Source organism: Mycobacterium paraense (genome assembly GCF_002101815.1).
Taxonomy (GTDB): Bacteria; Actinomycetota; Actinomycetes; order Mycobacteriales; family Mycobacteriaceae; genus Mycobacterium; species Mycobacterium paraense.
In genome coordinates this window covers 57,672-115,342 of sequence record NZ_LQPM01000049.1, presented here as the reverse complement: position 1 = coordinate 115,342, position 57,671 = coordinate 57,672, and the positions used below count along the sequence as shown (strand labels likewise).

At 68.4% G+C, this 57,671-nt stretch carries 41 protein-coding genes (2 of these 41 cut by a window edge); 23 read left to right on the top strand and 18 right to left on the bottom strand.

Annotated elements, in window-relative coordinates:
- Positions 1 to 778, top strand: partial view of a zinc-dependent alcohol dehydrogenase gene (locus AWB89_RS25825; RefSeq protein WP_085177539.1) — the 3' portion only. It extends 242 nt beyond the left edge of the window; the window shows 778 of its 1,020 coding nt (coding positions 243-1,020); its start codon lies beyond the left edge, outside the window; it ends in the stop codon at positions 776 to 778.
- Here the strand turns inward: AWB89_RS25825 and AWB89_RS25820 are convergent.
- A complete protein-coding gene (locus AWB89_RS25820) occupies positions 775 to 1,719 on the bottom strand; it encodes an MBL fold metallo-hydrolase (RefSeq protein WP_085177537.1) in 945 nt (314 codons plus the stop codon). The two genes, AWB89_RS25825 and AWB89_RS25820, sit on opposite strands and share 4 nt — an antisense overlap.
- Positions 1,716 to 2,162: a PPOX class F420-dependent oxidoreductase gene (locus AWB89_RS25815; RefSeq protein ID WP_142280151.1), complete on the bottom strand. Its 447-nt coding sequence runs from the start codon at positions 2,160 to 2,162 to the stop codon at positions 1,716 to 1,718. The genes AWB89_RS25820 and AWB89_RS25815 overlap by 4 nt, the downstream gene beginning before the upstream one ends.
- A gap of 60 nt (positions 2,163 to 2,222) precedes the next feature.
- Here AWB89_RS25815 and AWB89_RS25810 point away from each other — a divergent pair, with 60 nt between their 5' ends.
- The 7 genes from AWB89_RS25810 to AWB89_RS25780 all read left to right on the top strand — a co-directional run bounded on the left by AWB89_RS25810 (position 2,223) and on the right by AWB89_RS25780 (position 9,631).
- Positions 2,223 to 2,612 carry a MerR family transcriptional regulator gene (locus AWB89_RS25810; protein WP_066910885.1) on the top strand — a complete coding sequence of 130 codons (390 nt, stop codon included), beginning with the start codon at positions 2,223 to 2,225 and terminating at the stop codon, positions 2,610 to 2,612.
- A 14-nt stretch (positions 2,613 to 2,626) separates the two neighbouring features.
- Positions 2,627 to 3,103: a VOC family protein gene (locus tag AWB89_RS25805; protein ID WP_085177533.1), complete on the top strand. Its 477-nt coding sequence runs from the start codon at positions 2,627 to 2,629 to the stop codon at positions 3,101 to 3,103.
- An 85-nt stretch (positions 3,104 to 3,188) separates the two neighbouring features.
- Positions 3,189 to 5,015, top strand: coding sequence for a fatty acid--CoA ligase FadD11 (fadD11, locus tag AWB89_RS25800; protein ID WP_085177531.1), 1,827 nt, complete (start codon positions 3,189 to 3,191; stop codon positions 5,013 to 5,015).
- Complete coding sequence (locus AWB89_RS25795) at positions 5,012 to 6,958, top strand: lysophospholipid acyltransferase (RefSeq protein ID WP_085177529.1); 1,947 nt, start codon at positions 5,012 to 5,014, stop codon at positions 6,956 to 6,958. Before fadD11 ends, AWB89_RS25795 begins: the two co-directional genes overlap by 4 nt.
- A gap of 10 nt (positions 6,959 to 6,968) precedes the next feature.
- Positions 6,969 to 7,406 carry a nitroreductase family deazaflavin-dependent oxidoreductase gene (locus AWB89_RS25790; protein WP_085096593.1) on the top strand — a complete coding sequence of 146 codons (438 nt, stop codon included), beginning with the start codon at positions 6,969 to 6,971 and terminating at the stop codon, positions 7,404 to 7,406.
- Positions 7,407 to 7,453: 47 nt separating this feature from the next.
- Entirely contained in the window at positions 7,454 to 8,734 is a 1,281-nt protein-coding gene (ilvA, locus tag AWB89_RS25785; RefSeq protein ID WP_085177527.1) for a threonine ammonia-lyase, read from the top strand.
- 9 nt (positions 8,735 to 8,743) lie between these two features.
- Complete coding sequence (locus AWB89_RS25780; protein ID WP_174627872.1) at positions 8,744 to 9,631, top strand: phosphatase PAP2 family protein; 888 nt, start codon at positions 8,744 to 8,746, stop codon at positions 9,629 to 9,631.
- Here the strand turns inward: AWB89_RS25780 and AWB89_RS25775 are convergent.
- A complete protein-coding gene (locus tag AWB89_RS25775; protein ID WP_085177525.1) occupies positions 9,619 to 10,272 on the bottom strand; it encodes a pyridoxamine 5'-phosphate oxidase family protein in 654 nt (217 codons plus the stop codon). The genes AWB89_RS25780 and AWB89_RS25775 overlap by 13 nt on opposite strands.
- 40 nt (positions 10,273 to 10,312) lie before the next feature.
- On the opposite strand from AWB89_RS25775, the gene AWB89_RS25770 reads away from it, so the two are divergent.
- Positions 10,313 to 11,620 (top strand): aminotransferase class I/II-fold pyridoxal phosphate-dependent enzyme, encoded by a 1,308-nt coding sequence (locus AWB89_RS25770; RefSeq protein WP_085177523.1) that lies wholly within the window; start codon positions 10,313 to 10,315, stop codon positions 11,618 to 11,620.
- On the opposite strand, the gene AWB89_RS25765 is transcribed toward AWB89_RS25770, so the two are convergent.
- Together AWB89_RS25765 and AWB89_RS27620 are read right to left on the bottom strand one after the other, a co-directional pair.
- The gene (locus tag AWB89_RS25765) at positions 11,598 to 12,203 is read right to left on the bottom strand and encodes a mismatch-specific DNA-glycosylase (protein WP_085177521.1); all 606 of its coding nucleotides are present in this window, start codon (positions 12,201 to 12,203) and stop codon (positions 11,598 to 11,600) included. The two genes, AWB89_RS25770 and AWB89_RS25765, sit on opposite strands and share 23 nt — an antisense overlap.
- An 83-nt stretch (positions 12,204 to 12,286) precedes the next feature.
- Positions 12,287 to 12,442, bottom strand: coding sequence for a DUF6131 family protein (locus AWB89_RS27620; RefSeq protein WP_169716619.1), 156 nt, complete (start codon positions 12,440 to 12,442; stop codon positions 12,287 to 12,289).
- Positions 12,443 to 12,535: 93 nt separating this feature from the next.
- On the opposite strand from AWB89_RS27620, the gene AWB89_RS25760 reads away from it, so the two are divergent.
- Complete coding sequence (locus tag AWB89_RS25760; protein WP_085096773.1) at positions 12,536 to 13,207, top strand: LuxR C-terminal-related transcriptional regulator; 672 nt, start codon at positions 12,536 to 12,538, stop codon at positions 13,205 to 13,207.
- Here AWB89_RS25760 and AWB89_RS25755 read toward each other — a convergent pair.
- Positions 13,204 to 14,112: a class I SAM-dependent methyltransferase gene (locus AWB89_RS25755; RefSeq protein WP_085177519.1), complete on the bottom strand. Its 909-nt coding sequence runs from the start codon at positions 14,110 to 14,112 to the stop codon at positions 13,204 to 13,206. The genes AWB89_RS25760 and AWB89_RS25755 overlap by 4 nt on opposite strands.
- Positions 14,113 to 14,275: 163 nt before the next feature.
- Between AWB89_RS25755 and AWB89_RS25750 the strand changes: the two genes are divergently transcribed.
- Positions 14,276 to 15,514, top strand: coding sequence for a GNAT family N-acetyltransferase (locus AWB89_RS25750; RefSeq protein WP_085177517.1), 1,239 nt, complete (start codon positions 14,276 to 14,278; stop codon positions 15,512 to 15,514).
- Between the two features lie 20 nt (positions 15,515 to 15,534).
- Here AWB89_RS25750 and treZ read toward each other — a convergent pair whose 3' ends face one another.
- The 6 genes from treZ to AWB89_RS25720 all read right to left on the bottom strand — a co-directional run bounded on the left by treZ (position 15,535) and on the right by AWB89_RS25720 (position 25,538).
- Positions 15,535 to 17,268, bottom strand: a complete 1,734-nt coding sequence (gene treZ, locus AWB89_RS25745; RefSeq protein ID WP_085177515.1) for a malto-oligosyltrehalose trehalohydrolase — start codon at positions 17,266 to 17,268, stop codon at positions 15,535 to 15,537.
- The gene (treY, locus tag AWB89_RS25740) at positions 17,261 to 19,561 is read right to left on the bottom strand and encodes a malto-oligosyltrehalose synthase (protein ID WP_085177513.1); all 2,301 of its coding nucleotides are present in this window, start codon (positions 19,559 to 19,561) and stop codon (positions 17,261 to 17,263) included. The genes treZ and treY overlap by 8 nt, the downstream gene beginning before the upstream one ends.
- Before the next feature lie 3 nt (positions 19,562 to 19,564).
- On the bottom strand, positions 19,565 to 21,769 hold the full coding sequence (gene glgX, locus AWB89_RS25735) for a glycogen debranching protein GlgX (protein ID WP_085096567.1): 2,205 nt from the start codon (positions 21,767 to 21,769) through the stop codon (positions 19,565 to 19,567).
- Positions 21,770 to 21,806: 37 nt separating this feature from the next.
- Complete coding sequence (locus AWB89_RS25730) at positions 21,807 to 23,963, bottom strand: acyltransferase family protein (RefSeq protein ID WP_085096564.1); 2,157 nt, start codon at positions 23,961 to 23,963, stop codon at positions 21,807 to 21,809.
- A gap of 92 nt (positions 23,964 to 24,055) precedes the next feature.
- Positions 24,056 to 24,817 (bottom strand): NlpC/P60 family peptidoglycan-binding protein RipD, encoded by a 762-nt coding sequence (gene ripD / locus AWB89_RS25725; RefSeq protein ID WP_085177511.1) that lies wholly within the window; start codon positions 24,815 to 24,817, stop codon positions 24,056 to 24,058.
- A 298-nt stretch (positions 24,818 to 25,115) separates the two neighbouring features.
- A complete protein-coding gene (locus tag AWB89_RS25720; protein WP_085096558.1) occupies positions 25,116 to 25,538 on the bottom strand; it encodes a hypothetical protein in 423 nt (140 codons plus the stop codon).
- Positions 25,539 to 25,600: 62 nt separating this feature from the next.
- On the opposite strand from AWB89_RS25720, the gene AWB89_RS25715 reads away from it, so the two are divergent.
- The 3 genes from AWB89_RS25715 to AWB89_RS25705 all read left to right on the top strand — a co-directional run bounded on the left by AWB89_RS25715 (position 25,601) and on the right by AWB89_RS25705 (position 28,393).
- Positions 25,601 to 26,905: an adenosylmethionine--8-amino-7-oxononanoate transaminase gene (locus tag AWB89_RS25715; RefSeq protein WP_085177509.1), complete on the top strand. Its 1,305-nt coding sequence runs from the start codon at positions 25,601 to 25,603 to the stop codon at positions 26,903 to 26,905.
- A gap of 115 nt (positions 26,906 to 27,020) precedes the next feature.
- Positions 27,021 to 27,488, top strand: a complete 468-nt coding sequence (locus AWB89_RS25710; protein WP_241520610.1) for a hypothetical protein — start codon at positions 27,021 to 27,023, stop codon at positions 27,486 to 27,488.
- Positions 27,489 to 27,856: 368 nt separating this feature from the next.
- Positions 27,857 to 28,393 carry a PE family protein gene (locus tag AWB89_RS25705; protein ID WP_085177507.1) on the top strand — a complete coding sequence of 179 codons (537 nt, stop codon included), beginning with the start codon at positions 27,857 to 27,859 and terminating at the stop codon, positions 28,391 to 28,393.
- A 17-nt stretch (positions 28,394 to 28,410) separates the two neighbouring features.
- Here the strand turns inward: AWB89_RS25705 and AWB89_RS25700 are convergent, their stop codons facing one another.
- The 4 genes from AWB89_RS25700 to AWB89_RS25685 form a co-directional block, all read right to left on the bottom strand.
- Positions 28,411 to 31,326 (bottom strand): MMPL/RND family transporter, encoded by a 2,916-nt coding sequence (locus tag AWB89_RS25700; RefSeq protein WP_085096548.1) that lies wholly within the window; start codon positions 31,324 to 31,326, stop codon positions 28,411 to 28,413.
- A 143-nt stretch (positions 31,327 to 31,469) separates the two neighbouring features.
- Positions 31,470 to 34,340 carry an MMPL/RND family transporter gene (locus AWB89_RS25695; protein ID WP_085177505.1) on the bottom strand — a complete coding sequence of 957 codons (2,871 nt, stop codon included), beginning with the start codon at positions 34,338 to 34,340 and terminating at the stop codon, positions 31,470 to 31,472.
- Entirely contained in the window at positions 34,337 to 34,753 is a 417-nt protein-coding gene (locus tag AWB89_RS25690) for an MmpS family transport accessory protein (RefSeq protein ID WP_085096766.1), read from the bottom strand. The genes AWB89_RS25695 and AWB89_RS25690 overlap by 4 nt, the downstream gene beginning before the upstream one ends.
- A gap of 363 nt (positions 34,754 to 35,116) precedes the next feature.
- Positions 35,117 to 36,529 (bottom strand): hypothetical protein, encoded by a 1,413-nt coding sequence (locus tag AWB89_RS25685; protein ID WP_085177503.1) that lies wholly within the window; start codon positions 36,527 to 36,529, stop codon positions 35,117 to 35,119.
- Positions 36,530 to 36,876: 347 nt separating this feature from the next.
- On the opposite strand from AWB89_RS25685, the gene AWB89_RS25680 reads away from it, so the two are divergent.
- Positions 36,877 to 38,145, top strand: a complete 1,269-nt coding sequence (locus AWB89_RS25680; RefSeq protein WP_085177501.1) for a glycosyltransferase — start codon at positions 36,877 to 36,879, stop codon at positions 38,143 to 38,145.
- 50 nt (positions 38,146 to 38,195) lie between these two features.
- On the opposite strand, the gene AWB89_RS25675 is transcribed toward AWB89_RS25680, so the two are convergent.
- Entirely contained in the window at positions 38,196 to 39,845 is a 1,650-nt protein-coding gene (locus tag AWB89_RS25675; protein WP_241520609.1) for a GMC oxidoreductase, read from the bottom strand.
- Positions 39,846 to 39,955: 110 nt separating this feature from the next.
- On the bottom strand, positions 39,956 to 41,080 hold the full coding sequence (locus AWB89_RS25670; RefSeq protein WP_158089851.1) for a glycosyltransferase family 4 protein: 1,125 nt from the start codon (positions 41,078 to 41,080) through the stop codon (positions 39,956 to 39,958).
- Positions 41,081 to 41,211: 131 nt separating this feature from the next.
- Between AWB89_RS25670 and AWB89_RS25665 the strand changes: the two genes are divergently transcribed.
- The 8 genes from AWB89_RS25665 to AWB89_RS25630 all read left to right on the top strand — a co-directional run.
- Positions 41,212 to 42,213, top strand: a complete 1,002-nt coding sequence (locus AWB89_RS25665; RefSeq protein WP_174627871.1) for a Gfo/Idh/MocA family protein — start codon at positions 41,212 to 41,214, stop codon at positions 42,211 to 42,213.
- Between the two features lie 246 nt (positions 42,214 to 42,459).
- Positions 42,460 to 45,942 carry a PE family protein gene (locus tag AWB89_RS28375; protein WP_193791376.1) on the top strand — a complete coding sequence of 1,161 codons (3,483 nt, stop codon included), beginning with the start codon at positions 42,460 to 42,462 and terminating at the stop codon, positions 45,940 to 45,942.
- A gap of 145 nt (positions 45,943 to 46,087) precedes the next feature.
- On the top strand, positions 46,088 to 47,017 hold the full coding sequence (locus tag AWB89_RS25650) for an ATP-binding cassette domain-containing protein (RefSeq protein WP_085177499.1): 930 nt from the start codon (positions 46,088 to 46,090) through the stop codon (positions 47,015 to 47,017).
- Positions 47,014 to 47,775: an ABC-2 transporter permease gene (locus tag AWB89_RS28175; RefSeq protein WP_241520608.1), complete on the top strand. Its 762-nt coding sequence runs from the start codon at positions 47,014 to 47,016 to the stop codon at positions 47,773 to 47,775. The genes AWB89_RS25650 and AWB89_RS28175 overlap by 4 nt, the downstream gene beginning before the upstream one ends.
- A complete protein-coding gene (locus AWB89_RS28170; protein ID WP_241519322.1) occupies positions 47,772 to 48,563 on the top strand; it encodes an ABC transporter permease in 792 nt (263 codons plus the stop codon). The genes AWB89_RS28175 and AWB89_RS28170 overlap by 4 nt, the downstream gene beginning before the upstream one ends.
- A 25-nt stretch (positions 48,564 to 48,588) precedes the next feature.
- The gene (locus tag AWB89_RS25640; RefSeq protein ID WP_085096527.1) at positions 48,589 to 49,863 is read left to right on the top strand and encodes a glycosyltransferase; all 1,275 of its coding nucleotides are present in this window, start codon (positions 48,589 to 48,591) and stop codon (positions 49,861 to 49,863) included.
- A 109-nt stretch (positions 49,864 to 49,972) separates the two neighbouring features.
- Positions 49,973 to 56,527: a type I polyketide synthase gene (locus AWB89_RS25635; RefSeq protein WP_085177497.1), complete on the top strand. Its 6,555-nt coding sequence runs from the start codon at positions 49,973 to 49,975 to the stop codon at positions 56,525 to 56,527.
- A 105-nt stretch (positions 56,528 to 56,632) separates the two neighbouring features.
- Positions 56,633 to 57,671, top strand: the 5' portion of a protein-coding gene (locus AWB89_RS25630) for an acyltransferase family protein (RefSeq protein WP_372515208.1). It continues 1,145 nt past the right edge of the window; only the first 1,039 of its 2,184 coding nucleotides appear in the window; its start codon is at positions 56,633 to 56,635; its stop codon lies beyond the right edge, outside the window.

The window sequence follows — 57,671 nt, the reverse complement described above, 5'->3', positions numbered from 1 at the left end:
CGTCGTCGGCGTGGCCTGGCACATCGCCTGCGGCACCTGCGCGCAATGCCGGCTCGGGCACCCCGCCCGGTGCCTGCAACACGGCGACGCCCAATACGGCCTTCCCGTGAACGGGGCCTGGGGCGGAACGTTTTCCGAACTCATCCGCGTGCCCTACGCCGACTACAACCTCGCCCCGCTGCCCGCCGGGATCGATCCGGTCCACCTGGCCTCGATCGGTGACAACCTCGCGTTGGGCTGGGAGACGGTCATGCCGACCGTCGGCGGGATTACCGACCCCCAGGTCGCCGTCTTCGGCGGAACGGGGTCGATCGGCCTCTACTGCGTCGACGTCGCCGTCCACTGCGCACACGCGCGCACCGTCTATTACGACGACGACCCGAGCCGCATGACGGTCGCCGAGAGACTCGGAGCCGAGGTGCGTGACGTGAACGGCAAGCACGAGAAGGACTTTCACCTCGCCGTCGACGCCAGCGCCGACCCCGAGCGCCTCCGCAAGGCCCTGGTCTCCGTCGTCCCCGAGGGCCACGTCAACAGCGTGGGCATCTACTTCCAAGACGTGGCGCTACCGATGCTGCAGCTCTACATACGCGGCGTCCACTTCCACAACGGCAAGGGCCAGGCCCGGCCGAGCATGACCCCGACGCTGGACGCCGTCGCCGCCGGGACGCTGCACCCCGAACTGGTCACCAGCGGCATCTACGGCTGGGACGAGATCCCCTCGGTGTTGACCTCGGACGCCCCCGGCCACAAGCCCATTTTCGTCCTGGACGGCTAGCCGGATAACTGCAGCGCCGCCTGGTGGTCGTGGGTCGGGATGATCCGCACCGCGTGCCGCGCGGCGTGCAGGCGGTGCAGCGTCCGGAAGGTTTCGTCGCGATCCACGTCCACCAAAGCGCCGGGGTAGCTTGCCTTTTGCCGCACCTTCTCGATCTGCAGCCCGTGCCAGGCGGCGTCGCCGGCGATCAGGATCCAGCCTCGCGAGGTGTGCAGCAGCACCCCGACGCTCCCCGGCGTGTGCCCGGCCAGGTCGACCAGGACGACGGAGCCGTCGCCGAAAAGGTCGTGGCTGCTGGTGAACGTCAGCACCGGCGGTCCGTCCAGGTCGTATTCGACGACGTCGCGGCCGCGCAGCGAATCGCGGACGCCACCGACGGGCGCCACGGGTCCGGTGCCGATCCACTCGTTTTCCGTGCGGTGCAGGTGCACCGGTAGACCGGGCATGTCCAGCAGGCCCGACACGTGATCCCAGTGCGCATGGGTGGGCAGCGCGAAATCCAACCGGGGCGTTTCGCGCAGCCCGGTCAGCGCCGTGATCGTCGGGATTGTCGAGGCGGGCGGTCGCACCGCGACGCGCAGCACCGCGGGCAGCTGGGCGATCGCCCGCTGCTCGACGTCCATGCACACCGCCGGGTCGATGATGAATGTGGCCTCCGGATGCCGGACCACGAACGACGTCAGCGAATTCTCCACGCGCGCAGGGGTAAACGTGCCCTCGACGACCGCGGCGGTCGGCACGGGGCGCGGCACCTGCGGCAGCGCGGCCACCGCCACGGTGCGGCCGGGCCCCGGCAGTCCCGCGTCGGCGATGCTGCGGAGGAACCGGCGATCGGGCCGCCGCGGCCGCAGCAGGCCGCGGACGAGTCCGGCTGCGGCGGAGCAGCATTGGAGGACGGTGGGGGAGCGGACGGGATCGGGAGCGGGGGCGGTCCGGGTCATGGCAGCTCCACCCGCACGATCACGCTGTCGGGCCAGACGCGTCGGTCACGCGCGCGCCGCAGCTTCTGCCGGACGCACAGGTCCTGATGGACGTTGGTCACGCCCGGGATCTTGATCAGCGGCACGACGTTCCATTGCCAGCCGTAGCGCCGGTGCAGCATGCGGTTGGCCCGCTCGGCCTCGGCGCCGGACAGGATCGTGGCGCGGCCGGCCACCGTCGGGGCCCCGGCCCGGACCCGGCCCCGGTAGTCGCAGGCGGCGAGTTCGACATCGCGGCGCGCCGCCAGGCGCCTGGTCTTGGGGCCCACCTTGGTTCGGAACAGCAGGGCGTCACCGTCCAGGCCGAACCAGATGGGGGTGTCGACGGGTGTGCCGTCGCGGCGAAAGGAGCGGAGCAGCGCGTACCGGGCGCGACCCAGCTCGTCGAGTGCTTGTGGGTGCATGGACATAGTCAACGACTTAGAGTTAGCTCTAAGTCAAGCACGGAATTTTCGGGAGGCCCGATGGCTGCACGCCTGACGATCGGGGAGGTGGCGCGCCAGGCCGGCGTCGCGGCCACCACACTTCGCTACTACGAACAGATCGGGCTGGTGTCGGCGCCGGCGCGGCTGGGCGGCCAGCGCCGCTACGACGATTCGGTGCTCACCCGGCTCGAGGTGATCCGGCTCTGCAAATCCGCCGGCTTCGCGCTGGAGGAGATCCAGCTGCTGTTCGCCGACGACGCGCCGGGGCGGCCCGCCAGCCGGGCGCTGGCGGAGGCCAAACTCGCCGAGATCGACGCCCAGATGGAGTCGCTGGCCCGGGCGCGGGCCGTCATCGAGTGGGGTATGCGCTGCACGTGTCCCTCAATTGATGCGTGTACCTGTGGGATTCACACCGCGTTACCCGCCTGAACGAAGGAGCCGCAGTGAGCCAGCCGCATTCGGTTGCCGTGCAGAACTTCTCCCACGTCTGCGTCGGCGTCTCGGACATCGAGGCGTCGCGCGCGTTCTACACCGCGGTACTGGGCATGGACGTCGTGTTCGACGTCGAGCTGGCGGGCGCCGGATTGGAGTCGGTGACCGGCGGGGCCGCGCAGCAGGGCCGCATGATCGGAGGGCTGATCGGCGGCGTCATGGTCGAGCTGCTGTCGCTGGGCGCGGTCCCCGAGACTCCGAGTGGCCCGCACCTGGGCTACACCAACATGTCGTTCCGCGTCGATGATCTTGACGCCACCTACGACACCGTTCGCCGGCACCACCCCGGCGTCCGGGCCGAGCCGCCGGTCGACATCGGCGGGGTCCGGATGTTCTTCATCTACGACCCCGACGGCACCCCCATCGAACTTCTGGAGTTGCCCGGTGGCGCGTCCACCACCGTGCAGCTCTGGCGTCCCCAGGGCTGAACGAGCAGGGTGATGTATTCCGTGGCCCTGGGCACGGACGTACGCTCACGAAGGGCAATCCGGCCCCGCGCCAAGGAGGACGGCAATGACAGCACCTGAACGCCCGGCCACCTTGTGCGAGGCGTTTCAGCGCACAGCGGCGATCGCGCCGGACACGGTCGCGCTCCGGACGCCCGGCGACACCCAGACGTTGACGTGGCGGGAGCTTGCCGAGCGGGTGCGCATGGCCGCCGCGGGGCTGGCGGGCCTGGGCGTGGGGCGGGGCGACACGGTGTCGTTGATGATGGCCAACCGGATCGAGTTCTACCCGGTGGAAATCGGCGCCCAGCACCTGGGCGCCACTTCGTTTTCGGTCTACAACACGCTGCCCGCCGAGCAGCTGACCTACCTGTTCGACAACGCCGGCACCAAGGTCGCGATCTGCGAGGAGCAGTACGTGGACCGGATTCGTGCCAGTGGTGCGCCCATCGAGCACATCGTCTGCATCGACGGTTCGCCGCCCGGCACCATCTCGATGGACGACCTCTATGCCGCCGCACGACCGGATTTCGACTTCGAGTCGACGTGGCGCGCGGTGCGACCCGACGACATCGTCACGCTCATCTACACATCGGGGACCACCGGCAACCCCAAGGGCGTGGAGATGACGCACGCCAACCTGCTGTTCGAGGGGTACGCCCTCGACGCCGTCCTGCCGATGCAGTTCGGCGACCGCGTGACGTCTTTTTTGCCGACGGCGCACATCGCCGATCGGGTGATGGGGTTGTACGGCCTGGAGATCTTCGGCAGCCAGGTCACCGTCGTCTCCGACGCGCGCGCCATCGCGGCCGCCCTGCCGGACGTTCGGCCCACCGTGTGGGGCGCGGTACCGCGGGTGTGGGAAAAGCTCAAGGCCGCAATCGAATTCGCCGTCGCCCATGAGCAGGACGAGACCAAGCGGCAGGCGTTGCAATGGGCGATGTCGGTGGCCGCCCGACGCGCCGAGGCCCTGGTGGCGGGCGAGCCGATGCCGGAGCAACTGGTCGCCGAGTGGGCCCAGGCCGACGAGTTGGTGTTGTCCAAGCTGCGCGAGCGGCTCGGCTTCGGCGAGCTGCGCTGGGCGGTGTCCGGGGCGGCGCCGATCCCCAAGGAGACGCTGGCGTTCTTCCTCGGCATCGGCATCCCCATCGCCGAGGTGTGGGGCATGTCGGAGTTGAGTTGCGTTGCCAGCGTGAGCCATCCGCGCGACGCGCGCCTGGGCACCGTCGGCAAGCTGCTGCCCGGGCTGGAGGGCAGGATCGCCGAGGATGGCGAGTTTCTGGTGCGCGGTCCGTTGGTGATGAAGGGCTACCGCAGGGAACCGGCCAAGACCGCGGAGGCGATCGACGCCGACGGCTGGCTGCACACCGGTGACATCCTCGAGGTCGACGACGAGGGCTATCTCAAGGTGGTCGACCGCAAGAAGGAGCTGATCATCAACGCGGCCGGAAAGAACATGTCCCCGGCCAACATCGAGAACACCATCCTGGCCGCCTGCCCGATGGTGGGCGTGATGATCACGATCGGCGACGGGCGGCCGTACAACGCGGCGCTGATGGTCTTCGACGCCGAATCGGTCGGCCCGTACGCGGCCCAGCACGGCCTTGCCGACCAGTCGCCCGCGGCGCTGGCGGCGCACCCGGAGGTCGTCGCCCGGATTGCCGCCGGTGTGGCCGAGGGGAACGCGAAACTGTCACGGGTGGAACAGATCAAGCGCTTCCGGATCCTGCCGACGGTGTGGGAACCCGGCGGCGACGAGATCACCCTGACGATGAAGCTCAAGCGCAAGCCGATCATGACGAAGTACGCCGGCGAGATCGAGGAACTCTACGCCGCCGATCGGCACCCCGAGGTCCACGAGCCCGCCGAAGCCGCCACGGTGCAGCCGGCATGAGCGGGGGCCCGGGGGCGACGGCGCGCGAGATCGGCCGCGCCGGAATGCGGAAGCTGCTGCAGCGCACCGGGATGGTCGACGAATCGACGGCGCCGTTGCCGACCGATCCCGACGAAGTCGTCCAGCTCTTGGCGGCCCCGTGGTACGACGAGCGGCTGGGCAAACTGGCCGAGGAACTCGGGCGCGACCACGACAGCGTGCGCGCCGAGGCCGCCGGCTACCTGCGCGAGATGGCGCCGTCGCTGGACGAGCGGGCGGTGAAGGCCTGGCGCAGCTTTTCGTGCTGGCTGATGCGGGCCTACGACATTCTGGTCGACGAGGATCAGATCGCCCAGCTGCGCAGGCTGGACCGCAAAGCGACGCTGGCGTTTGCGTTTTCGCACCGCTCGTACCTGGACGGCCTGCTGCTGCCCGAGTCGATTCAGGCTAACCGGCTCTCGCCCGCGCTCACCTTCGGCGGCGCCAACCTGAACTTCTTCCCGATGGGCGCCTGGGCCAAGCGCACCGGCACGATCTTCATCCGGCGCCAGACCAAGGACATTCCCGTCTACCGCTTCGTGCTGCGCGCGTACGCCGCCCAGCTGGTGCAAAACCACGCCAACCTCACCTGGTCGATCGAGGGCGGCCGTACGCGGACCGGCAAGCTGCGGCCCCCGGTATACGGGATTCTGCGCTACATCAGCGACGCCGTCGACGAAATCGACGGCCCCGAGGTCTATTTGGTGCCGACCTCCATCGTGTACGACCAGCTGCACGAGGTGGAGGCCATGACCACCGAGGCCTACGGGGCCGCGAAGCGGCCCGAAGACTTCCGCTTCCTGATCCGGCTGGCGCGACAGCAGGGGGAGCGGCTGGGCCGCGCCTACCTGGATTTCGGCGAACCGCTGCCGCTGCGCAAGCGCCTCGAGGAGCTGCGCGCCTCGGACACGTCGGCATCCGGCGTCGGGACCGAGATCGAGCGGATCGCGCTGGACGTCGAGCACCGGATCAACCGCGCCACGCCCGTCACCCCGACCGCGGTGGTGAGCCTCGCGCTGCTGGGCGCCGACCGCTCGCTGTCCATCAGCGAGGTGTTGGCCACCGTGCGGCCGCTGGCGAGCTACATCGCGGCGCGCAACTGGACCGTGGCCGGCGCCGCGGACCTGACGAACCGCTCGACGATCCGCTGGACGTTGCACCAGCTCGTCGCCTCGGGCGTAGTCAGCGTCTACGACGCCGGCACCGAGCCGGTGTGGGGGATCGGCGCCGACCAGCACCTGGTCGCGGCGTTCTACCGCAACACCGCGATCCACATCGTGGTCGATCGCGCGATCGCCGAGACGGCGCTGCTGGCGGCGATCGAAGATGCCGAGAATTCCGTGGACCGGCTGGTGTTGCCGGCGGCCGTGCGCGACGAGGCGCTGAGGCTGCGCGAGTTGCTCAAGTTCGAGTTCCTGTTCTCGGCGCGCGCGCAGTTCGAAAAGGAACTGGCCGACGAGGTGCGCCTGATCGGGCGGGTGGAAGACACCAGCAAGGCCGTCCCCGCGGACGATGTGCGCGGGCTATTGGAAAAGGCCGACCTGCTGCTGGCGCACCTGGTGCTGCGACCTTTCCTGGACGCCTACCACATCGTCGCCGACCGGCTGGCCGCGCTCGAGGACGAATCGTTCGACGAGGATGAGTTCCTCGCCGAGTGCCTCGAGGTGGGCAAGCAGTGGGAGTTGCAGCGCAGGATCGCCAACGCCGAGTCGAGGTCGATGGAACTGTTCAAGACCGCGCTGCGGCTGGCGCGGCACCGCGAGCTGGTGGACGCGTTCGAGAGCCCCGACGTCGCCCAGCGGCGACGCGACTTCGCCGACGAGATCGCCACGGCCATCAGGCGCGTCAACACCATCGCGGAGCTGGCGCGGCAGACCGTGATGTCCAGTTGTCACCCCTCCGCCGGCCGGCGCGCCGCGCCCTAAGGTGGGGTGTATGCCCCTTACAGGTGAATACGCCCCGTCGCCCTTCGATTGGTCGCGCGAGCAGGCCGACAAGTACGCCGCATCCGGCGGAACCGAGGGCACCGAGCTCAAGGGCAAGCCCGTCATCCTGCTGACCACCGTCGGGGCCAAGACGGGCAAGCTCCGCAAAACCCCGCTCATGCGCGTCGAGCACGACGGCGAGTACGCGATCGTCGCGTCGCTCGGCGGCGCCCCCAAGCACCCGGTCTGGTACCACAACGTCAAGAAGAACCCGCGCGTCGAGCTGCAGGACGGCCCCGTCACCCGCGACTACGAGGCCCGCGAGGTGTTCGGGGACGAGAAGGCCATCTGGTGGGAGCGCGCCGTGAAAGCGTGGCCCGACTACGCCGACTACCAGAAAAAGACCGACCGCCAGATCCCGGTGTTCGTGCTGACCCCGGTCGACTAATTTCCACCGGGGCAATTCCCAGCTGGGCGGCATGGGACCATTGATCGGTGTCCGCTGAATTCAGCCAGAGCCCGAGCAGGTCGCCGCTGTGCGCGGCTGACATCGATGCCGCGGCGCAGCGGATCGCCCCGGTGGTCGCGCCCACCCCGCTGCAGCTGAGCGACCGGCTGTCGGCGATCACCGGCGCGCAGGTGTACCTCAAGCGCGAAGACCTGCAGGTCGTGCGCTCGTACAAGCTGCGGGGCGCCTACAACCTGCTGGTGCAACTGTCCGGTGAAGAGCTGGCCGCGGGCGTGGTGTGCTCGTCGGCGGGCAACCACGCGCAGGGCTTCGCCTTCGCCTGCCAGGCGCTGGGGGTGCACGGCCGGGTCTACGTGCCGGCCAAAACGCCCAAGCAAAAGCGCGACCGGATCCGCTACCACGGCGGCGAGTTCATCGAGTTGATCGTGGGCGGATCGACCTATGACCTGGCCGCCGAGGCCGCGCTCGCCGACGTCGAACGCACCGGTGCCACGCTGGTGCCTCCGTTCGACGACCTGCGCACCATGGCCGGCCAGGGCACCATCGCCGTCGAGCTGCTCGACCAACTCGATGCCGAGCCCGACCTGGTCGTCGTTCCGGTGGGCGGCGGCGGCTGCATCGCCGGCATCACCACCTACCTGGCCGAGCGGACGACCAACACCGCGGTGCTGGGAATCGAGCCGGCCGGTGCCGCGGCGATGATGGCCGCGCTGGCCGCCGGCGAGCCGGTCACCCTGGACCACGTCGACCAGTTCGTCGACGGCGCCGCGGTGAAGCGGGCCGGGACGCTGACCTACGCCGCGCTGGCCGCCGCCGGCGACATGGTGTCGATCACCACCGTCGACGAGGGAGCGGTCTGCACCGCCATGCTGGACCTGTATCAGAACGAGGGCATCATCGCCGAGCCGGCGGGCGCGTTGTCGGTCGCCGGCCTGCTGGAGGCCGACATCGAACCGGGTTCCGCCGTGGTGTGCCTGATCTCGGGCGGCAACAACGATGTGTCGCGCTACGGCGAGGTGCTGGAGCGCTCGCTGGTGCACCTCGGGCTCAAGCACTATTTCCTGGTCGACTTCCCCCAGGAGCCGGGCGCGCTGCGGCGGTTCCTCGACGAGGTGCTCGGGCCGAACGACGACATCACCCTGTTCGAGTACGTCAAGCGCAACAACCGGGAGACCGGCGAGGCGCTGGTCGGCATCGAGCTGGGCTCGGCCGCCGGTCTCGATGGGCTGATGGCGCGGATGCGGGCGACGGAAATTCACGTCGAGGCTCTTGAGCCGGGCTCGCCGGCCTACCGCTACCTCCTGTAGCCAATACGTATGGGTCAACCCGGCTTCGGTGTGGTCAGCGCCGGCACCGTGGTGTTGCTCGTGCTGCTCGTGGCGGCGGCGATCTGGGTCGGGCGGCGCGGGCCTGCGTTGCGTCGACTCCGGGCGCGAGCGTCCGGCGTTGCCGCGATCGGCCGGGTGCTGACCTGGGCGCGTGACCAGATCCGCGCGAGGGGATGGCCACTGGCGGCCCGGTTGCCCGCGGACGAGGTCGCCGGTGTGGCGCTGCTCCTAGGCTTCGTCGTGGTGGCGGCCGTGGCCGTGGGTTTCACCGAAGTGCTCGAGGACGTGCTCGAGGGCGACGGCATCGCCGGAATCGACCGGCCGGCGGCGCGATGGCTGGCAAGCCACCGCGATTTGTGGCTCACCGCGACGCTGCGGGTGATCACCGCCGGCGGCGATCCCCTCTTCCTCACCGCGCTTGCCCTACCGATTTCCGTCCTCGCCGGTTGGCGATGCCGGTCGTGGCGGCCGGTGGTGCTGGCCCTCGTGGGGGGCGCTGGGATGGCCCTGGTGCTCTTCACCGCCAAAGCGTTGGTGGGCCGGCAACGGCCGCCCCTGCCTTTCGCCGCGATCGCCGCGGACGGCTATTCCTTCCCCTCCGGACACGCGACCGGCACCGCCGCGATCATGGTGCTGTCCGCCTGGATGATCAGCCGCTGGCTGATTACCGGGTGGGAGGGGCGAGTGTTCGTCTGGGCGATGGCGATCGGCTCGGCGCTGGTGATCGGCTACTCACGCGTTTATCTGGGGGTGCATTACGTGAGCGACGTGCTGGCCGGCTGGCTGCTGGGCATCGCGTGGGCCGGCATCGTGATGCTGGTCGGATCGTGGTGGACGACGTCCGGCGGCCGCGCCGCGCAGCGTCAGCCCAGGTAGGCCGGCACCGGGGTAGCGGGATCGAGGTCGTCGGCCGGCACCGGCGTTCCGGCCGTCAGGCCCAGCGGCACCACGCCGGCCCAGTGCGGCAGCGCGGCGTCCTCCGGATCGTCGACCGGTCCGCCGGTGCGCAGCTTGGCCGAGACCTCGACGAGGTCGAGGGCGAGCACCCCGGTCGCGGCCAGTTCGCGCGCGTTGGGCGCCCGGCAGTCGTCCGCACGCCCGGGCCGGATGTGGTCGAGCAGGCAGCGCAGCGCGCGCAGCTTCTCCGCGGGATCCTCGACCACGCGCGCGTCGCCCAGCACGACCACCGAGCGGAAGTTCACGGAATGGTGCATCGCGGCGCGGGCCAGCACCAGCCCGTCCACCAGGGTGACGGTGACGCAGACGGGCAGGGCCGCTCCCGATGCCCTGGCCGCCTTGGCGGCGAGCAGCGGGCCGCCGCCGGTCGAGCCGTGCAGGTAGAGCGATTCGCCGAGGCGGGCGTGGGTCGTCGGCAGGACCACCGGCCCGGCGGCGCCCAGGTATCCCAAGTGACAGATCAGGGCCTCGTCGAGGATCCGGTGCACGGTCGCGCGGCCGTAGTCGGCGCGCTCGCGGTAGCGGGTGGGCGTGGTGCGGGGAGTGGGGCGGTAGCTCAACGGATTGCCTTCAAGTTTGTCCTAGTACATAATATACCTCGTGCCAGTACAATATACGGGGTCGGGCGCGCAGTCCATAGCGGCCAGCGTCGAGGAGGCCATCTCCCAGGGGACGCTGGCGCCGGGAGCGGCGCTGCCGCCGATCCGCGAACTGGCGGGGCGGCTCGGCGTCAACGCGAACACCGTGGCCGCGGCGTACCGCCTGCTGCGCGAACGGGGGGCCGTCGAGGCGGCCGGCCGGCGCGGCACCCGGGTGCGGCACCGCCCGGCGACCACGCCCCGCTCGCTGCTGGCGCTGGACATCCCCGCGGGCGTGCGCGACCTGTCGACCGGCAACCCCGACCCGGCGCTGCTGCCCATCGGATCCGTCGAGACGCCCAGGGCCAGACCGCTGGTCTACGGTGAGCCGGCCCTGTCGGCCGAACTGCGGGAACGGGCACGCGCCGCGCTGGCCGCGGACGGCGTCCCGGCGGATCACCTCGCGGTCACCAGCGGGGCGCTCGACGGCATCGAGCGGGCGCTGGCCGCGCATCTGCGCCCCGGCGACCCGGTGGCCGTCGAGGATCCGGGCTGGGCCAACCTGCTGGATCTCGTTGCCGCGCTGGGGTTCTCGGCCGAACCGGTGCGCGTCGACGACGACGGACCGCTGGTCGCCGACGTGCGGCGCGCGCTGACCCGCGGCGTGCGCGCGCTCGTCGTCACCGGGCGGGCGCAAAACCCCACGGGCGCAGCGTTATCCGCCGTCCGCGCGGACGAGCTGCGCGGCATTGTGTCCGGCACCGACCTGCTGGTCGTCGAGGACGACCATTGCGCGGGCATTTCGGGCGCGCCGCTGCACACCCTCGCCGGCTCCACCGGCCAGTGGGCCTTCGTGCGGTCGGCGTCCAAGGCCTACGGCCCCGACCTGCGCGTCGCCGTGTTCGCCGGGGACCGGCGCACCGTCGATCGGGTGCACGGCCGGCTCCGGCTGGGGCCGGGGTGGGTGAGTCACCTCCTGCAAGACCTCGCGGTCCGCTTGTGGGCCGACGACGGGGCGTCGCGCCTGGTCGCGCAGGCCGAGGCGCAGTACACCCGCAACCGCACCGGGCTGTGCGACGCGCTGCGTCGGCGCGGCGTGAACGCGCATGGCCGCTCCGGGCTCAACGTCTGGGTGCCGGTGCCCGACGAGACGGTGGCGATCACCCGGCTGCTCGCTTCCGGTTGGGCCGCGGCGCCGGGCACCCGGTTCCGCATCAGCACGCTGCCCGGAATACGCGTCACCGTGGCCGATTTGACAGCCGACGAGATCGATCCGCTCGCCGACGCGATCACCGGCGCGGTGCGGGCTACCGGGCGTCCAAGCGTGTAGTGATGCCGGCGGCTCGGGCGACTTCGCCGTAGGCTGCGGCGAGACCGGGCAGCGACGCGTGGGCGTTGCGGCCACTCGGATTGGGCACCACCCACAGCTGTGTCGCGGGATAGGGCGATGCCTGCCTGCCCGCGTTCGCGCCGCGCTCGCCGAAGGCGTCTCGAAAGGCGGTGATGCCCAGGACGGCTACCACCGCGGGCGAGTACTTCCGAACCGTCCGGTCCAGCTTCCGTCGGCCCTCGACCAGCTCGGCGACCGTCAGTTCGTCGGCGCCCGCGCTCGCCCTGTCGACCAGGTTCGTGATGCCGATTCCGCGATGTAGCAAGTAATCCCGCTCGCCTGGAGCGAACCCGGACGAGGCGTCGATCAGGTGATCGGTGATGCCGGCGCGGTAGAGCGCCGGCCAGAACCGATTCCCGCGGGGAGCGAAATGGGCCTGCACCGCGGCGGTTCTCAAGCCGGGATTGATGCCCACGAACAACAGCCGAACCTGGTCGGAGATCAGGTCGGGCAGGGTTTGACCGCTGAACCCCTTCAGCTGCTCGCGAGTGAACCGAACTTCGTCCCGTGCGGCGTTGTCCACAGCGCAGTATTGCAAATGCGCGCAACCGCTACCGATTGAGCGGGCCCGAGATCGATCCGCTCAATAGGTGATCGCCGACGCGATCAGTACCAGTGCCTGCGGCCCGCGACGGCGCGCCCGGTGGAGCCGAGGATCCACAGGATGGCACCGATGACGAGCAGGATGATCCCAATGGTCCACAGGATGGAGATTTTGAGCAGGAATCCCGCGACCAGCAGGATGATGCCGAGAATGATCATGACGAACCTCCCGTTCGGTGATGTCTGGCCTATCAAGCGGACCACCCTTAAGGGGGGTAGCGATACACCCCTAGGTAGGTAATGTTCATGGGCATGCCTTCGCCGAGTCCGCGCGCTCCGATCACGGTCGCGCTGGTCGACGACTACGACGTCGTCGTGAAGGGTGTGGCCAACATGCTCGACCCCTACCGGGACCGCATCGTGATCGCGGAGCTCGACTCCACCATGCCCGTCGAGGACACCGTCGACATCGTCCTGTACGACTCGTTCGCTCAGCCCGAATCGGACCACGAAGAGATCGCCGTCCTGGTCGCCAACCCCCGCGCGCACCGAGTTGTGGTCTACACGTGGAACTTTCACCCCGACCTCGTCGACAGCGCGCGACGGCAGGGCGCTCACGGGTACCTTTCCAAGACCCTGCCCGCGCGCGAGCTGGTCGCCGCGCTCGAGGCGGTTCATTCCGGCCAGGAGGTCATCAGCGAGGTGGCCCCCCGCGCCCGCAGCGCGCCCGGGCTGGACTGGCCCGGACGAGGGGAGGGGCTGAGTGACCGCGAGGCGGAGATCCTCGCCTTGATCACCCAGGGCAAAAGCAACGCCGACGTCGCGCGGCTGACCTACCTGAGCCCCAACACGGTGAAGTCCTACATCCGCACGATCTACCGCAAGCTAGGCGTCGCCAGCCGCACGCAGGCTGTGTTGTGGGGGGTGAACCACGGATTCACCCCGGACCACCACCGCATCGAACACTGGCGCGGCGGTCCCTAGTCCTGGCCCAGGGTCGCCGTCAGGTAGCCGGAATCGCTGCCGAACGCGGACATCTCGTCTTTGGGCAACGCGAACCCGTGGGCGGCGTAGCACTGCTCGGTGGTCCGGATGTCCACCCGCCAACCGTGGCCGGTCAGGTACTCGGCGGCGGTGTTGCGCTCACCGGTGTAGAACAGCTCGGCCAGGTTGATGTTCGATCCGATGCGCCGGGACCGCTCGGTCAGCCGTTGCGCCCAGTCCGAGGGAACGTTGCGCAGGTCCAGGTGCTCGGTGGCGATCCGGCTGCCGGGCGCCGAGAGCGCGACGACGTTGTCGAACAGGCGATCCTGCGCCTCGGGCGGCAGATACGGGAGGAGACCCTCCGCGCTCCAGGCCGTCGGCCGGCCGGTGTCGAAGCCGGCCGCCACCAGCGCCGCAGGCCAGTCGTCGCGCAGGTCGATCGCGACCGTGCGGCGCTGTGCGGTGGGCTCGGCGCCCAAATCCGCCAGCGTGCGCGTCTTGAAGTCGATGACCGCCGGCTGATCGATCTCGTACACCACCGTGCCGGCCGGCCACGCCAGCCGGTAGGCCCGGGTGTCCAGGCCGGAGGCCAGGATGACGGCCTGCCGGATGCCCGAGCCGGTCGCCTGGATGAAGAAGTCGTCGAAAAACCGGGTCCGCACGGTGATCTGCTCGTTCATGGTCCGGCGGTTCAGCACCGGATCGTCGTCGGGGGGCCCGATCTCGCCGTCGATGAGCTTGACGAACGTGTCGATGCCCACCGCGCGCACCAGCGGGTCCGCCCACGGGTCGGCCAGCAGGGGATCGGGTCCCTGGGACGCCATCGCGCGCGACGCGGCGACGGCCGTGGCGGTCGCGCCGACGCTGGACGCCAGGTCCCAGGTGTCGTTCTCGGTGCGGGTCATCCGCGAGCTCCCTTCCGCGCGGCCGCGCGTTATTTAGGCCATTTAAGTGTTGTTACCCACTGTACGCGAGCTGTGGAGTTGTCAACCGCGGCACGTTTCCCGGTCCAAACCCTGGGTACCGATACGAGCGCACCCATCAGCCCAGTAGCGAATTGGATGAACGATGACCTCACCGAACGATGCCATCAGGATCAGGTTTGCCACCGACGATGACCTGCCCGCCGTCTACGCCAATCAGGCTCAGGCGTACGGGGTTTCGGTGGAGCCGTCCGATGTGGAAGCGTGGCGGCGCCGGGTCCGGAACGACGACATCCTGGTGGCGGAGGATGTCTCCGATCCGCAGCGGCCGGTGCTCGTCGGAACGTCGCTGTATTACCGGCTGCGGTTGACCGTGCCGGGCGGGGCCGCCCTCGAGGCCGCCTGGCTGTCGATGATCGCGGTCGCGGCAACGCATCAACGCAGAGGTATCTGGCAGCAGATCAGTGTCCAGGGCTTCGGCATACTGCAGGAGCGCGGGTATCCCATCCTTTGCGGCGTTCCGACCCAGCCAACGGTCTACGAGATTTTGGGCGCCGGGGTGGCCAGCTATGCCCGCACTTACAACATCGAGGCGCGCTATACCGAGCTGCGCGCCAAGCCGAGCCAAAATCGTGCTCGCGTCGTCGACGCTTCCGAGGCCGCGACCCACCTACCCGCGATCTATGAGCGGTGGTGTGCCATTACGCCCGGGGCGCTGAGCCGCGACAACGCTTGGTGGGCCGACTTTTTGGAGGACCGGCCGACGCAGCGGGACAACGGGTCCACGCTCAATTTCGTCATCCATCCCGACGGTTTCCTGACCTATCGGGCGCTCGGCGCCTCGCCGCACGCGTATCGCCGGCCGTTCGGCGACCTGGTGGTCCAGGACTTCTGCGCCGTCACGGACGAGGCGCATGACGAGCTGTTGGGGACGTTGGTCAGTTTGAAGATGTTCGACAACATCCTCATCGAGGTCCCGGTCGACGATCCGTTGCCACTCAAGCTCAAGGACCAGCTTGCCGCGCAAACGACCCGCCTGAGCGACTTCCTGTGGATGCGAATCATGAACGTGCCCGACGCGCTCGGGGCCCGCAGCTACCGGGCCGACGCCGACGTCGTGCTCGAGGTCACCGACCCGCTCGGTGTGGCGGGAGGGCGATTTCGGCTGCAGACCCGCGACGGCGCCGGGACATGCACGCCGCACGACGGGCCCGCGGACGTCAAACTCGGCCTGGGCGACCTGGGCTCCATCTACATGGGCGCGCATCGGGCCTGGGAACTGCACCGGGCGAGCCGCATCGCCGAACTGCGCAGCGGTGCGCTGGACGAGCTGGATGCCGCCTTCGATACCAGGCGGGTGCCCTACTGCGGCACGCTTTTCTGAACTCGCTGTGCCGCTCGCCTTTACGCCTGCTCGCGCACCGACAGAATGGCGAACGAATGGCCTTCCAGTACGGTGCCTTCGGTGCCGACCTTCGGCGCCCCCCACGCGAGAACCACCTCGCCCGCCACCGGCACCGTCGCCGGCTCGCTGCCCAGGTTGCACGCGATGCGCAGCCCGCCGCGACCAATGCTGATCCAGCGTTGCCCTTCGTCGTAGTCGATGGTGAGGTGCTCGAGCCATGGGTCGGCCAGGTCGGCGTCGTGGTGCCGCAGGGCGATCAGCTCCCGGTACACGCTTAGCAGGCGGGCGTGTTCGCCGGAGCCGACCTCATCCCAATTCAATTTGGAACGCAAAAACGTCTGCGGATCCTGGGGATCGGGAATCTCGTCGGCGTCCCAGCCGTGTTCGGCGAATTCGGCCTTGCGCCCCTCGGCGGTGGCCCGCGCCAGCTCCGGCTCGGGATGCGAGCTGAAAAACTGGAACGGGGTCGACGCCGCCCATTCTTCACCCATGAAAAGCATTGCGGTGTAGGGCGATCCGAGGGCGAGCGCGGCCTTGACCGCGAGCTGGCCGGCGGTCAGGTTCTGCGACGGGCGATCGCCGAGCGCCCGGTTGCCCACCTGATCGTGGGTGCAGGTGTAGGCGACCAGTCGGGTGGCCGGGATGGAACCCGTGTCCAGCGGTCGCCCGTGGCGGCGGCGCCGGAACGAGGAATAGGTGCCGGCGTGGAAGTAGCCGTGCCGCAAGGTTTCCGCCAGGGTGGCAAGCGACCCGAAGTCCGCGTAGTAGCCCTGGCGTTCGCCGGACACCGCGGTGTGAATGGCGTGGTGGATGTCGTCGGCCCACTGCGCGGTCAGCCCGTAGCCGTTGCAGTCGCGCGCGGTGATCAGCCTCGGGTCGTTGAGGTCGCTCTCGGCGACCAGGGACAGCGGCCGGCCCAGCTGGCTTGCCAGCCAGTCGGTTTCGGTGGCGAGCTCCTCGAGGATGTGGATGGCCGTGGTGTCGACCAGCGCGTGCACGGCGTCCAGGCGCAGCCCGTCGGCGTGGAAGTCGCGCATCCAGCGCAGCGCGCAGCCGATGATGTAGCGCCGGACCTCGTCGGAGTCGGCGTCGGCGATGTTGATGCCCTCGCCCCACGGGTTGCTCGCCGACGACAGGTAGGGACCGAAGCGTGGCAGGTAGTTCCCGGACGGGCCGAGGTGGTTGAACACCGCGTCGATCAGCACCCCGAGGCCGCGGGCGTGGCAGGCGTCGACGAACCGGACCAGGCCGTCGGGGCCGCCGTACGGTTCGTGCACGCTATACCACAGCACGCCGTCGTAGCCCCAGCCGTGGGTTCCGGCGAAGGAATTGACCGGCATCAGCTCGACGAAGTCGACACCGAGATCGACCAGGTAGTCCAGCTTCTCGGCGGCGGCGTCGAAAGTGCCCGCCGCCGTGAAGGTTCCGACGTGCAGCTCATAGATCACCGCGCCGTGCACCGACCGCCCGGACCAGTCGCCGTCGGTCCACCGGGCACCGGCCGGGTCCCACAGCTGCGACCGGGCGTGCACGCCGTCGGGCTGGCGGCCCGAGCGGGGATCGGGCAGCACGGTGGGGTCGTCGTCGAGCAGGTACCCGTATCGGGCGTCGGGTGCCGTTTCGACGTCGGCGTGCCACCAGCCGTCGTCGGAGCGGGTCATCGGATGTGTCGCGCCGTCGACGTCGAGGCGCACCAGCGACGGCCTGGGCGCCCACACCCGGAACTCAGTCATGCCGGCGTTCCAGCAGCACGACGGGCAGGTCCGAGAACAGCTGGGCGGCCGACGTCGCCCCGCTGGCCACGGCGCCGTTGAGCGCGTCGGTCCAGGTGCCCTCGGGCAGCGGCAACACGGTATTGCCCCAGCCCTTTTCGGCCAGCCGCACGGTCCACCGGGTCACCGCGACCAGCACGTCGTCACCGCGGCGAAACGCCACGACGTGGTCGCTCGACTCGCCGTCGGCGAGCACCGGGACGTAGTCGCCGCGCAGGAACGTGTCCGGGCGCGAGCGCCGCACCCGCAGCGCCGTGGTGACGACGCGAATCTTGGGGTGGTGCAGGTCTTTCAGGGCGCCGCGCCGGACGCCATAGTCGACGGCGCGACGGTTGTCGGGGTCGACCAGGCTGTCGTCCCACAGCTCGGTGCCCTGGTAGACATCCGGTATGCCCGGCACCGTCAGCGCGAGCAGCTTCTGGCCCAGCGCGTCGCTGGCCGCGTGCGAATTGACTTGTGTCACCAGCTCGGTCAGCTGGCCGGCCACCGGTCCGTCGAGGACGGTGTCCAGCCAGCGATGCACCGCGTCCTCGAAGTCGGCGTCCGGGTCGTTCCACGACGTGTGCCAGGCCGCCTCGCGGATGGCCTTTTCGGCGTAGGCGTGCAGCCGGGCGCGCAGCTCCTGCGTCACGTGGCCGCCCACCGGCCAGACGCCGAAGACGTTCTGCCACAGGAACTGTCCGGTCGCCGGGTCGGGGGAGGGGGCCTGGACCTCCCAGCGGGCGAGGAACTCGGTCCACAGCGACGGCACCTGCGACAGCACCCCGATCCGGGCACGCACGTCCTCGCCGCGCTTGGTGTCGTGGGTGGTCAGCGTCGTCATCGTGTGCGGCCACAACCGGGCGCGGGTCGCGGCGCTGTGGTGAAACTCGGCCAGCCCGACGCCGAAACGATGCGGTTCACCGCCCACCTCATTGAGCGACACCAGGCGGGCGTCGCGGTAGAACAGGCAGTCCTCGACGGCCTTGGCGGTGACCGCGCCGCACAGCTGCTGCAGCCTGGTGGCCGGCTCGCCGGCGCGGGCCAGCGCCGCCGCGAGCACCTCCAGCGCGGGCCCCAAATGCGGTGACTCCGCCTCGGTTTCGGCCAGCGCGGTGGGCAGCAGCGCCACCAGGCCGGGGTAGTCGCTGCGGTAGACGCCGATGTGGGTGAGCAGGGCGGCGACCGCCTCGGGCAGCTGCGCGTGATCGGTGCCCGCCGCGGCCGCAATGGCCCGTCGCAGCCTGGCCAGCTCGCTGGCCAGCGTCACCGTGGCCGCGCGCACCTTCAGCTCGGCGAGCAGCTTGGGCATGGCGTGGTAGTCGACTCCCGCCGACTCGACGAGCTCGGTCAGCGCCTCCTCGCCGGCCGGGTCGACGAAGACCCCACCGACCTGGCGCAGCACGTCGTAGCCGGTGGTTCCGGCCACCGGCAGGGTGGGCTCGAGCGCCTCGTCGACGGCCAGGATCTTCTCGATGACGATCCAGGCGTCGGGGCCGACCAGCTCCCGCAGCCGCGCCAGATAGCCGCAGGGATCGGACAGACCGTCGGGGTGGTCGATGCGGACGCCGTCCACCAGTCCCTCGCCGAACCAGCGGGCGACCTCGGTGTGGCTGGCGTCGAACACCGCGGGATCCTCCTGCCGCAGGCCGGCCAGCGAGGTGATCGAGAAGAAGCGCCGGTAACCGCAGACCCCGTTGCGCCAGCCCACCATCCGGTAGTGCTGGCGGTCGTGCACCTCCGGTCCGCTGCCTTCGCCGGTGCCGGGCGCGATGGGCAGCGCCAGGTCGCCCAGCCGCAGCAGGTCCCCGTCGACCTTCAAGTCGGCGGCATCTTCGTCGGAACCCAAGATCGGCAACACGATTCGGCCGTCCTCGTCGAGGTCCCAGTCGATGTCGAAGAACGCCGCGTACCGCGAGTCCCGGCCGTGCCGCAGCACGTCCCACCACCACGCGTTCTGCTGCGGGTCGTCGATGCCGACGTGGTTGGGCACGACGTCGATGATCAGGCCCATGCCGCGCGCCCGGGCCGCCGCGGACAGCCGCGCGAGGCCGTCGGCGCCGCCCAGCTCGTCGGAAACCGTGGTCGGGTCGGTGACGTCGTACCCGTGGTTGGACCCGCGCGCCGCGGTCAGGACCGGGGACAGGTACAGGTGGCTCACCCCGAGGTCGTCCAGGTAGTCCAGCAGGTTTTCGGCGTCGGCGAAGGTGAAAGCGAATCCGCTGGACTCACCACGCAGCTGCAGCCGGTAGGTGGACAGGATGGGTAAGGCCATGCGTCACAAAGTCTTACGAAGGACCAGCAGCGAACGTGCGGGCAGCGAGACCTTCTCCTCGGCGGTCATCACGTGGTCGGCCCCGTCCTTGAAGCCGGCCGGCTCGTTGGTGTTCAGCTCCACGATCCACTCCCGGGCGTAGTCATCGGGCGGCATCACGAACTCGATCGGCTCGTCGGCGGCGTTGAAGCACAACAGGAACGAGTCGTCGACCACCCGCTCGCCGCGGGCGTTAGGGGCGGTGATGGCGTCGCCGTTGAGGAACACCGCCACGCACTTGTGGATGCTTTCGCCCCAGTCCTCGTGCGTCATCTCGCGACTGCTCGGATTGAGCCAGGCGATGTCGCGGACCTCGTCGCCGCTTCGGATCGGCTCGCCTTCGAAGAACCGGCGCCGGCGGAACACCGGGTGGTTTCTGCGCAGGGCGGTCGCCTTGCGCGCGAACGCCAGCAGGTCGGCGTTCTTGTCGACCAACGACCAATCCATCCAAGACAATTCGGAATCCTGGCAGTAAACGTTGTTGTTGCCGTTCTGGGTGCGCCCGAACTCGTCGCCGTGCGCGATCATCGGCGTGCCCTGGCTGACCATCAGGGTGGCCCAGAAGTTGCGCATCTGACGGTTCCGCAGCTCGATGATGTCGGGGTCGTCGGTGGGGCCTTCGACGCCGCAGTTCCACGAGCGGTTGTGGCTTTCCCCGTCCCGGTTTTCCTCGCCGTTGGCCAGGTTGTGCTTTTCGTTGTACGAGACCAGGTCGTTGAGCGTGAACCCGTCGTGGGCGGTGACAAAGTTGATGCTGGCGCTGGGCCGCCGGCCCGTCACCTCATAGAGATCCGACGACCCGGTCAGCCGGGAAGCGAACTCGCCCAGGGTTGCGGGCTCGCCCCGCCAGTAGTCACGCACAGTATCGCGATACTTCCCGTTCCACTCGGTCCACAAACCCGGGAAATTTCCGACCTGGTAGCCGCCCTCGCCGACGTCCCACGGTTCGGCGATCAATTTGACCTGGCTGACCACCGGATCCTGCTGCACCAGGTCGAAAAACGCGCTCAGCCGGTCGACGTCGTGCAACTCGCGGGCCAGGGTGGCGGCCAGATCGAAGCGGAACCCGTCGACGTGCATCTCGATCACCCAGTAGCGCAGCGAGTCCATGATCAGCTGCAGCACGTGCGGGTGGCGGGGATTGAGGCTGTTGCCGGTGCCGGTGTAGTCCTTGTACAGCCGCAGGTCCTCGTCGACGAGCCGGTAGTAGGCGGCGTTGTCGATGCCGCGGAAGTTGATCGTCGGGCCGAGGTGGTTGCCTTCGGCGGTGTGGTTGTAGACCACGTCGAGGATCACCTCGATGCCGGCCTCGTGAAAGCTGCGCACCATCGACTTGAACTCGGCGACGCTGGCCTTGCGGTTGGCCGCGTACTGGTTGTGCGGGGCGAAGAAGCCAAATGTGTTGTAGCCCCAGTAGTTTCGCAGCCCGAGGTCGAGCAGCCGCGCGTCGTGCATGAACTGGTGCACCGGCATGAGCTCGATGGCGGTGACGCCGAGCGACTTGAGGTGGTCGATCACCACGGGGTGGGCCAGCCCGGCGTAGGTGCCGCGCAGCTCCTCGGGGACGCCGGGATGGGTCTGCGTCATGCCCTTGACGTGGGCTTCGTAGATGACCGTCTCGTGGTACGGGGTGAGCGGGGCGCGGTCGGACCCCCAGTCGAAGAACGGGTTGCTCACCACGCTGGTCATGGTGTGGCCGAGCGAGTCCACCATCGGCGGGGTGCCGGGGTCGGCCCCGTCGGCGTTGGGGCCGTCGGGGGTGACGGCCGTGAGGTCGTAGGAATACAGGGCCTGGCCGAAGGTGAAGTCGCCGTGGAACGCCTTGCCGTACGGATCGAGCAGCAGCTTGCTCGGGTCACACCGGTGGCCGGCGGCCGGATCCCACGGCCCGTGGACGCGAAAGCCGTAGCGCTGCCCCGGGGTGATGTTCGGCAGGTACGCGTGCCAGACGTAACCGTCGACCTCGTCGAGGGGGATCCGCGACTCTTCGCCGTTGTCGTCGATCAGGCACAGGTCGACCCGTTCGGCGATCTCGGAGAACAGCGAAAAGTTGGTTCCCGCGCCGTCATAGGACGCGCCCAGTGGGTAAGGGGTGCCGGGCCACACGGTGGCCAGCCTGGGCCGTCGGTCACCAGCGCCTGTTTCTGAAGCGGGTTTGTCGGTCGGCATCACTTGACCTTATCGGCGGCCGCGGTGCGGCGGCCCGCTACCACCAACCGGTGCTGGCCCCGATCTGCCGGCCCAGCTCGGTCGTCATGGTGCGCACGTAGGTGGGCGAGAGGTGGTGAGCGCCGTGGTAGATCAGCACGTTTCCCTCGACGGGGCGGCAGACGTCGGCGCGACAGATCGCGTCCGACATGTCCAGGACCTTCAGCAGCGGGAACTGCGCGACGAAGTCGAGGGTCTGGTTGTGATCGGACAGCACGTCGGAGCGCTTCACCGCGCAGGACTGCGGGCTGCCGCCCTTCTTGGCCAGGCAGTCGGCGGGGTCGAACGGTTTGCCGTCCTTGACCAGCCACGGGGTGTCGCGCATGCCGAGGATGGGAATGTTGTTGTCGGACAACGTCTGCCAGATGCCGATGTAGGTCGCCGGCATGACGTCGCCGGTCTTGATGTTCCACGGCCGGGTCGTCGTGGTGAACACGTAGTCGGGCCGGTCGTCGACCAGCTTGTTCATCGTCCGCTGCACCCACTCGCGGCACTGCATGTACGGGGCGTTGTTGCCCATGATCAGCGGCACTTCCTCGGTGGACAACGGGCAGCCCATCTTGAGGTACGTCACCACCTTGAAGTGATGCATGCGGCCAAGAGCGTCGAGCGCGGGCAGCCAGTGCTCGGCGTGCGACCCGCCGGCCAGGGCGATGGTCCGCGTCGCGGTGACGTCGCCGTAGGCGCAGTTCACGACGGTCGGGTTGACGAAGTCGCTGATGCAGCCGTCCCGGGTCGAGATCGGAAGGTCGTCCTTGATTTCCAGGACGCTGGGCCGCATCGGCAGCGCCGGCACCCGCGCGTGTTCGGTCAGGGCGCGCGCGCCGGGGTAGTCCTGCGGGTTGAGGACGCTGAGTTCCTTCCCCGCCGCGCGCAGCACCGTGACGTGCTGACGCCAGGTGAACGACGTTGCGGTCAGCGTGACGCCGAGCAGCACCACCATCGATCCCAGCGCCATCGTCGGGCGCCGCAGGCGCACCCACCAGGGGACCACGGGGGCTTGTGGGACGGACACGGCCGGCGCCGCGCCGGCCCGGTAGCGCAGCGGGTCCTCGACGAGCCGCGTGGTCAGGTAGGCCAGCACCCCGGACACCAGCAGCAGCACCGTGCCCTCGACGAAGCCGGCGTGCCTGTGGCCGCTGTAGGACAGCCAGAAGATGAGCAGCGGCCAGTGCCACAGGTACAGCGAGTAGGCCATCGCGCCCAGCGCCACCAAGGGCCCGGCGGCCAGCACCCGATTCGGCAGCGGCATCCGGTCGTCCGCGCCGGCCCGCAGGTTGGCCCCGGCGAGGATCATCAGCATGGTGGCCCCGACGGGGACCAGTGCCCACGGGCCGGGGAATTCCTTGACGCCGTCGATCAGGGCCCCGCACGACACGATCGCGGCCAGCGCGACGGTCGCGACGGCGGTGCGCAGCCAGGTCGGCCACCGCACGTAGGGCACGGCGGCGCCGACGAGCGCGCCCAGCAGCAACTCCCAGGCCCGGGCGAAACTGTCGTAGTAGGCGGTCGCCTGGTTGTCCTGGTGGGCGACGATCGCGTACACGAATGAGGCCACCGTCAGCGCGCTCAGGAGCACCAGGAACACGGTCCGGCGTCGCTCCCCGAGGCCGCGCAACGCGTAGGCGCAGCCGGCGATCAGCAACAGGAACGCGATGTAGAACTGGCCCTGCACCGACATGGACCAGATGTGCTGCAGCGGGGTGACGGCTTCACCGGCCCGCAGGTAATCCGATGCGCTGTTGGCCAGCTCCCAGTTCTGGTAGTAGCCCAGGCTGGCCAGGCTCTGGTCGGCGAAGGTCTCCCAGCGGGTCTCCGGCTGCACCAGGATCGTCAGCAGCCCGCAGCCCGCCAGGACCACGACCAGGGCGGGGAGCAGGCGGCGCACCAGCCGGACCACCTCGGCGACCGGCGACAGCGGGAGATTGGGGTTCAGCGCGGCGCGCAGGATCTTGCCGCCGAAGAAGAAGCCCGACAGCGCCAAGAAGACGTCCACGCCGCCGGAAACGCGTCCGAACCAGATGTGGAACATGGCGACGAGCGCGATCGCGATGCCGCGCAGCCCGTCGAGGTCGTAGCGGTAAAAGCCCGCCGCGCGCGCAGCCACCGGTTTCGCAGGGGCAACCGGTGGGCGGGGCGGTGACAGGCTCTGCATGGTTGACCGCCAATTTACCGAAAACCGCCACCCGCTCCCGAGGGGAGCGAGTGGCGGCTGGTCGGCGCGTCGGGAACGGTCGCGCCAGGGGATTACCGGGTGATGCCGAACGGCGCCGGCTGCACCGGCGCCTGCTGCGCGGGCGACTGCAGCAGCGGCAGCTGTTGCAGGGGCGCCTGCGCGGGCACCTGCTGCGACGGGGCCTGCTGCGTGGGCACCTGCTGGACCGGGGCCTGCTGCAGCGGGGCCTGCTGAGTGGGCGCCTGCTGCGTGGGCACCTGCTGGACCGGGGCCTGCTGTGCGGGCGCCTGCTGCGCGGGCAGCTGCTGCGCCGGCGCCTGCTGGAACGGCACCTGCTGCACCCCGAGGACCCGGACCAGGTAGGGCGTCATGCCGTTGGCCCGCACGGGCGACACCTGGACGACGTCGCCCACCTCGAGCATCTGGTTGTTGCCGAGGTACATCGCCACGCTCTGGGTGCCTTCGGGACCGTAGAAGATCAGGTCACCGCGGCGCGCTTGCTGCGGCAGCACCTTCTGGCCGAGGCGGTACATCTCACCGGAGGAACGCGGCAGCTTGATCCCGGCGCCCGCGTAGGCGTACTGCATCAGGCCCGAGGCGTCGAACCCGACGGTCATGGCGCCGGTGCCCTTGCCGCGCGAGGGGCCGGTGACACCGCCGCCGGCCCAGGAGAACGGCACCCCGCGCTGCGACAGGCCGCGCATGACGACGATGTCGGTGGCCTGCTGGTAGTCCATCGACCTGGTGCCCGGGTCGGCGGTCGCGATGCCGGCGGTGACCACCGGGGCCACCAGCATCGCGACACCGATCGCGAAAGCGTAGATGCGTTTCATTTGGATCCCCACCTTCTTGGGTCCTGGGCCTCCGTCGCGGTGACTTCGCGCATCGGCCGCTATTGCATGCGGCGAGGGCCTCCCCGTCGGGGCCCGACGCCGCTGCATGACGCTTGGCATGCACCCGGCCGGCTAGCCGGCTGAATTCACACCAGTCACTAGAGACACTTTTACAACAGAAGGCTCAGCGGGAAAATAGCTGGTGAGGCGCAGGAAGGATTTTTTGTCGTAACGTGACCGGACGGTGACTGGCGGGCCCAATCCGGCCCGCGCAGCTGTGATTTGGGTCTCAGCCCGCTCAGAGCCAGTAGCGCGCGCTGAAGGTGGTCAGGATCGACCCGGCCACGGAGGCGACCACGAGCAGGGCGAGCGACAGGACGGGCCAGAAGGACATGTACCAGCCCTTCAGCAGCGACACGAACGGGCCGATCCCGGCCGCGGCGATGGCGGCGCCGATGCCGCCCCACACCAGCGGGCGGATGTAGTAGTCGACGCCGAAGGGCACCGGCCCGCAGTCCTCGCCCTCGCACACGCTCGAGAGGAAGCCGAAAAGCCGCGCCGGCCACGTCGTCGCGGTCGCCAGGACCACCAGCAGCACCAGCAGCGCCACCGTGCAGACGACGTCCCAGGGGACGATCCGCAGCCGCAGCACCCGGGGTGGTTGGGGGGGCTCGTCGGGCGCCGGCGGGGCGGCGATGCGGTCACCCGGATCGGGGTTCATGGCCTTAGATGCTCCCCGATGGCCGCGATTTGTGCGAGCCGGCTGCTTTACGCTCGGTCTCTATGCCTGCGGCGAGGGCCGGGTTGACGCCCGAGCAAATCAGCGCGATCGACGCGGCGCACCTGTGGCACCCCTACAGCACCATCGGCGGCGAGGCGGTGGCGCCGGTGGTGGCCGTCGCGGCCCACGGCACCAAGCTGACACTGGTCCGCGACGGCCGGCCCATCGAGGCGCTCGACGCGATGAGCTCCTGGTGGACGGCCATCCACGGGCACGGCCACCCGGAGCTGGACGCGGCGCTGGCCGCGCAGCTGGCCACGATGAACCACGTCATGTTCGGCGGGCTCACCCACGAGCCCGCGGCCCGGCTGGCGCAGTTGCTGGTGGAAATCACGCCGGCGGGCCTGGACACGGTTTTCTTCAGCGACTCCGGATCGGTGTCGGTGGAGGTCGCGGTGAAGATGGCCCTGCAGTACTGGCGCAGCCGGGGCCGGCCCGGCAAGCACCGGCTGATGACCTGGCGTGGCGGGTACCACGGCGACACCTTCACCCCGATGAGCGTCTGTGACCCCGACGGCGGCATGCACTCGCTGTGGACCGACATCCTGGCCAGGCAGGTGTTCGCCCCGCAGGTGCCGCGCGGGTACGACCCCGCCTACATCGCGGCGTTCGAGGCGCAACTGGCGCAACACGCCGCCGAACTGGCGGCCGTCATCGTCGAGCCCGTCGTGCAGGGGGCGGGCGGGATGCGCTTCCACGACCCCAGATACCTGAGCGACCTGCGCGAGCTGTGCCGCCGGCACGACGTGCTGCTGATCTTCGACGAGATCGCGACCGGGTTCGGCCGCACCGGCGAGCTCTTCGCCGCCGACCACGCCGGGGTGAGCCCGGACATCATGTGCGTCGGCAAGGCGCTGACCGGCGGATACCTCAGCCTGGCCGCCACGCTGTGCACGACCGAGATCGCGCACACGATCAGCACGGGGGAGGCGGGCGCGCTGATGCACGGGCCCACCTTCATGGCCAATCCGCTGGCCTGCGCGGTGTCGGTGGCCAGCGTCGAACTGCTGCTGGGCCAGGACTGGCGGTCGCGGGTGACCCAGATCGGCGCCGGGCTCTCCGTCGGGCTCGAGGCCGCCCGGGCGCTGCCCGGCGTGACGGACGTGCGGGTGTCCGGCGCCATCGGCGTCATCGAATGCGCCGGGCCGGTGGACCTGGCCGTCGCCACGCCGGCGGCACTGGACCACGGTGTCTGGCTGCGCCCGTTCCGCAACCTTGTGTACGCGATGCCGCCGTACATCTGCTCGGGCGACGAGATCGCCCAGATCACGTCCGCGATGGTCGAGGTCGCGCGGCTGGCGGGATGAATCGAGGCGCCGGCTTCCGGCCCGGCGGCTCAGCAAATTCTCAGCAGATTCTTCGGCCGCGGCTAGCTCGGCTCAAAGGATCCACAAAGCCGCCGGCCCCATGATCATTCCCATGATGAGTGAGTCGCTCTGCGCCAAGTTGATCGAACGCTACGTACGCACCAGCGGGTTGCAGTTCCTCAAGGGCGAGCACGATGGCGAATACTTCTGTGTCGCCAACGCCGACGGCAGGCGGCTGCACGTCCACCTCGAGATCTCACCGTCGTTCGGCGACACGCTGATCATCGGGGTCGCTCCCGCGTGTTCCTTCCGCGCCGCCGACCGCCCCTGGCTGACCCGGTTAGCTGACACGTGGAACAAGCAGAACCGCAAGGTCACCGCGATCGTGCATGGTTGCTCCGACCCCCGACGCGTCGGCCTCGTGGCCCGCGGATCCCGGTGGATCCAGGACAGCATCTCTTTCGAGGACTTCGCTTCCTTTGTCGACCGCACCGTCGCGGAGGCCGTCGATTTGTTTGCTGAGGCGACGGTGGTTGTCGAGCTGCCGTCGACGGCGCAGCCGATTCTGCGCGACGCGAGCTGACATTCCGGCGCGACGGCCGGGCGCAGCGCCACCGCAATCCCGCCAGCCGGGTGGGTCCCAAGGGGCCGACCGCCGACGATGAAGTTGTGGCTTATCGAAGCCAACCGGGACGGTTTCGGGAGCGGCTCCGTCCGCGCGGCCCGGTAGCGACGCGACGACCCGGTGGACCGCATGCTTTTGCGGCTTTTTCGGCCAGGTCGGAAGCCGCACTTGCAGCCGGTTTGCAGCTCCGCCAGTTTTTGTTTGATGCGTTCAGCCGAAGCTGCCCCACGTCGTTGTACTTGTGTGTAATCTCCGTGACGGGCGCGACCCAACCACGCTTTGTTGCTTTGCCGCTGGGTCGTTGATGACCGGCCTGGAGGATAGATATGGCGTATGTGATCGCGACACCCGAGATGGTGGCCGCCGCGGCAAACGATGTGGCTGCTATTGGTTCGACGCTTGGCGCGGCACACTCGGCGGCGGCGTCCTCGATCGTGGGGGTGATACCCGCGGCGGCCGACGAGGTGTCGGCGGCCATCTCGCAGGTGTTCTCCGGGGCCGCCCAGGAGTTTCAGGGGCTGCTGGGGAAGGCCACGGCGTTCGGTGCGCAGTTCGCGCAGCAGCTGCACGCGGGCGCGGGCTCGTACGCGGCCGCGGAGGCCGTCAACGCCGCGTCGTTGGCCTTCGACCCGAACTCGATCCTTCAGGAGCTGATCGACGCGCCGGCCAGCTTGCTCTCGACGTTCAACGGCCTCTACAACAGCACGACCGGCGTCTTGAAGTTCTTCCTGAGCTTCCTCGAACTGCCGGTGTATATCGCCTACGAGACACTGGTCTTGGCTTATCTGACCCTCGCCGGACTGATCGCCCTGGAGCAAACGTTGGCCAAATTCCTCACTGGCACAACGATTCCGATTCCGTAATCAGATTCGGTTACGACCTAGACGGTTAGCTTGGGGAGTTCCATCGTGGCCGCGTCGTCATCGCGGTCGTCCTCCCGCAGCAGCAATGACCTCACCAGCGGGCGCGGTCCGACATCACGCAGCATGTAACTGGCCGGGCGCGGGCGCACTGTTTGTGGCCACCAGAACCAGCGCCCGAGCAGCGCGGCGATGGACGGCGTCATGAACGAGCGCACGACCAAGGTGTCGAACAACAGCCCCAGGCCGATGGTCGTTCCCAACTGGCCGATAATCCGCAAGTCGCTGAAAATCATCGAGGCCATGGTGAAGGCGAACACCAGGCCCGCGTTCGTCACGACCTTCCCGGTGCCGCCCATGGCGCGGATGATTCCGGTGTTGATGCCGGCGGCAATTTCCTCTTTCATCCGGGCTACCAGAAGCAGGTTGTAGTCCGAACCCACCGCCAACAGCACGATCACGGACATCGGCAGCACCATCCAGTGCAATTTGACGCCCAGGATGTACTGCCACACCAGGACCGACAGCCCAAACGATGCGCCCAAGGACAGCACCACCGTGCCGACGATCACCAGGGCGGCCACAAAACTTCGCGTCAGGGCGAGCATGATGACGAAAATGAGACAGAGCGCGCCGACGAGGGCGATCCACAGATCGTATTTCGAGCCGTCGTCGAAGTCCTTGTAGGTCGACGCGGCGCCGGCGATGGAAATTGTGGCGCTCGACAGTGGGGTCGTCTTGAGCGCCTCGTCGGCTGCCTTCTTGATCGGATCGATCCGTGAGATCCCTTCGGGCGTCGCGGCGTCGCCCCGATGCGAAATGATGAACCGGGCCGCCTTGCCGTCGGGAGACACAAAGGACGCCATCGCGCGCCGGAAGTCCTGGTCCTGGAAGACCTGTGGAGGCAGGTAGAAGGAGTCGTCGTTCTTGGCGGCGTCGAACGCCTGACCCATGGCGGTCGCGTTTTGGCTCGCTTCGTCCAGCTGACCGAAGAGCCCCGACGTGGTGCTGTGGTTGGTCAACAGCGTTACGCGGGTGGCCTCCGCGATCGCGATCAGTGGTGGGGTCAGCTCTAGCAGCTGCGCGGCCAGCTCGTCCGCCTGCACGGCGTCTTTGATGACCAGGTGCAAGGTATCGCGAAGCGCATCGACACCGTCGAACAGCTGAAATATCGACCTGATGGCAAAGCATATGGGGATGTCATAGCAATGCTTTTCCCAGTAGAAATAACTCCGGATAGGCCTGAAGAAATCGTCGAAATCCGCGACGTGGTTTTCCAGGTCGTCCACGATGCTTTCGATGTCTTTTGAAACGCTGACCGTGTCATGCGCAACGGCGGTGAGTTGCTTCTGCAGTTCGTACAGGTGCTTCAATATGGCGATCTGTTTGGCGAGCGAGTCGGCCTCTTTGAGCATGTCATCCATGCGGGCCTTCATGAACTGCATGTTCTGCAGCATCGAGGCGTTTTGCAGGCTGATCAGGAAAGGTATCGAAGTGTGCTCGATGGGTGTTCCCTCGGGCCGGGTTATGCCCTGCACCCGCGAAATTCCCGGTACCCGGAAAATCGCTTTCGCCAGCTTGTGCAGCACCAAAAAATCCGCCGGATTGCGCATATCATGATCCGCTTGGATCATCAGAATGTCGGGCAACATTCGCGATTGCGAGAAATGGCGGTCGGCGGCCGCATACCCCAAATTGGCGGGAAGGTCCTTGGGCAGATACGAACGGTCGTCGTAGCTCGTCTTGTAGCCGGGCAGCGTGACCAGGCCGACCAGGGCGACCGCCAGCGTCGCGACGAGAATCGGGGCGGGCCAACGGACGATCGCGGTACCGATCCCACGCCATCGCTTTTGGGCGATCTTGCGCTTGGGGTCGCACAGACCGAACCGACTTCCGGTGGTCAGAACCGCCGGAACCAGCGTGATCGCAACCGCAACAGCGACCAACATGCCCACGGCGCAGGGCACACCGATGGTCTGGAAAATCGGCATCCGGGTGAAGCTGAGGCACAACATCGCTCCGGCGATCGTCAAACCCGAACCCAGGACGACGGGGGCGACGCTGCGGTAGGTGGTGTAGTAGGCCGTTTCGGGGTCTTCGCCGGCCTGACGGGACTCCTGATAACGACCGAAAAAGAAGATGCCGTAATCGGTTCCGGCCGCCATCGACAGCGCGACCAGCAGATTGATGGCAAACGTCGAGAGCACGACAATGTTGTTGTCGGCGAGATAGGCGATGATCCCGCGCGCCGAACCCACTTCGACCCCGACTCCGATGACCACCAGAATCACGGTGGTGACCGAACGGTAGACGAGTAGCAGCACCACGAAGATGATCACCCCGGCGATCAGGGTCATCTTCAGCAGAGAGTCGTTGCCGCTGCGCACCATGTCAGGGATGAGCGCCGCCGGGCCGGTGAGATGGACCTGGACACCGGGCGGCGGCGGCTTCTGCTTGATGATCTGCCGGACCGCCGTCACGGATTCCTGCGCCAGCGTGGTGCCCTGGTTGCCGGCCAGGTTCAACTGCACATAGGCGGCCTTGCCGTCGGGACTTTCCACGCCCGATGCCGTGAATCGATCACCCCACAAGTCCTGCACGTGCTCGACGTGCCGGGGGTCGTTTCGTAACTCACGCACCAACTCTCGGTAGTAGGTGCGGGCGTCCTCCCCGAGCGGTTGCTGCCCCTCCAGCACGATCATCGCGAAGCTGTCCGAATCGGACTCTTTGAAGGCCTTGCCCATGCTCGTCATGGCGCGCACCGACGGCGCGTCTTGCGGGGCCAGCGGCACGGAATGCTCTTCGCCGACCCGCTCCAAAGGGGGGACCCCGAACGTCACCAGCAGCGTCAGGGCCACCCACGCCAGAATGACGACGAGCGAAAGCTTGCGGATCATCCGCGCAAAGAAGGGCCGCCGAGGGCTTTCGGTGCTCATGCGACCTTCAACGCGCAGCCGGTAAATGCGCCGACCCCGTGCGGATCGAAGCGGCAGCCACTGGTTTCGCTATCGCCCTGTGCCACGATGCTCCCCACGGTTGCCGGTCTCGTCCTGAACTGGAAATGCGCCACAGACTGCCGCTATCTCAGCAATAAGGCGCGTACCAACGGACGGGGTCCCGTGGGCCGAAGTAGGGAACTTGCGGGACGGGGGCGAACCCGCTGCGGCCACCAGAACCAGCGGCCCAGCAGCGCGGCGATCGACGGCGTCATGAACGCGCGCACGACCAACGTGTCGAACAGCAAACCGAGACCGATCGTCGTGCCCACCTGGCCGATGGTGCGCAGATCGCTGACGAGCATGGACCCCATGGTGAACGCGAAGACCAGCCCGGCGTTCGTCACGACTTTGCCGGTGCCGCCCATGGCGCGGATGATGCCGGTGTTGATGCCGGCGCCGATTTCCTCTTTCATCCGGGCTACCAGCAGCAAGTTGTAGTCAGACCCCACCGCCAGCAGGACGATCACCGACATCACGAGCACCGACCAGTGGATTTGTATGCCGAGCAGATTCTGCCAAGCAAACACGGAGAGCCCGAAGGACGCGCCCAGCGAGAGCAGCACCGTGCCGACGATGACCAGGGCGGCAACGAAACTTCGGGTCATGATCAGCATGACGATGAAAATCAGGCAGAGCGCGGCGACTCCCGCGATCATCAGGTCGATGGTGGACGCCCGCACCTGGTCCCGCACCGACGCTGCGGTGCCGGAGAGGTAGATCTTCGAGTCCTCCAGCGGAGTCCCCTTGAGCGCCTCTTCGGCCGCGCTCTTGATCGAATCAACCCGCGAAAGGCCTTCGGACGACGAGGGATCGCCCTTCTGCAGGATGAGCATGCGGACGGCCTTGCCGTCCGGCGACACGAAGATGTTCATGATTCGCTGGAAGTCTTTGTTCTTCAACGTTTCCGGCGGCAGGTAGAAAGAATCGTCGTTTTGGGCGGTGTCGAACGCTCTGCCCATCGAGGTCGCATTGTTGTTGTTGTCGCCCATGTTTCCGAGAACGCCGGACATGGTGCTGTGCATGGTCAGCAGCATGGTCCGCGATTCCTGCATGATCGCGATCGTCTGCGGCAGCTGGGCGAGGATCTGCGGCAGCAGCGCGTCGACCTGATCGAGGTCCGCCACCAGCAGGATCAGCTTGTCGCTCACGGCGTCAACACCGTCGAGCGAGTCGAAGATGCTTCTGATCGAGAAGCAAATCGGAATGTCGTAGCAGTGCTTTTCCCAGTAGAAGTAACTGCGGATCGGTCGGAAGAAATCCTCGAAATTCGAGATGTTGTCCCGCAGTTCGCTGGTGAGTGCCTGCATTTCATGCGTGTGGCCGACGACGTCGTGTGTCGTGGCGACGAGTTGCTTCATCACGTCGTACATGCGCTGCGTGACGTTGATCGCTTCGGTGATCAGATCGGCCTGCTTGAGCAGGTCCTTCATGCGCTCCCTCTGGAAAGTGAGGAATTGTTGCTGGCCGGCGGCTTGCATGCTGAGCAGATACGGGATCGTCGTGTGCTTGATCGGGGTTCCCTCGGGCCGCGTCACGGCCTGCACGCTGGAGATGCCCGGCACGGCGAGGACGGCCTTGGCCAGTTTGTCCAACACGAGGAAGTCGGCCGAATCGCGCAGATCGTGGTTGGCCTCAACCAACAGGATTTCGGGGGCCATCATCGCCGACGGTGGAAAATGTCGCGACGCCGCCTCGTACCCCAAATTCCCGGGGATATCTTTCGGGATGAACTTCTGGTCGTTGTAGCTGGGGCTGTAGCCCGGCAGCGTCAACAACCCGACAAGCGTGACCGCCAGCGCCGCCACGAGAATGGGCGCGGGCCAACGAACAATCGCCGTTCCCACCCGTCGCCATACGCGATAGCTGATTTTCCGCTTGGGCTCGAACAAACCGAAACGGCTTCCGACCGTCAGAACCGCCGGGATCAGCGTGATGGCGACCGCTACGGCGACCAATACGGCCACGGCGCAGGGAACGGCCAGCACGTAGAAAGAGGGCAGCCGCGTAAAGACCAGGCAGTAAAGGGCTCCGGCGATCGTCAAACCCGAGGCCACGACGACCTTGGTGACCCCGTGATAGGTGGTGTAGAAGGCCTCTTCCCTGTCCTTGCCGGCCTGACGCGCCTCCTGATACCGGCCGATGAAGAAGATCCCGTAGTCGGTTCCGGCCGCGATGACAAGGGAGACAAGCAGATTCACGGCGAGGGTGCTGAGACCGATGATCCCGTGATATCCGATGAATGCAACAATTCCGCGGGCCGCCATGAGTTCTATGCCGACCACCACCAGCAACAGAATTACGGTGACGACAGAACGATAGACGAGAAGCAGCGTCACGAAGATCACCGCGATGCTGACCAAAGTGATTGTGGCAACCGTTCTGTCGCCACTGTGGCTCATATCCGAAATGATCGCCGCGGGCCCGGTGACAAAGGCTTTGACGCCCGGCGGTGCGGGGGTCCGAGCGACGATATGCTGCACAGCCTCGATCGAGTCATTGCCCGCGTTGAGAATCACCAGGACGTATGCGGCCTTGCCGTCGGCGCTTTGCGCGGCCTGTCTGGTTAGTTCGTCGCCCCAGAAATCGTTGACGTGTATGACATGCTTCGAATCGTCTTTCAACTGGGCAATCAAACGGTCGTAATATCTGTGGGCATCGTCGCCGAGCGGCTGCTGACCCTCCAAAACGATCGTCGCCACACTGCCGGAACTCGACTGACCCGATTGGTCGGCGGCCTTGAAGTCTTCATTCAGTCGCTGGGACGCCGTGGCGGACGGCGCATTGGTGAGGGTGGGGGAGACCGAATGCTGGTTCTCGACCTGCTCCAGCGGGGGGACGAAGAAATTCAGGATGGCGATGATCGCCAGCCACCCCAAGATGATGGCGACCGAAAATCGACGGATCGTCCGCGCTACCAACGGCTGACTCGCCTGTAGCTGATGGTTGGTCATGAGCCCTTCAGCATGCAGGACGTAAACGCGCTCACCTCGTTGGTGACTTTCTCGGACTTGACCACTCCGTCCAACAGGATGCGGCAACCGATGCTGTCACTGTCACCCTGCGCCGCGACGCTTCCGATGCCCGTCGCCGCGGTGACCGCGAATTCCAACGACCAGGGCAGCTTCGCCGCGTCGACATGCTGCGGGGAGCCGGTGTCGTCGTAATAGCTGATCAAGGCAACGGTCCCCGGCGGGCCGAAGACCTCGTACCTCAGGTGCTGGGGGTTGTAAGGCTTGTTGTCGACCCTGGTGTCGGCGTACGAGAGGCGCTTCTCCGCGCCGAAGAGGCCGTGCAGGCGCGACACGGTGAACCCGCCGACGGCGATCACCATTACTACGACCAGCGGAATCCAAAGGCGCCGCAGGGTCCGGAAAATAAGAGGGCCCGAATTTCGGCGACTCGGCCTGGATCCGGCTGGTGTCCGGGGCGCTGCCGAGGGCTGGCGAGCGCCTCGGAAGAGACGGCGGGGTGCGGGCGGGGGGCCTGCATTTTGGCCGGTCGCGACGTCGATATCGGAGCGCGCCGGCTCAACATCGTGCACACTGCCCCAGACCACCGCACCACCCTAACCGACACGAGTTGAATTACGGATGCAAACCTAGTGGAGGCCAACAGCGCCTGACCGGGATTTAAGGAACTTCTCAGCATGCCGGCCCGAAGGTGCCTCGGCCGCACGCCCCAGCAACCGCTGCCGCGGCCGCCGTTCGCGTTGGCGCCGCAGGGTCCCTCAGTCGATCTCGCCGGTCAGCCCGAAGTCGGCCAGTGTGCGCGCGGCCAGGTCGCGCAGAGCGGGCTTCGTGTTTTCCGCCCCCGGCTGATAGGCGACGACGGTGAGGTAGATCTTGCCGATCGCGGGAGTCCGGCACGACACCAGCTGCATGTAGCCGCCCGTTCGCTCCAGCTGTTGGCGCGTCGCGTGTTGGCGCGTACCTCGGGCCCAGGCGTGCTCGCACTGGGTGCCGTCGGCGCGGCTGACCACCGAGCCGGCGTCGCCGAGGTTGGAATAGATCACGGGCATGTCGGGGTCGTTGAGCTGCGCCTCGACTCCCCGCTTCCAGATCCGCTTCGGGGTGAAGGGGGACAGCGCGGCCAGTTGCGCGGATTCATCGGGCGCACTTTCCAGGGTCTTCAGCGACTGCTTGATCGCGGCTCGGGTGTCGCGCAGATCCGCCGTCAACGGGGACGGGTCGAGGCTGACACGGGCAAACGACACCGCGAGCGCTCGGGTGTCGCCGTCGGTGCGGTCGGTCATCACGATTTGCAGGGTCACCGCGCCGTCGGAGGGCCGCCGACGCCCGAGATGTTCGGCGAGTTTCGCGGTGAACGCCGCGGCCAGCGTCGTGCTCGTTCCGCCTAGAGACTTCGCATGGGCATCCCATTGCTCCAGGTCGACGAGGATCGCGACGCCCGGCAGGATGATCGGGTCGGCGCCGTCGTCCGTCCGGCGGGTGACGGCTTTCGGCGCCGGCGATGAGTCCGCGGCCTCGCGCCGGTGGCGGCGGGTCAGTTTTGCCAACGCGGCGAACGCCCGGGCGACGTCAGGTGTGTCATGCGCCGTTTGGCGGAGATCCTGTGTCACCGCGCGCAGTCGCTTCCGCGAGCGCGGCGGCGGGTAGCCAAAGTCGCGGTTCGTGCCAAGGATCGCATCGGCCACTGCGACCAGACCCCCGACGCCGTCAATAAGGTAGTGCGAGATCACCCAGGTGACCGCGGTCGATCCGTCCGTCAGGGGGAGGACGCAGAGGTGCCAGCCGGGCCCATTTTCCGGATCAACGGGGACCTGTGAACGTTCATCGGCCCAGTCGCTGAGTTCGGAGCGGGGGCGGGGGCGCTCGGCGAATTCGATTTCCGCCGGCCCCCGATCGACGACCCACCGATGCCGGCCGAACGGCAGCGGCGACCGCTCGATAAGCCGTCCGGACAACCCGTGACCGAGATTGTGGTGGAAGCGTTTGATTCCGTCGAAGTCGATGGGGTGCTCGTAGACCCACACGACTTGCATGACTTCCGTCTGGCCGACGGCGCGCTGGCCGTCAAAGAAGCCCTGGTCCACCAGTGCCAGCAGATTGTCCGGCCGCGCCGCGCCGTTGGACTCGTGACTGTGAGCCGATGCGCGCGTGCGACGTATCCGAATTGGCACTGATTAGCCTCCTATGACAGAAGATTCGCCAGATGGCTGGCGGTGCGTACGCCGATAACACGGGACGCGGTCGAACCGATTCATAGCAGATTAGCCTCGGGCGCATTCGCCCGGCGGAGCATTTGCGGGAGCCTTGGATGATTCGTTGACCGATCGATCCCTGAAATGCGGTCTGCGGGGGCCAAATCAGCGTTGCCGGCGGCGGCGTCGGCGCGGCAGCAAACTTCGAAATTGTCAGTCGACCGCGCCGGTATTGGGGTTATGCTGCTGGGCGGCTGAGCTGGGCACCCGGTCTGCCGCTTTCATTTCGCAGAACGCGCACGGCAAGTGAAGGGCCAAATCACGCGATGAAATTTGTGCTGGCGTTCTATGGCACGCGCGGCGATGTCGAACCCGGTGTCGCCGTCGGCCGCGAATTGCGCCGCCGCGGGCACGACGTGTGCATGGCCGTGTCGCCGGACCTGGTCGGCTTCGCGGAGGCGGCGGGGCTCGCCGCGGTCGGCTACGGGCCCGATGTTCAGGCGTGGCTGGAATCGACGCGCAACTTCTGGGCGTATTTCTTCCGAAACTTCTGGCGGATCCGGGATGTGCGCGCGTTTCTGCGTGAGTCCCGGGAACCGGGCACCCGCCACTGGGCGGACATGAGCAGGATGCTGACCTCGGTGACGGACGGCGCCGACCTGCTGTTGACTGGCATGAGCTACCAGGAGCTGGCCACCAGTGTCGCGGAGTATCGCGACATTCCGCTGGCCACGCTGCTCTGGTTCCCGATACGGGTCAACGGCCGCCTCGTCCCGACGCTGCCGGCGCCCTTGATCCGCTCGGCGATGAGGGCCTACGAGTGGCTGGTTTGGCGCGGGGTGAAAAAGGTCGAGGACGCGCAGCGCCGGGAATTGGGCCTGCCGAAGGCCACCGGCCCGGCGCCGGGGCGGATCGCCGAACGGGGATCGCTGGAAATTCAGGCCTACGACCAGGTGTGCTTTCCGGGCCTGGCAACCGAATGGGCGAAATGGGATGGGCAGCGGCCCTTTGTCGGCACGCTGACGATGGAATCACCGACGGACGCCGACGACGAGGTGGCCTCGTGGATTGCCGCGGGAACACCGCCGATCTTCTTCGGGTTCGGCAGCATTCCCGTCGAGTCCGCCGCCGACACCATCGCGATGATCGGCAAGGCCTGCGCGCAGTTGGGCGAACGGGCCCTGATCTGCGCAGCCGCGTCGGACTTCAGCGACGTCCCCCGTTTCGAGCACGTGAAGGTGGTGGGCGCGGTCAATTACGCCACGATCTTCCCCGCCTGCCGCGCGCTCGTGCACCACGGTGGCGCGGGCACCACGGCCGCGGGCTTGCGCGCCGGAGTGCCCACGCTCGTCCTGTGGATGGCAGACGTTCAGGGCATCTGGGGAGCCGCGGTGAAACGGCTGAAAGTGGGCACCGCCCGGCGCTTTTCGAGCGCTACCGAGAAATCGTTGGTGCACGACCTGCGGACCATCCTCGCCCCGCAATACGCCGCCCGGGCCAGCGAGGTTGCGGCGCGGATGACGACACCGGCCCAAAGCGTTGCGGCCGCCGCGGATTTCGTGGAAGGTTTCGCCCGCCTCAAGCGTGTTGGCTGATCGACGACGGCAGAACGCGAGACCGGTTCGCGCGCAGGCGAATTCCACGCTCAGGCGGCGAAATGCGCCTCGTTGACGTGCGTAGCCACCCGCAGAGCGTTCGCCGCGACCGTCAGACTGGGATTCAAGCCGGCGCTGGACGGAAAGAACGAGGCGTCGACCACGTAGAGGTTGTCCACCTCGTGCGCCCGGTTTCGGGGGTCCAGCACGCTGGTCTTGGGATCGTCACCGAAGCGGCACGTGCCGCAGACATGGCCCAGGGTCGAGTTGTTTGCTCCGGTCCGCAGTGTGAGCGTGCGAAACGGTTTCAACGCCCCCTTCACCTGCCGCAAAAACAGCTTGCGGCGCTCGATCTCACTGGGGTGTAACCGATATTGGAGCCGCAGCCGTTGCCGGCCGTCCGCGCCGGGTCGGTCACTGGGCTGCACGCGGTTGTCCAGGTACGGCAGGTCTTCCATGATCGGGACCAGCACGAGCCCGCCGCTGAAGAAGCGGTCGTAGATCGGCCGGATCGCCGGGCTCAGCAGGCGCAGCATCGCCGGCTGCCAGCCGGGGTGGTTGGTCAGCATGTCCATGGAGGCCAACTTCGCCATCGCGCTGGCCGACTGCAGGGTGCCGAACTTCTGCCCCTCATAGAAATAGAAGTCGTTGAGCCCGATCTCCTTGTTCTCTTCGGTGATCTTGCAGCCGCGTTCCGGCCAGACCTCGATCCAGTCCATCAGGTGACGCATCAAGTTGCGCCCGACCCAATCGGAGCCGTTGGCCAATCCGGCCGGCCAGTCACCCGAGCGGGAATTGAGCAAAAGCACCGGTGTGGCCAGTGCGCCGGCGGCCAACACCACCACCTTGGCCCGCAATGTCAGCGTGCCCGAGCGATGCTGGGCGATCACCTGGCGCACCTGGGTGCGGTCGGCTTCCAGGCGCAGCACCCGGCACTCGGCCAGCAGCTGGGCGCCGTGCTCGGTGACGGCCCGCAGCACCCCATTGCGGCCGGCCTCGTTTTTGCACGACTTGTCGCAGAGATACGCCTGACAGGTGGCACACCCCTCCGTGTAATCGCAGGCCATCGGCAGGTGATACGGATGCAGCCCGAGGCCTGACAGGTGGTCGACCAGGGGCCGGTTGTCCGGCGAAAAGGGCGGCGCCGGGGGCAAACCGACGGCCGCGGCCTCCGGACGCAGTGGATCAGGTTCGCCGCGGACCCCCAGGAGTTTCTCGGCCTCGGCATACCAGGGACTCATTTGTTCGTAGCTGACCGGCCAGGCGTCCGGCACGGTTGAATCGCCGGGGTCGCGGAAATTTTTCCGCGGGGTGAAGTCCTCCACGAAGAAGCGTTCGCAGACCATGCCGTACAGCGCGGACGAGCCGCCGGTGCCGCTGCCGATAAACGGGGTGAACCGCTTGGGCGAGCGTCCGGTGACGTCTTCGATCTCGTCGGTGCTCCGGCCGGCCCTGGCCAACGCGTCGAAGTAGGCCTCTGCCGAACGGTAGGCGCGCGGTTCGGCCAGTTCGGGCATGGCCGCGCGGATGGTGCCGGCCGTGCCGGGCAGTGTCGAGCGGCCCTTTTCGACGAACAAGACCCGCCGTCCCGAGCGGGCCAGCGAGTAGCCCAGCATCCCGCCGCCCATGCCGGTGCCCACGACGATCGCGTCCCACACCACGCGTTCGGCCTCGCGCGCGCTCACCTCGCCGACAGCCAAATCAACTCCTCAGCCGATGATGGTTCAACGCTTGGCCCGTCTCGGCGAATCGAGATCGTAGCATCGCGCATTACGGACGGATGGGTTGGAAAGTTTTCTGCCGCGGCGCTTCAACACAGACCAAGAAGGGCGGTGAATTCGTCGTCATGACGGTCGCGTTGGAAGCGTGGCGTTTCGACCGCGCGAGCGGCGAGCTTACGACGTAGGTCTTCGTCGGATTCCAGTGTCATCAGGTTGGCCGCGAGTGCGTTCGCGTCGCCGGCAGGGCTCAGCAGTCCGTTGACTCCCGGATCGATGATTTCCGGTGTGCCACCGGCGTTCGTCCCACACACCGGCAGTCCGGCTCTCATCGCCTCGACGGTGACCCGGCCGAATGCCTCGCATTGGCTGCACATGAGGCCGACGTGGGCGGCGGACCAGAAGCGTCCGACGTCGCGGGTGCGCCCATGAATGGTGACCAGGTCCTCGACGCCCAGCCGTCGGGCAAGTTCGCGAAGCGGCTTCTGGTTGCCGGCGCCGACCAATGTCAACTCGATGTCGACGCCCGCCTTCCGGGCGATGGCCACCGCCTCGACTGCGATGCGTTGTCCCTTTGCTTCAGAGAAGTAACCGACCAATACGGCGCGCATCCGCTCGCCCGGGTGCCGCTGCGGCGGTGTGCCGAGTGGGGTGTCGACGACCGGGTAGACCACGTGCGTCGTCATCGTGGGATCCACTGCGAGCAGAGCGTTCTCGACCGCCCGCGAATTGCAGATCACCGCCTCCGAAAGCCGACCGATGAGGCGAATGGTTCTGCGGTAACCCAGCAGAAACCAAAGCCGATGGTCGTCTTTGCCGAACTCGCGGACCAGCCAGTAATGCGGGATGCCGAGCAGTTTGGCGGCGATCGCGTGCGCAGGAATGACCATCGTATTGGTGAGCACCATCGTCGGGCGCTGACGAATAAGCAGGAACGCCGCGTGCACCACGCCGACAAGCAGCATCGCGAAATACGGAATCGTGCCGATCAGCGCCTCGATGCGCGGCGCCCCCGACCGTACGAGAAAAGCCCAGCCCGGTATCCAGGTGATCTTGGTCCGGATATCGTGCCGAGCGCACTCCGTCACCAGGCTTCCCTTCCACGGGCACACGGCGACCACGTCTACGTCGGGCCGATTTTCGTGGATCGCCAAGACCATGTCGCGAAAGTCGAGCGCGCCTCCGCCGCCGAAACTTCCGACGTTCGAGATCACCATCACCCGGGGGGTAGGGCTCGCCGTCCGTGCAGCCGCGATGGCGCGAAGCCGGGTTCTCACGCGGCGCACGGTACCAGCGGCAACCATTTTCGGGTGCCGAAATCGGCCGGACTGACCCGCGAACGGCTAGCATGCCGACCGTGTCTGGAGGCGGCGCGCCGGTGCGGATCGGCATCCTGGGGGCCGCGCGCATCACGCCGGCGGCGCTCATCAAACCCGCTCGGGGAAACCCCGAGGTCGTGGTGGCCGCGGTGGCCGCGCGCGACCCGTCTCGCGCGCGAGACTTCGCCGCCAAGCACGGCATCGCCCGGGTGCACGACAGCTACGAGGCGTTGCTCGCCGATCCGGAACTGGACGCCATCTATAACCCGCTGCCGATCGGCCTGCACGGCCGGTGGACTCGGGCCGCGCTTGACGCGGGCAAGCACGTGCTGTGTGAGAAGCCGTTCACTGCCAATGCCGCCGAGGCCCGTGAGGTCGCCGACCTGGCCGCCAAGTCGGATCGGGTCGTGATGGAGGCATTCCACTACCGCTACCACCCGTGCGCGTCGCGCGTGGAGGAGATCCTCGCCTCGGACGAGCTCGGCAAGCTGCAGCGGGTGGAGGCGAAGTGGTGCTTCTGGATGCCGCAGTTCTCGCACAACCGCTACAACTACGCGCTGGCCGGTGGCGCGCTGATGGACCTCGGCTGTTATGCGGTCGACATGGTGCGCAGGTTCGGCGGTTCGACTCCGGCGGTCGTCGCGGCGCGGGCGAAACTGCGCGGCCCCGACGTGGACCGGGCCATGACGGCCGAGCTGCGGTTCGCCGGTGGGCACACCGGCCGGATCCACTGCTCGATGTGGTCGACCGATCTGCCGCACTTGACCGTGAAGGTGGTGGGCGACCGGGGTGAGCTGCGGCTCAACCCGTTGATCCCGTTCCAGCGGTTCTCCGTCCGGTCGAGGAGCGGGAGGCGAGTGGAGAACTTCACGGCGGGACGCTCGACGTATGCGCATCAGCTCGACGCGTTCGCCGCGGCGGTGCTGCGCGGCGCACCGGTGAAGACGACACCGCAGGAAGCGATCGAGAACATGACCGTGATCGACGCGATGTATCGCGCTGCCGGTCTTCCGCTGCGCGTGCCCGCTTGACTCAACAATCGACGGAGGTCAGCGGCGGAAAGCCTGACCACCGGTCACCGCAGCACACCTGACGCCTAGTTCGCTCCTGTCGCAGCAGTCACACGACGTGCGCTCTGCGCTGCGATGTGTTCCCCAGGTATGCGAATTGAGCTCGGATCAAACTTTATGAATCGGATTCCAAACTCTATTAGACACGCGTAACCTACGCCTAAAATCACCCGAATCCTCTAGCCGGCCCCGCCAAGGTGGAATCCAATGTCTTCCTATGTGATCGCGACATCGGGAGCTCTGGCCGCCGCGGCAGCCGATTTGGCCGGGCTGAGGCAGACGATAGGGGCGGCCTACGCCACGGCGGCGCCCTCGACGACGGCGGTGGCGGCCGCAGCCCAGGACGAGGTGTCGGCGGCGATCGCGAAGTTGTTCGCCACCTATGCGCAAGAGCAACAGGCGCTGAGTGCGCAGGTAGAGGCGTTTCATGCCGGGTTCGTGCACGCCTTGGACAGTGCGGGGGCTGCCTATGCGGCCGCGGAGGCGGCCAATACTTCGCCGTTGCAGTCCGCGTTGGACGCGGTCAACGGTCCGGTTCAGGCGCTGACGGGGCGTCCGCTCATCGGCGACGGCGCCGACGCCACCACGCCGGGTGGCAACGGCGGCGACGGCGGCATCTTGTGGGGCAACGGCGGCAACGGCGCGGCCGGCGCGCCGGGGACCGGGCAAAACGGCGGCAACGGCGGGTCGGCGGGATTTTTCGGCCACGGCGGCAACGGCGGGGCCGGCGCGTCTGCAACGACGGCCGGTGTGGGCGGCGGCAACGGCGGGGCCGGCGGCAGGAATGGGCTGCTGGGCGGTGGCCCCGCCGGGTACGGCGGCGCCGGCGGCAACGGCGGCTCGAGCACGGTGCCCGGCCTGGTGGGCGGCGCCGGCGGTAACGGCGGGGCCGGCGGAGCCAGCGAGTCGCTGTTTGGCGGGTCCGGCGGTGCCGGCGGTGCCGGAGGCAACGGCGGGGACAGCGCCACGGGCGCCACGGGCGCTCCCGGCTCCCCGGGCTCGAGCTTCGCCGGCGGCGCCGGAGGGGCCGGTGGCGCCGGCGGCAACGCCGTCGGCTTCCTGAGCTCCGGCGGGCACGGCGGCCAGGGCGGGTCCGGCGGCAACGGCGGCGCCGGCGGTACCGGCGGGGTCGGCGACTTCAGCATCAACAACGGCACAGGTGGCGCCGGCGGCGCGGGCGGCTTGGGCGGCCTCGCCGGCGCCGGTGGCGCCGGCGGTTCCGCCGGCATCTTCGGCACCCCGGGCGGCAGCGGCGCCGGCGGCACCACCGGTACGTCCGGGGCCGGCGGCGCCGGTGGGAACGGCGCGGCCGGCACTGCGCTGCATCCGGACGGCGGCAACGGCGGCGCCGGCGGAAGCGGTAGCAGCGGTGGCCAAGGCGGTACCGGCGGCGACGCCGCCGGCAACGGTCACGGCGGTAACGGCGGCGCCGGCGGTGCCGCGTTTGCCCAGACAGGCACCGGCGGTAACGGCGGCGACGGCGGCAGCGGCGCCGGCAACGGCAACGGCGGTAACGGGGGCGCGGGCGGTGCTGCCATTTCGCAGGGAGGCAACGGCGGTAAAGGCGGCGACGCCCCGGGCAGCGGCAACGGCGGCACCGGCGGCGCCGGGGCCAGCGTCTCCACCGTCGGCACAGGGGCCGTCGCGCCCGGCACGGGCGGCGCCGGTGGCAACAGCACCGGCGGTGTCGGTGGGGCCGGCGGGGCCGGGGGCGCCGTGGTTATCCAAAACGCATCCTCTGCCGTCCCGGTCCTCGGCGGCACCGGCGGCAACGGCGGGAGCGGCACCTTCGGTGGTGCCGGCGGCGCCGGTGGACAGGTCATCACGGCGGGAGCGGGCAACACCACCGGCGGCCATGGCGGTGACGGTGGCACCGCCAGCATCGGCCTCGGTGGGGCCGGCGGGGCCGGCGGCAGCGTCCAGTTCCAGAACGGTGCTTCTTCGGCGGCCGTCACCGGCGGCACCGGTGGCACTGGCGGAAACGGCAGCTCCGGCGGTGTCGGTGGGGCCGGCGGGGTGGTCGTCACGAACGGATTCGGCGCCACCCTCGGTGGCCATGGCGGCGGCGGTGGGACCGGCAGCGGCGGTGTCGGTGGGGCCGGCGGGGCCGGCGGCAGCGTTCAGTTCCAGAACGGTGGTTCTTCGGCCGCCGTCACGGGTGGCGACGGCGGCACTGGCGGCAGCGGCGCCTCCGGTGGTGCCGGTGGTGCCGGTGGGGTCGTCGTCACGAACGGAACGGGTGACACCACCGGTGGCCATGGCGGCGCCGGTGGAGCCGCCGGCACCGGCGTTGGCGGCGTCGGTGGGGCTGGCGGCGGCGTGGCCATCCAGAGCGCTGCCTCGTCGGGCATCGCCACGGGCGGCGGCGGTGGCATTGGCGGGAATGGCGCCTCCGGTGGTGCCGGTGGGGCCGGCGGGCAGGTTCTCACCAACGGCACGGGAGCCGTCAACGCTGGCGTGGGCGGTGACGGCGGTACCGGCACTACCGGCGTCGGCGGGGCCGGTGGGGCCGGTGGTGGCGTGGCCATCCAGAGTGCTGCCTCTTCGGTCGCCGTCACCGGCGGCGTCGGTGGCAAAGGCGGGAATGGCGCCTCCGGTGGTGGGGGTGGAGTCGGTGGGGCGGTCCTCACGAACGGCACGGGCGCCACTACTGGCGGCCATGGCGGCGACGGTGGTTCCGGCACTACCGGTGTCGGTGGGACCGGCGGTGCCGGCGGCGGCGTGGCCATCCAGAGCACCTCGTCTCCGGCGGCCGGAACCGGCGGTGCCGGTGGCACCGGCGGAAACGGCAGTTCCGGCGGTGCCGGTGGGGCCGGCGGCGCCGTCCAGACGAACGGAACGGGCAATACCACCGGCGGCCATGGCGGCGACGGCGGTACCGGCAGCAACGGTGTCGGCGGGGCCGGCGGGAACGGCGGCGGCGTGGCCATCCAGGGCACGTCCTCGGGCACCGGAACCGGCGGCGACGCCGGCCAGGGCGGCGGTGGCAGCTCGGGTGGTGCCGGTGGAAACGGCGGGGCCGTCATCACCAACGGAACCGGAGCAGTCACCGGCGGGCACGGTGGCGCCGGTGGCGCCGGCACTGTCGGCGTCGGTGGGGATGGCGGGACCGGCGGCGGCGTGACCATTCAGACCAGTTCCTCCGCGGCCATCGGCACCGGCGGCGGCGGTGGCGTGGGCGGGGGCGGCAGCTCCGGCGGCGACGGCGGAGCCGGTGGAGGGGTCGTCACCAACGGATTCGGAAACGTCGCCGGCGGCCACGGCGGCGACGGCGGCGCCGGCACTGCCGGCGTCGGTGGGGTCGGTGGCGACGGCGGTGATGTGACCGTCCAGACCGCCACCTCTTCGGCGATCGGCACCGGCGGCGACGCCGGCCGTGGAGGCAACGGCCCCTCCGGCGGTGCCGGTGGTACCGGTGGGCAGGCCGTCACGAACGGATTCGGAAACGCCAACGGCGGACGTGGCGGCGACGGTGGCACGGGCGACATCGGCGGTACCGGCGTCGGTGGCGCCGGGGGGGCCGGCGGTCTTGCGGCGATCAACTCGACGTTCTCGGCGGCTACCCCGACCGGAGGCAACGGTGGGGACGGCGGGACTGGCACCCCCGGCGGTGCCGGTGGGGACGGCGGTGCGGCCACCACCCAAGGAATCGGAACGGTTGTCCCCGGCACTCCCGGCAGCCACGGATGACGGAATCGCAGGCCCTGAACGACCGTCCGCTCGCGCAGTCGACGCTCCGAGCGCCAGAGCGGGCGTACACCGAGAATGCCGTCGCGAAACCGCAGGAGCCGGTTTCTATTCAACACGCGTATACCGACGGGTATGGTCTGTTTTCGTGATCGAGCTTGACGGCGTGGCAAAAGCTTTCGACGGAAAAATCCACGCACTGCAGGACGTGAGTTTTTTCGTTCCGACGGGGTCGGTCTGCGCTCTGCTCGGTCATAACGGCGCGGGGAAGTCGACCACCATCAAGATCCTGTCGACGTTGCTGCGGCCCACCTCCGGCCGAGCGGTTGTGGCCGGCCACGACGTCGTCCGCGAGGCGGCCCAGGTGCGGGCAAGCATCGGGAGCATCGGGCAGCTGGCCGCTCTCGATTTCGAGCTCACCGGTCGCGAGAACCTGGTGTTGTTCGGCCGGCTACGGGGCATGCGGCGCAAAGACGCGCGACAGCGGGCCGACGCATTGATCAACGAGTTCGATATGTCGCACGCCGCCGACCGGCCGGTGCACACGTATTCGGGTGGCATGGTGCGCCGCATCGATATCGCCGCCGGGCTGATGGTTCCACCGGCGGTGCTTTTCCTCGACGAGCCCACGACCGGGTTGGACCCGCGGAGCCGCCGCGACGTGTGGAACCTGGTGTCGTCGTTGTCGGCCCAGGGCGTGACCATTCTGCTCACGACGCAATATCTCGAAGAGGCCGACGTGCTCAGCGATTCGATCGTCGTACTGGACAAAGGTCGTGTGGTCGCCGACGGGACCGCCGAAGACCTCAAACGCCGCGTGGGATTGGGCTATTGCACGGTGAGCCCGGTCAACCCGGCCGACCTCGCCAAGATCTTCGCGGCGGTCTCCGATCTCGAAGGCGCCGAAGCCGACTACGAGGCGAACACCGTCTCGGTGCTCTCGCCCGACGGCGTCGCTACCCTCGGCGAGGTGTTTCGCCGGGTGGACCGGCTGGGCGTCGAGCTACTCGACATCGCGCTGCGCAAGCCGTCGTTGGACGAAGCGTTTCTACACCTCACGGCGAAAGTCACGACGTGACCGCCCTCGCCGCGCTCACCGAGCGTGTGGTGCAGAACGCCATGCGCAACGACCTGGTGTTCGCGGTGGTGTCGCCCGGCCTGAACTTCGTCGTCTTCAACTTCATGCTGGGCAACGTGATCGACACCGGCGGAATGAGCTACCCCCAGTACGTGCTGCCGGTCGTCGTCGTCCAGGTCATCTTCCTCGGCGCGCTGACGACCATTGACCGCGCCGCCCAGGACGAGCGCAGCGACTTCGCCGATCGACTCCGCACGCTTCCGATATCTACGGTGACACCGCTGATGGCCCGCATGATGTACTGCCTGTTCCGCGGTGCCCTCGGGCTGCTTGCCGCGATCGCCGTCGGGTACGCGTTCGGCTTCCGGATGTTCGGCGGGCTGATGCACGCGGCCGCCTTCGCCGTCGTTGCCCTGCTGCTGACGCTGGCCCTCTCGCTCGCCGCCGATGCGGCCGGGGTCCTTTCTGTGGCCTCGCAAGGCAGGTTCGCGAGCAGCGGCGTGTTGGATCAGCTGCTGCTCGTTCCCCAAATGCTGTTGGTCATGCTGTCCACCGGGATGGCGCCGGCCGACTCGTTTCCGGATTGGTTGCATCCGTTCGTGCGCAACCAGCCCGTCTCGCAGGTGACGCAGACCCTGCGTGGCTTCACCACCGGCCACGTGGTGGCGAGCAACGTCGCGACCAGTTTGGCGTGGTGTCTTGGGCTGCTGGTGGTGTTCGGTGCGATCGCGATGCGCGTGCAGGGGCGGCCGCAATGACCGCGAACGCACCGCCGCGGAGTTCCCTGGCCAGCGAAACTCTGCTGTTCGCAAGCCATCTCCTCACCCGGTGGCGGCGCCAACCGATGGTGTTGATCCAGGCGCTGGTGTTCCCGACGTTTCTGCTGATCGCCTACAAGCTGCTGGTGGGCAAGTCGATACTCAGGATCACCGGCACGGAAAGCCTCTACGGCCTGGTGCCGATGTGCGCCGTGGCCGGCGCGATGTTCGGTGCGCTTGCGACCGGTCGCCGCATGTGGATCGACCGCGACAGCGGTCTGATCGGCAGATTATGGGTTTTCCCCGTACACCGGGCCAGCGCGCTCACCGGCAGGCTGCTCGCCGAGGCCGCGCGCACGTTCGTCAGCGCCACGTTGATCACCGCGGTCGGGGTAGGCCTCGGCCTTCGCTTCAAAGGCGGCTGGCTCACGGTTATCCCGTTCGTACTGGTGCCGGTGCTGGTGGTCGTCGTCTTCTCGATGGCGGTGATCGCGATCGCGGTGCGCGCCAGGACCGGTTCGGCGCTCATGTGGCTGGGAGTGCCGGCCACCGGTGCGGTGTTCGCCAGCTCCGGTGTGGTGCCCACGCAGACGCTGCCGTCGTGGGTGCGGCTGGAGATCCACCTTCAACCGATGTGGGCGACGATCGAGTCGATGCGGGGGCTTGCCCAAAGCGGTCCGGTGCTGTGGCCGCTCCTGGTGACCGTCATGTGGTCTCTCGGCCTGACCGCGGTGCTCGGGCCGCTGGCCGTCCGCGGTTACCGTGCCGCAGCGGAATCCGGGCACTGAGACAACTGAAAGGTCGAGGCTCGCAATGAAATTCGCGATGGCGTGCTACGGGGCGCGAGGCGATGTCGAGCCGTCCGTCGTGGTGGGCCGCGAGCTGGTGCGCCGAGGGCACGACGTGCGCATGGCGGTACCGCCCAACCTGGTCGGTTTCACCGAGGCGGCCGGCGTTTCGGCCGTCGGCTACGGTCTGGACTCGCGGATCATCATGGACGTCCAGCGCGACTACTGGACGCTGCTGTTTCGCAGCCCCTGGAAGATGCAGGAACTGGACAGGCTGGGGCGCGAAATCTCGGCGATCGTGAGCCAATGCTGGACGGAGGAAGCCTTCACAACGCTGAAGTCGCTGGGAGACGGGGCCGACCTGATCATCTCCGGCTACGGCTTCGAGCAGTTCCCGTTCAATGTCGCCGAGTATTACGACATTCCGTTCGTCATGCTGCATTGGTTCCCAATCCGGGCCAACGGGAAAGTCATGCCCCTGTTGCCGGCACCGTTGGGCCGCGCCGCAATGCGGGGATACGAGCGGATGACATGGGGCGGTCCGGCGAAGGAAGCCGAGGACGCGCAGCGTCGTCTGCTCGGTCTACCCGCCGCGACACGCCCCTGGACGCGCCGGATCGCCGAGCGCGGATCGCTTGAAATCCAGGGCTACGACCGGCTTTTCATCCCGGGACTGGAAGCCGAGTGGGCGAAATGGGACGGCAAACGCCCCTTCGTGGGCACGCTGACACTGGGATTCCCACAGGATGCCGATGACGAGGTGTTGTCCTGGATCGCGGCGGGAACACCGCCGATCTGCTTCGCCTTCGGCAGCCTCGCCGTCGAGTCTGCCGCCGACAGGCTGGCCATGATCGCCGCGGCCTGCGCGCGCCTGGGCGAGCGCGCGCTGGTTTGCGCCGGCGTCAGCGACTTCAGCGATATTCACCACTTCGAGCACGTCAAGGTGGTGGGCGCGGTGAATTACGAGGCGGTCTTTCCCGCCTGCCGCGCGGTCGTGCATCACGGCGGTGCGGCCACCACGGCCACGTGCCTGCGCTCCGGAGTCCCGCAGGTGGTGCTATGGACGTTCTACGATCAGCCGCTGGAGGGCGCCGCGCTCAAACGCTTGGGGGTGGGCACCTCTCGCCGTCTTTCGACCACCACCGAGGAGTCGCTGGTCAAGGACCTGCGCCGGATTCTTGCGCCGGAATACCGGGCCCGCGCCCGCGAGCTCGCGCCCCGGATGACCACGCCCGCCGAAAGCGTCGCGGCCGCCACCGATCTGGTGGAGAACTTCGCCCGCTTGCAGCGAGTGGGCTGACGCCCATGTGCGAGGGCGAATTGGCACGTCTGACCTGGGGGAATGCTGATGTCGCGGGTGTGTTTTTTCGGGTGCGAAAATGGCGTTTTCACCGGTATCGTCACAAGCTGTGATCGAGTCGTCCGTTCCCGCGGTGCTGCGGGAACGCGCTCGAACGCGGCCCGCCGAGGCGGCGTTCACGTTCGTTGATTACGAGCGGGACTGGGCGGGCGTTCCGGAAACCCTCACGTGGTCGCAGCTGTATCGCCGAACGCTGAACGTCGCACGGGAGCTCACCGCGAGCGGGTCAACGGGTGACCGCGTGGTGATCGCGGCGCCGCAGGGCCTCGGGTACGTCACCGCGTTTCTGGGTGCGTTGCAAGCCGGTCGGATCGCGGTTCCGCTGTCGGTGCCCCAGGGAGGCGTCACCGATGAGCGCTTCATTTCGGTCCTGAGTGACGCGTCGCCCTCGGCGATTCTCACGACGTCGTCCGTCGCGGGAAACATCGCGGGGTATCTCGAGTCGAAGCCGGGTGCATCGGCGCCACCGGTCGTCGAGGTTGATGCGCTGGACCTCAACTCCGACGACGGCGCGGCCGCCGAGGCCAAGGGTCGGCCAGACATCGCGTACTTGCAGTACACCTCCGGGTCGACGCGCACTCCGAAGGGCGTCGAGATCTCGCACTCAAACATCGTGGCCAACTTCGAGCAGATCAATGCCGACATCTTCGGTGGGGCCGCGCCGCAGGACACCACAATGGTGTCCTGGCTGCCCTTCTATCACGACATGGGTCTGTATCTGGCCATCATCTTTCCCGTGCTGGCGGGGTTTCCCGCCCTGATCACCAGCCCCGCGTCGTTCCTGCAACGACCCGCCCGGTGGGTGCAAGCGCTGGCGAGCAACAGCCGAGCATTCTCCGCGGCGCCGAACTTCGCTTTCGAATTGGCGGCACGGAAAACCTCGGATGACGACCTGGCCGGCCTCGATCTTGGCAACGTGCTCGGCATCCTCAACGGCAGCGAGCGAGTGCAACCCGCGACACTGCAACGCTTCGCGGAGCGGTTCGCCCGCTTCAACTTTCGTGACACGGTGTTGCGGCCCGCGTATGGAATGGCGGAAGCGACGGTGTACATCGCGACGCGTGCGGTGGGCCAGTCGCCGGAAATCGTTCACTTCGAATCCGAGAAGCTGACCGCCGGCCACGCCAAGCGGTGCGCCAGCGAAGACGGTACACCGCTGGTGAGCTACGGCGTGCCACGGTCACCGGCCGTGCGCATCGTCGACCCCGATACCAGTATCGAGTGTCCGGCGGGAACCGTCGGCGAGATCTGGGTGCAAGGCGGCAATGTCGCGCAAGGCTATTGGGGAAACCCTCCCGGCACCGAGGGCATGTTCGGTGCCACCCTCGTCGGCGCGACGGGCGGCGCATCCGCGGGCCCCTGGCTGCGGTCCGGGGATTTGGGCTTCTTCTCCGACGGCGAGCTGTTCATCCTCGGCCGCATCAAGGATCTCCTGATCGTCAACGGCCGCAACCATTCTCCCGACGACATCGAGGCGACGATTCAGGAAGTCACCCGCGGACGCTGCGTGGCGATCGGGGTTCCGGACGACGACGGCGTCGAGAATGTGGTCGCCATTGCCGAGCTCAAGAATCGCGACGAACCCGAAGAGGCCGCGAAGCAGCGGATGGGCGTCGTCAGGCGGGACATCGCGACCGCCATATCGAAGGCGCACGGCCTGAGCGTGGCGGATCTCGTTCTGGTGCCGCCCGGTTCGATTCCCATCACCACGAGCGGCAAGGTCCGACGACGGGACTGCGTGCAGCTGTATCTGCGCGACGAGTTCACCCGCTTGGACGGGCCGATCCGCCGGCCGCTGCGGCGTGCGGTCGAGGACGCCGACGCGGGCGCCGGCACCGACTCGGGCTGGACGCAACGCCTGCGCGGGCTTCGCCGCCAGCGGCAGTCGCTCCGCCGCCAAGAGCATGACCTGCTGGTGGAGGTGGTGTGCGCACAGGCCGCGGCGGTGTTGGGGCGCCCCGGCCCGGAGGACATCGACCCCGAATCCGCTTTTGGCGACCTGGGTTTCGATTCGGTCAAGGCCACGGAGCTGCTTGACCGGCTGAGGACCGAGACCGAGCTGCCGTTGCCGCCCACGCTGGCCTTCGACTACCCCACTCCCGACGAGTTGGCCGCCCATCTGGGCGGGCTGCTGGACGGGTCTGTCGCGCCGGCGCCGGCGGTGCAGTCGCGGCCCGCGGCGGACGAGCCGATCGCGGTGGTGGGCATGGCCTGTCGGTTCCCCGGCGGGGTGGATTCGCCGGCGGCGTTGTGGGACCTGGTGGCCAGTGGCACCGACGCCGTCGGGCGTTTTCCGGCCGACCGCGGCTGGAACCTGGGGGAGTTGTTCGATCCCGATCCCGACGCGGTGGGCAAGACGTACGCGAGCGCCGGCGGATTTTTGGCGGACGCGGCCGGGTTCGACGCGCCGTTCTTCGGCATCTCGGCGCGCGAGGCGCTGAGCATGGATCCCCAGCAGCGGTTGCTGCTGGAGGTGTGCTGGGAAGCGTTGGAGGCCGCGCGGATTGATCCGTCCTCGTTGGCGCGCTCGGAGACCGGGGTGTTCGTCGGGGCGTGGTCACAGTCTTACGGCGCGAGCGGCTCCGACGGGGTGGAGGGCTACGCGCTGACCGGCCTGTCCACCAGCGTGGCCTCGGGGCGCGTCGCCTATGCGTTGGGTTTGCAGGGCCCCGCCATCACCCTCGACACGGCGTGCTCGTCGTCGTTGGTGGCCGCGCATTTGGCCTGTCAGTCGCTGCGCAACGGCGAGTCGTCCCTTGCCCTCGCCGGTGGTGTCACGGTCATGACGACGCCGTCGGTGTTCACCGAGTTCGCGCGGCAGCGCGGGCTGGCCGCCGACGGGCGCTGTAAAGCGTTCTCCGCCAACGCCGATGGCACCGGCTGGGGCGAGGGCGCCGCGGTGCTGGTGCTGGAACGGCTCAGTGAAGCGCGGCGCCACCACCGCCCGGTGCTGGCGGTGATCGCGGGTTCGGCGATCAACCAGGACGGCGCCTCCAACGGGTTGACGGCCCCCAACGGGCCCGCGCAGCAACGGGTCATCACCCAGGCCGCGGCCAAAGCGGGTGTCGGGCTGGATCAGGTCGACGTGGTCGAGGCCCACGGCACCGGCACCAGCCTGGGCGACCCGATCGAGGCGGGCGCCCTGATCGCGACCTATGGTGCGGCGCGCAGCGCCGAGCGCCCGTTGTGGTTGGGGTCGATCAAATCGAACATCGGGCACACCCAGGCCGCCGCCGGCGTGGCGGGCATGATCAAGATGATCGAGGCGCTCAACCACGACACCCTGCCCCCGACGCTGAACGTGGATCGGCCCAGCCCGCAGGTGGATTGGTCGGCGGGCACGGTGCGGCTGCTGACCGAGCCGGTAGCCTGGCCGGTCACCGATCATCCGCGCACGGCGGCGGTGTCGTCGTTCGGGATCAGCGGCACCAACGCGCACGTGATCCTGCAACAGGCGCCGACCCCAGAGCCGGCCGAGCGAACCGACGCGGGTGCCGAGTTCGGGCCGCGGCTGTGGGCGGTGTCGGCGCGCACCCCCGCGGCGTTGAGCGCGCAGGCCGACCGGTTGCACCACCACCTGGTCAGCCATCCCGAGCTAGACCTCACCGACGTGGCCTACAGCCTGGGCGGCACCCGCGCTCATCACCCGTATCGGGCGGTGATCACCGATGCGGCGTCCTCCGCGGATGCGCGGGAAGACCTGCTGGCCGCGTTGGACGCGCTGCGCGACGGCCGGGCCCACCCGCAGCTGATTCAGCATCATTTCTTGGCCCATCTGCGCGGCAAGACCGTCTTCGTCCTGCCCGGGCAGGGGGGCCAGTATCCGGGCATGGGTGCCGAGCTGTATGCACGGCATCGGGTGTTCGCCGACATGGTCGACGCCTGCGACGAGGCGTTGCGCCCGTTCACCGACTGGTCAGTGCGGGACGTCCTGCTTCAGGACCCTGCGGCGCCGTCGCTGGATCGCGTGGATGTGGTTCAGCCCGTGCTGTTTACGATGATGGTCTCGCTGGCCGAGGTGCTCGGCCACTGCGGCATCGTCCCCGACGCAGTGATCGGGCATTCCCAGGGCGAGATCGCCGCCGCGTATCTCGCCGGGGTATTCGGCCTGCCCGAGGCCGCCAAGATTGTGGCGCGGCGCAGCCAGGCGCTGAGCGCGCTGTGTGGCGCCGGCGCGATGGCCTCGGTGCTGCTGGGCGCCGAGCAACTCGAGTCGCTGCTGCGGCCGTGGGGTGCGGCGCTGAGCATCTCGGCGATCAACGGCCCCTCGCACACCATCGTCAGCGGCGACCCCGGCGCGCTGCAGCAGTTCAGCTCGGCGTGTGAGCGTGACGGCATCCAGATCCGCCCGATCGCGGTGGACTACGCCTCGCACTGCGCCCAGGTCGAGGCGGTCCGCGAGCGGTTGCTGGCCGAGCTGGCCGACCTCAGCCCGGCGCCCGGGCGAATCCCCCTGTATTCGACGGTGGGACAAGGGGTTTCGGTCGAACCGCTGGACACCACCACCATGGACGCCGACTACTGGTATCGCAACCTGCGCGAGCCGGTCGGCTTCCACGACCGCGTCCTCGAGCGGCTCGCCGCGGGGGAGTGCACGTTCGTGGAGCTGTCCCCGCACCCGGTATTGGCCCCCGCGCTGGTCGACACCCTCGCCCAGACCCCGGGGCGCGCCCAGTCGGCGGTCGTCATCACCTTGCACCGCGAGCGTCCGGGCCACGAGAGCCTGGCTAAGGCGTTGGCGCAGTTGCACACTCACGGCCACAGCCCGTCCTGGCCGGCGCTGTACCCCCACGCCCACACCGTCGCCCTGCCCACCTACCCCTTCGACCACCGCCGCTACTGGCTGGCCCCCGCCCCGACCGGCGACGCCGCCGAACCCGGCCCGGTCGCCGCCCTGGCCGACCAGGGGCAGGCCACCTCGGCGAGCCCCCGAACGCTGGCCGCGACCTTGGCCGCCCAGAACCCTCAGCAACGGCTTGACACCCTCACCGCGATGGTCACCGCGACGGCCGCCGCCGTGTTGGCCCATCCCGATCCGGCGGCGCTCGATCCCGATGGGCCCTTGAAGGATCTCGGCATCGACTCGCTGACGGCCATGGAGTTGCGCAACACCCTCAACCGGCACACCGGCCTGGCCCTGCCGGCAACGCTGGCCTTCGACCACCCCACCCCGGCCAAGCTCGCCCGCCACCTGGCCGACCTGCTCGACGAACCCGCCGCATCCGCGGTCCCGGCGGCGCCCGTCGGCACGCGCAGCGCCGAGCCGGTGGACAACAGGCTCGCACACGTCGATCAAGCGGTGTTCCTGACCATGCGAGCGGTTCACGGCACCCAGGTTCAGTTCATCTGGGTCTACGACCGTGGCGTCAATCTTGATGGGCTGCGCCGTTTTCAGAGCAATCTGGGCTGCGGGCTGTTGGGGCGCAGGGTCGAACGTTCCCCGATACCGTTCGCGCGTGACCACTGGGTGAGGGCCCCTGGCCCGGACGACATCGACATCGCCGCGACGCCGCGGCGGCGCTCCGACGTGAGCGCCTGGGCCGACGAGCGGGTGCGCCTCCCCGTCGATCCGGAGTGGGGGCCCGGCTGGCACCTCGGGATGCTGCCGCTCGAGGACGGCGGGGCCGCCGTCAGCCTGGTGGTTTCGCACACGATCGTCGACGGGATCGGGTTTGTCGAGGCGATAGCCGATGCCGCCGAGGGCCGGACGCGCGACCTGGGCTATCCGCCGGCGGAGTCGCGCAGCCTCGCGCGGGCGGTCCGTGAGGATCTCCGGCAAACCGCCAGAGAGCTGCCAGACATCGGGCGGGCTCTGGTGGCCACGGCTCGACGGGCCTGGCCCGACCGCAAGCAATTCGCGTCATCGATGAAGGCGGCGCCGCCTTCCCAACGGACGGCCGGCGACGATCAGGCGGTAGAGGTGCCCGCCCTGACCGCATACATCGACCCGGCCGAATGGGATGCCCGCGCGAAAAACCTTGTTGCGAGCAGCAACTCGCTGGTGGCCGGAGTGGCGTGCCGGCTCGCGGCAAGGGTCGGGCGGGTTCGCGACGACGGAAAAGTCACCCTGCGCTTTCCGGTATCGCTGCGGACCGCGGGCGATACCCGCGGCAACGCGCTCACCGTGGTCGACGTCGCGGTCGATCCAACGCTCGCCGCGACGGACCTCAGGGACACGCAGGCCACGATCACGCGGGCAATCCTCGCGGGGATGGAGAACCCCGACGAAGAGTTTTTGGCGACATTCCCACTGGCGGCGATGGTTCCGCGGCGGCTGAACAGGAGACTGGCCGCGATGGCGGCGGGCGGTGCCAGCCTCCCGGTGACCGTCTCCAATTTCGGTGACCTGTCCGCGGCGGTGAACCGGCCCGACGGCAGCGATGCCGACTATGCCTATATGAGGTCCTACGAGCCCGACATCAAGAAGAGCACCCTCGAGCACATCGGTGGGCAACTGTTCGTGGGTTCCGGGCGGGGCAACGGGAAGATCTTTCTCAGAATTTCGGCATACGTTCTCGGCCGGGAAAATACCAAAAATGAGTTGCGGGAGATCATTTCGCGCACCTTGGCCGAATTCGACTTGACCGCGGAGATCGACAGCTGACCGGCGCCGGCGGCAAACGGCACCCGACGCCGGTATGACGATGCCGATGCGGTGATTTCACCAACCTGGCACTCTGTTGAACACGCGTGTGATAATCCTCGCTTGGTGACCTCTCAACAGTCCGACAGCGTCAGCCCGACCGAGGAGACGCCGAGTCGGCCCCCCGCGCAAGCGCGATTTCGCCCCGACATCGAGGGCTTGCGCGCCGTGGCGGTGCTGGCCGTGGTCCTGTTCCACGCGGGGATGCCAGGCATCGGTGGCGGGTTTGTGGGCGTCGACGTGTTCTTCGTCATTTCGGGCTTCCTCATCACGGGGTTGCTGTGGCGCGAGGCGAACGGCAGCGGCAAGGTCCGGCTGGGCCGCTTCTACGGGGCACGGGCCCGCCGACTGCTGCCGGCGTCGGCCACGGTGGGCGTCATCACCGCCGTCGCGGCTTTTCTCCTCCTGCCGCCCTTGCAAGTCGGCAGCGTCCTTCGCGACGGCATCGCCAGCGCGCTGTATGTCAGCAACTACTGGTTCATCAACGGAAGCGTCAACTACTTCGGCGGCCACCTGCCGCCGTCACCGTTCCAGCACTATTGGTCGCTGGGCGTCGAGGAGCAGTTCTACCTGGTGTGGCCGGCGCTGATCATCGGCACGGCGTGGCTCCTCCGACGCGTGGGTCGGCGCACCAGGATCCGTGCCACCGCCTCGCAACGTCCGTACCTGGTCGTGCTCGCGCTGGTCGCGGTGGCGTCGTTCGCGCTGTCGCTGGTGGACACCCTGTGGCTGCCGTCCGTGGCGTTCTATTCGCTGCCGACGCGGGCCTGGCAATTGGCGGTCGGTGGCATGGTCGCCCTCACCGCCGATCAATGGCGCCGGCTGGCGCCGCGAGCCGCCGTGCCGACCGGATGGGCGGGGCTGGCCCTGATCCTGATGGCCTGCACCTGGTTGGGTCCGAGCACGCCGTATCCCGGTATCGCCGCGCTGTTGCCCGCGCTGGGCGCGGCGCTCGTGATCGGCACCGGCTGTGCCGCCGCGTCGCAGGGGTCCGGCCGCGTCCTGGGGACGTCGCCGATGCGGGCGATCGGCCGGATTTCGTACTCGTGGTACCTGTGGCACTGGCCGGTGCTGGTCCTCGCGCCGGCGTTGCTGGGCCACTCCC

Excerpts from the sequence above, each read along its gene's own strand:
- AWB89_RS25760 (WP_085096773.1), top strand. The coding sequence starts at position 12,536 with ATGCCTTCGCCGAGTCCGCGCGCTCCGATCACGGTCGCGCTGGTCGAC.
- AWB89_RS25710 (WP_241520610.1), top strand. The coding sequence starts at position 27,021 with ATGAGTGAGTCGCTCTGCGCCAAGTTGATCGAACGCTACGTACGCACC.
- treY (WP_085177513.1), bottom strand. The coding sequence starts at position 19,561 with ATGGCCTTACCCATCCTGTCCACCTACCGGCTGCAGCTGCGTGGTGAG.
- ripD (WP_085177511.1), bottom strand. The coding sequence starts at position 24,817 with ATGAAACGCATCTACGCTTTCGCGATCGGTGTCGCGATGCTGGTGGCC.
- AWB89_RS25795 (WP_085177529.1), top strand. The coding sequence starts at position 5,012 with ATGAGCGGGGGCCCGGGGGCGACGGCGCGCGAGATCGGCCGCGCCGGA.
- fadD11 (WP_085177531.1), top strand. The coding sequence starts at position 3,189 with ATGACAGCACCTGAACGCCCGGCCACCTTGTGCGAGGCGTTTCAGCGC.
- AWB89_RS28375 (WP_193791376.1), top strand. The coding sequence starts at position 42,460 with ATGTCTTCCTATGTGATCGCGACATCGGGAGCTCTGGCCGCCGCGGCA.
- AWB89_RS25810 (WP_066910885.1), top strand. The coding sequence starts at position 2,223 with ATGGCTGCACGCCTGACGATCGGGGAGGTGGCGCGCCAGGCCGGCGTC.
- glgX (WP_085096567.1), bottom strand. The coding sequence starts at position 21,769 with ATGCCGACCGACAAACCCGCTTCAGAAACAGGCGCTGGTGACCGACGG.
- AWB89_RS25670 (WP_158089851.1), bottom strand. The coding sequence starts at position 41,080 with ATGGTGATCTCGAACGTCGGAAGTTTCGGCGGCGGAGGCGCGCTCGAC.
- AWB89_RS25755 (WP_085177519.1), bottom strand. The coding sequence starts at position 14,112 with ATGACCCGCACCGAGAACGACACCTGGGACCTGGCGTCCAGCGTCGGC.
- treZ (WP_085177515.1), bottom strand. The coding sequence starts at position 17,268 with ATGACTGAGTTCCGGGTGTGGGCGCCCAGGCCGTCGCTGGTGCGCCTC.
- AWB89_RS25820 (WP_085177537.1), bottom strand. The coding sequence starts at position 1,719 with ATGACCCGGACCGCCCCCGCTCCCGATCCCGTCCGCTCCCCCACCGTC.
- AWB89_RS28170 (WP_241519322.1), top strand. The coding sequence starts at position 47,772 with ATGACCGCGAACGCACCGCCGCGGAGTTCCCTGGCCAGCGAAACTCTG.
- AWB89_RS25700 (WP_085096548.1), bottom strand. The coding sequence starts at position 31,326 with ATGAGCACCGAAAGCCCTCGGCGGCCCTTCTTTGCGCGGATGATCCGC.
- AWB89_RS25695 (WP_085177505.1), bottom strand. The coding sequence starts at position 34,340 with ATGACCAACCATCAGCTACAGGCGAGTCAGCCGTTGGTAGCGCGGACG.
- AWB89_RS25790 (WP_085096593.1), top strand. The coding sequence starts at position 6,969 with ATGCCCCTTACAGGTGAATACGCCCCGTCGCCCTTCGATTGGTCGCGC.
- AWB89_RS25640 (WP_085096527.1), top strand. The coding sequence starts at position 48,589 with ATGAAATTCGCGATGGCGTGCTACGGGGCGCGAGGCGATGTCGAGCCG.
- AWB89_RS25715 (WP_085177509.1), top strand. The coding sequence starts at position 25,601 with ATGCCTGCGGCGAGGGCCGGGTTGACGCCCGAGCAAATCAGCGCGATC.
- AWB89_RS25750 (WP_085177517.1), top strand. The coding sequence starts at position 14,276 with ATGACCTCACCGAACGATGCCATCAGGATCAGGTTTGCCACCGACGAT.
- AWB89_RS25730 (WP_085096564.1), bottom strand. The coding sequence starts at position 23,963 with ATGCAGAGCCTGTCACCGCCCCGCCCACCGGTTGCCCCTGCGAAACCG.
- AWB89_RS25780 (WP_174627872.1), top strand. The coding sequence starts at position 8,744 with ATGGGTCAACCCGGCTTCGGTGTGGTCAGCGCCGGCACCGTGGTGTTG.
- AWB89_RS25720 (WP_085096558.1), bottom strand. The coding sequence starts at position 25,538 with ATGAACCCCGATCCGGGTGACCGCATCGCCGCCCCGCCGGCGCCCGAC.
- AWB89_RS25705 (WP_085177507.1), top strand. The coding sequence starts at position 27,857 with ATGGCGTATGTGATCGCGACACCCGAGATGGTGGCCGCCGCGGCAAAC.
- AWB89_RS27620 (WP_169716619.1), bottom strand. The coding sequence starts at position 12,442 with ATGATCATTCTCGGCATCATCCTGCTGGTCGCGGGATTCCTGCTCAAA.
- AWB89_RS25815 (WP_142280151.1), bottom strand. The coding sequence starts at position 2,162 with ATGCACCCACAAGCACTCGACGAGCTGGGTCGCGCCCGGTACGCGCTG.
- AWB89_RS25680 (WP_085177501.1), top strand. The coding sequence starts at position 36,877 with ATGAAATTTGTGCTGGCGTTCTATGGCACGCGCGGCGATGTCGAACCC.
- AWB89_RS25665 (WP_174627871.1), top strand. The coding sequence starts at position 41,212 with ATGCCGACCGTGTCTGGAGGCGGCGCGCCGGTGCGGATCGGCATCCTG.